This is a genomic window from Nitrosomonas sp. Nm132 (assembly GCF_900100485.1).
GTDB lineage: Bacteria > Pseudomonadota > Gammaproteobacteria > Burkholderiales > Nitrosomonadaceae > Nitrosomonas.
Window position 1 is genome coordinate 57,672 of sequence record NZ_FNDH01000003.1, and the last position, 57,671, is coordinate 115,342.

49 protein-coding genes (2 of these 49 cut by a window edge) are annotated in these 57,671 nt (G+C 44.8%); 12 read left to right on the forward strand and 37 right to left on the reverse strand.

The window, feature by feature from the left end; translation table 11 throughout:
* Window positions 1-2,274: the 5' portion of a PD-(D/E)XK nuclease family protein gene (locus tag BLP80_RS01970; protein WP_090539632.1), read on the reverse strand. It extends 456 nt beyond the left edge of the window; 2,274 of the gene's 2,730 nt are visible here — the first part of the coding sequence; the start codon lies at window positions 2,272-2,274; its stop codon lies beyond the left edge, outside the window.
* 132 nt (window positions 2,275-2,406) lie between these two features.
* Here BLP80_RS01970 and BLP80_RS01975 point away from each other — a divergent pair, with 132 nt between their 5' ends.
* Entirely contained in the window at window positions 2,407-2,928 is a 522-nt protein-coding gene (locus BLP80_RS01975) for a hypothetical protein (protein WP_176754233.1), read from the forward strand.
* An 86-nt stretch (window positions 2,929-3,014) separates the two neighbouring features.
* Here BLP80_RS01975 and lpdA read toward each other — a convergent pair whose 3' ends face one another.
* From lpdA to rpoE, 13 genes are all read right to left on the reverse strand, one after another.
* Window positions 3,015-4,475: a dihydrolipoyl dehydrogenase gene (gene lpdA, locus BLP80_RS01980; protein WP_090539634.1), complete on the reverse strand. Its 1,461-nt coding sequence runs from the start codon at window positions 4,473-4,475 to the stop codon at window positions 3,015-3,017.
* Window positions 4,476-4,732: 257 nt separating this feature from the next.
* Window positions 4,733-5,779, reverse strand: coding sequence for a beta-N-acetylhexosaminidase (nagZ, locus tag BLP80_RS01985; protein WP_090539636.1), 1,047 nt, complete (start codon window positions 5,777-5,779; stop codon window positions 4,733-4,735).
* Window positions 5,779-6,159 carry a holo-ACP synthase gene (gene acpS, locus BLP80_RS01990; RefSeq protein WP_090539639.1) on the reverse strand — a complete coding sequence of 127 codons (381 nt, stop codon included), beginning with the start codon at window positions 6,157-6,159 and terminating at the stop codon, window positions 5,779-5,781. The genes nagZ and acpS overlap by 1 nt, the downstream gene beginning before the upstream one ends.
* Window positions 6,156-6,881 (reverse strand): pyridoxine 5'-phosphate synthase, encoded by a 726-nt coding sequence (gene pdxJ, locus BLP80_RS01995; protein WP_090539641.1) that lies wholly within the window; start codon window positions 6,879-6,881, stop codon window positions 6,156-6,158. The genes acpS and pdxJ overlap by 4 nt, the downstream gene beginning before the upstream one ends.
* A 269-nt stretch (window positions 6,882-7,150) precedes the next feature.
* Window positions 7,151-8,041 carry a GTPase Era gene (gene era, locus BLP80_RS02000; RefSeq protein ID WP_090539643.1) on the reverse strand — a complete coding sequence of 297 codons (891 nt, stop codon included), beginning with the start codon at window positions 8,039-8,041 and terminating at the stop codon, window positions 7,151-7,153.
* 196 nt (window positions 8,042-8,237) lie between these two features.
* Window positions 8,238-8,957, reverse strand: a complete 720-nt coding sequence (gene rnc, locus BLP80_RS02005; RefSeq protein ID WP_090539645.1) for a ribonuclease III — start codon at window positions 8,955-8,957, stop codon at window positions 8,238-8,240.
* Window positions 8,954-9,313, reverse strand: a complete 360-nt coding sequence (locus tag BLP80_RS02010; protein WP_256324914.1) for a DUF4845 domain-containing protein — start codon at window positions 9,311-9,313, stop codon at window positions 8,954-8,956. Before BLP80_RS02010 ends, rnc begins: the two co-directional genes overlap by 4 nt.
* A 46-nt stretch (window positions 9,314-9,359) precedes the next feature.
* Window positions 9,360-10,163 (reverse strand): signal peptidase I, encoded by an 804-nt coding sequence (lepB, locus tag BLP80_RS02015; RefSeq protein ID WP_090539649.1) that lies wholly within the window; start codon window positions 10,161-10,163, stop codon window positions 9,360-9,362.
* 95 nt (window positions 10,164-10,258) lie between these two features.
* On the reverse strand, window positions 10,259-12,049 hold the full coding sequence (gene lepA / locus BLP80_RS02020; RefSeq protein WP_090539651.1) for a translation elongation factor 4: 1,791 nt from the start codon (window positions 12,047-12,049) through the stop codon (window positions 10,259-10,261).
* Window positions 12,050-12,152: 103 nt separating this feature from the next.
* Window positions 12,153-12,404 (reverse strand): glutaredoxin family protein, encoded by a 252-nt coding sequence (locus BLP80_RS02025; RefSeq protein WP_256324915.1) that lies wholly within the window; start codon window positions 12,402-12,404, stop codon window positions 12,153-12,155.
* Between the two features lie 23 nt (window positions 12,405-12,427).
* Entirely contained in the window at window positions 12,428-13,822 is a 1,395-nt protein-coding gene (locus BLP80_RS02030) for a DegQ family serine endoprotease (RefSeq protein WP_090539653.1), read from the reverse strand.
* 185 nt (window positions 13,823-14,007) lie between these two features.
* Window positions 14,008-14,553 carry a sigma-E factor negative regulatory protein gene (locus BLP80_RS02035; protein WP_090539655.1) on the reverse strand — a complete coding sequence of 182 codons (546 nt, stop codon included), beginning with the start codon at window positions 14,551-14,553 and terminating at the stop codon, window positions 14,008-14,010.
* Between the two features lie 15 nt (window positions 14,554-14,568).
* Window positions 14,569-15,171 (reverse strand): RNA polymerase sigma factor RpoE, encoded by a 603-nt coding sequence (rpoE, locus tag BLP80_RS02040; RefSeq protein WP_090539657.1) that lies wholly within the window; start codon window positions 15,169-15,171, stop codon window positions 14,569-14,571.
* 263 nt (window positions 15,172-15,434) lie between these two features.
* On the opposite strand from rpoE, the gene nadB reads away from it, so the two are divergent.
* From nadB to BLP80_RS02060, 4 genes are all read left to right on the forward strand, one after another.
* Window positions 15,435-17,045, forward strand: coding sequence for an L-aspartate oxidase (nadB, locus tag BLP80_RS02045; RefSeq protein ID WP_090539659.1), 1,611 nt, complete (start codon window positions 15,435-15,437; stop codon window positions 17,043-17,045).
* A gap of 174 nt (window positions 17,046-17,219) precedes the next feature.
* Window positions 17,220-18,731, forward strand: a complete 1,512-nt coding sequence (locus BLP80_RS02050; RefSeq protein ID WP_090539661.1) for a HAMP domain-containing sensor histidine kinase — start codon at window positions 17,220-17,222, stop codon at window positions 18,729-18,731.
* Window positions 18,728-19,297: a hypothetical protein gene (locus BLP80_RS02055; protein WP_090539663.1), complete on the forward strand. Its 570-nt coding sequence runs from the start codon at window positions 18,728-18,730 to the stop codon at window positions 19,295-19,297. Before BLP80_RS02050 ends, BLP80_RS02055 begins: the two co-directional genes overlap by 4 nt.
* A gap of 10 nt (window positions 19,298-19,307) precedes the next feature.
* Window positions 19,308-20,687: a sigma 54-interacting transcriptional regulator gene (locus BLP80_RS02060; RefSeq protein WP_090539665.1), complete on the forward strand. Its 1,380-nt coding sequence runs from the start codon at window positions 19,308-19,310 to the stop codon at window positions 20,685-20,687.
* A gap of 379 nt (window positions 20,688-21,066) precedes the next feature.
* Here the strand turns inward: BLP80_RS02060 and BLP80_RS02065 are convergent, their stop codons facing one another.
* A complete protein-coding gene (locus BLP80_RS02065; protein WP_090539667.1) occupies window positions 21,067-22,317 on the reverse strand; it encodes a ChaN family lipoprotein in 1,251 nt (416 codons plus the stop codon).
* A gap of 95 nt (window positions 22,318-22,412) precedes the next feature.
* A complete protein-coding gene (purL, locus tag BLP80_RS02070) occupies window positions 22,413-26,408 on the reverse strand; it encodes a phosphoribosylformylglycinamidine synthase (protein ID WP_090539669.1) in 3,996 nt (1,331 codons plus the stop codon).
* Window positions 26,409-26,467: 59 nt separating this feature from the next.
* Here purL and BLP80_RS02075 point away from each other — a divergent pair, with 59 nt between their 5' ends.
* On the forward strand, window positions 26,468-28,015 hold the full coding sequence (locus tag BLP80_RS02075; RefSeq protein ID WP_090539670.1) for an NAD(P)H-hydrate dehydratase: 1,548 nt from the start codon (window positions 26,468-26,470) through the stop codon (window positions 28,013-28,015).
* 59 nt (window positions 28,016-28,074) lie between these two features.
* Here the strand turns inward: BLP80_RS02075 and cysS are convergent, their stop codons facing one another.
* The gene (gene cysS, locus BLP80_RS02080) at window positions 28,075-29,454 is read right to left on the reverse strand and encodes a cysteine--tRNA ligase (protein WP_090539784.1); all 1,380 of its coding nucleotides are present in this window, start codon (window positions 29,452-29,454) and stop codon (window positions 28,075-28,077) included.
* Between the two features lie 180 nt (window positions 29,455-29,634).
* On the opposite strand from cysS, the gene BLP80_RS02085 reads away from it, so the two are divergent.
* Both BLP80_RS02085 and BLP80_RS02090 read left to right on the forward strand, forming a co-directional pair.
* On the forward strand, window positions 29,635-30,210 hold the full coding sequence (locus BLP80_RS02085; RefSeq protein ID WP_090539672.1) for a peptidylprolyl isomerase: 576 nt from the start codon (window positions 29,635-29,637) through the stop codon (window positions 30,208-30,210).
* 13 nt (window positions 30,211-30,223) lie between these two features.
* Window positions 30,224-30,715 carry a peptidylprolyl isomerase gene (locus tag BLP80_RS02090; RefSeq protein WP_090539674.1) on the forward strand — a complete coding sequence of 164 codons (492 nt, stop codon included), beginning with the start codon at window positions 30,224-30,226 and terminating at the stop codon, window positions 30,713-30,715.
* A gap of 10 nt (window positions 30,716-30,725) precedes the next feature.
* Here BLP80_RS02090 and BLP80_RS02095 read toward each other — a convergent pair whose 3' ends face one another.
* The 16 genes from BLP80_RS02095 to leuC form a co-directional block, all read right to left on the reverse strand.
* Window positions 30,726-31,904, reverse strand: a complete 1,179-nt coding sequence (locus BLP80_RS02095; RefSeq protein WP_090539676.1) for an O-succinylhomoserine sulfhydrylase — start codon at window positions 31,902-31,904, stop codon at window positions 30,726-30,728.
* 81 nt (window positions 31,905-31,985) lie between these two features.
* The gene (gene purF, locus BLP80_RS02100) at window positions 31,986-33,512 is read right to left on the reverse strand and encodes an amidophosphoribosyltransferase (RefSeq protein ID WP_090539678.1); all 1,527 of its coding nucleotides are present in this window, start codon (window positions 33,510-33,512) and stop codon (window positions 31,986-31,988) included.
* Window positions 33,513-33,651: 139 nt separating this feature from the next.
* The gene (locus BLP80_RS02105; RefSeq protein ID WP_090539679.1) at window positions 33,652-34,146 is read right to left on the reverse strand and encodes a CvpA family protein; all 495 of its coding nucleotides are present in this window, start codon (window positions 34,144-34,146) and stop codon (window positions 33,652-33,654) included.
* Window positions 34,147-34,187: 41 nt separating this feature from the next.
* A complete protein-coding gene (locus BLP80_RS02110) occupies window positions 34,188-34,847 on the reverse strand; it encodes an SPOR domain-containing protein (RefSeq protein WP_090539681.1) in 660 nt (219 codons plus the stop codon).
* 36 nt (window positions 34,848-34,883) lie between these two features.
* Complete coding sequence (gene folC, locus BLP80_RS02115) at window positions 34,884-36,167, reverse strand: bifunctional tetrahydrofolate synthase/dihydrofolate synthase (protein WP_090539682.1); 1,284 nt, start codon at window positions 36,165-36,167, stop codon at window positions 34,884-34,886.
* A gap of 100 nt (window positions 36,168-36,267) precedes the next feature.
* On the reverse strand, window positions 36,268-37,164 hold the full coding sequence (gene accD / locus BLP80_RS02120) for an acetyl-CoA carboxylase, carboxyltransferase subunit beta (protein ID WP_090539684.1): 897 nt from the start codon (window positions 37,162-37,164) through the stop codon (window positions 36,268-36,270).
* Window positions 37,165-37,170: 6 nt separating this feature from the next.
* Window positions 37,171-38,001, reverse strand: coding sequence for a tryptophan synthase subunit alpha (gene trpA, locus BLP80_RS02125; RefSeq protein WP_090539685.1), 831 nt, complete (start codon window positions 37,999-38,001; stop codon window positions 37,171-37,173).
* Between the two features lie 96 nt (window positions 38,002-38,097).
* A complete protein-coding gene (gene trpB / locus BLP80_RS02130; RefSeq protein WP_090539687.1) occupies window positions 38,098-39,297 on the reverse strand; it encodes a tryptophan synthase subunit beta in 1,200 nt (399 codons plus the stop codon).
* On the reverse strand, window positions 39,284-39,925 hold the full coding sequence (locus BLP80_RS02135) for a phosphoribosylanthranilate isomerase (RefSeq protein WP_090539689.1): 642 nt from the start codon (window positions 39,923-39,925) through the stop codon (window positions 39,284-39,286). Before BLP80_RS02135 ends, trpB begins: the two co-directional genes overlap by 14 nt.
* 23 nt (window positions 39,926-39,948) lie before the next feature.
* A complete protein-coding gene (gene truA / locus BLP80_RS02140; protein ID WP_090539691.1) occupies window positions 39,949-40,788 on the reverse strand; it encodes a tRNA pseudouridine(38-40) synthase TruA in 840 nt (279 codons plus the stop codon).
* Window positions 40,789-40,862: 74 nt separating this feature from the next.
* Window positions 40,863-42,689: a motility hub landmark protein FimV gene (locus BLP80_RS02145; RefSeq protein WP_176754234.1), complete on the reverse strand. Its 1,827-nt coding sequence runs from the start codon at window positions 42,687-42,689 to the stop codon at window positions 40,863-40,865.
* 704 nt (window positions 42,690-43,393) lie between these two features.
* A complete protein-coding gene (gene asd / locus BLP80_RS02150) occupies window positions 43,394-44,506 on the reverse strand; it encodes an aspartate-semialdehyde dehydrogenase (protein ID WP_090539695.1) in 1,113 nt (370 codons plus the stop codon).
* A 177-nt stretch (window positions 44,507-44,683) separates the two neighbouring features.
* Complete coding sequence (leuB, locus tag BLP80_RS02155) at window positions 44,684-45,745, reverse strand: 3-isopropylmalate dehydrogenase (protein WP_090539697.1); 1,062 nt, start codon at window positions 45,743-45,745, stop codon at window positions 44,684-44,686.
* A gap of 30 nt (window positions 45,746-45,775) precedes the next feature.
* Window positions 45,776-46,414, reverse strand: coding sequence for a 3-isopropylmalate dehydratase small subunit (gene leuD, locus BLP80_RS02160; protein WP_090539699.1), 639 nt, complete (start codon window positions 46,412-46,414; stop codon window positions 45,776-45,778).
* Between the two features lie 7 nt (window positions 46,415-46,421).
* Window positions 46,422-46,550, reverse strand: a complete 129-nt coding sequence (locus BLP80_RS02165) for an entericidin A/B family lipoprotein (protein ID WP_143002206.1) — start codon at window positions 46,548-46,550, stop codon at window positions 46,422-46,424.
* 34 nt (window positions 46,551-46,584) lie between these two features.
* A complete protein-coding gene (gene leuC, locus BLP80_RS02170; RefSeq protein ID WP_090539788.1) occupies window positions 46,585-47,997 on the reverse strand; it encodes a 3-isopropylmalate dehydratase large subunit in 1,413 nt (470 codons plus the stop codon).
* 180 nt (window positions 47,998-48,177) lie between these two features.
* Between leuC and acs the strand changes: the two genes are divergently transcribed.
* The 4 genes from acs to BLP80_RS02190 all read left to right on the forward strand — a co-directional run bounded on the left by acs (window position 48,178) and on the right by BLP80_RS02190 (window position 52,991).
* Window positions 48,178-50,148 carry an acetate--CoA ligase gene (acs, locus tag BLP80_RS02175; RefSeq protein ID WP_090539790.1) on the forward strand — a complete coding sequence of 657 codons (1,971 nt, stop codon included), beginning with the start codon at window positions 48,178-48,180 and terminating at the stop codon, window positions 50,146-50,148.
* A gap of 57 nt (window positions 50,149-50,205) precedes the next feature.
* Window positions 50,206-51,171: an MBL fold metallo-hydrolase gene (locus BLP80_RS02180; protein ID WP_090539701.1), complete on the forward strand. Its 966-nt coding sequence runs from the start codon at window positions 50,206-50,208 to the stop codon at window positions 51,169-51,171.
* 199 nt (window positions 51,172-51,370) lie between these two features.
* Window positions 51,371-52,435, forward strand: a complete 1,065-nt coding sequence (locus BLP80_RS02185; RefSeq protein ID WP_090539703.1) for a hypothetical protein — start codon at window positions 51,371-51,373, stop codon at window positions 52,433-52,435.
* Between the two features lie 193 nt (window positions 52,436-52,628).
* On the forward strand, window positions 52,629-52,991 hold the full coding sequence (locus BLP80_RS02190; RefSeq protein ID WP_090539704.1) for a septal ring lytic transglycosylase RlpA family protein: 363 nt from the start codon (window positions 52,629-52,631) through the stop codon (window positions 52,989-52,991).
* A gap of 206 nt (window positions 52,992-53,197) precedes the next feature.
* On the opposite strand, the gene BLP80_RS16560 is transcribed toward BLP80_RS02190, so the two are convergent.
* The 4 genes from BLP80_RS16560 to BLP80_RS02210 form a co-directional block, all read right to left on the reverse strand.
* Window positions 53,198-53,398: a helix-turn-helix domain-containing protein gene (locus BLP80_RS16560; RefSeq protein ID WP_143002211.1), complete on the reverse strand. Its 201-nt coding sequence runs from the start codon at window positions 53,396-53,398 to the stop codon at window positions 53,198-53,200.
* A 12-nt stretch (window positions 53,399-53,410) separates the two neighbouring features.
* Window positions 53,411-53,611: a helix-turn-helix domain-containing protein gene (locus BLP80_RS02200; protein ID WP_090539707.1), complete on the reverse strand. Its 201-nt coding sequence runs from the start codon at window positions 53,609-53,611 to the stop codon at window positions 53,411-53,413.
* Between the two features lie 316 nt (window positions 53,612-53,927).
* The gene (locus BLP80_RS02205) at window positions 53,928-54,653 is read right to left on the reverse strand and encodes a M48 family metallopeptidase (protein ID WP_256324917.1); all 726 of its coding nucleotides are present in this window, start codon (window positions 54,651-54,653) and stop codon (window positions 53,928-53,930) included.
* Window positions 54,643-57,671 carry the 3' portion of a type I restriction endonuclease subunit R gene (locus BLP80_RS02210; protein ID WP_090539709.1) on the reverse strand. It continues 64 nt past the right edge of the window, so 3,029 of the gene's 3,093 nt are visible here — the last part of the coding sequence; its start codon lies beyond the right edge, outside the window — the gene reads right to left on this strand; the stop codon is at window positions 54,643-54,645. Before BLP80_RS02210 ends, BLP80_RS02205 begins: the two co-directional genes overlap by 11 nt.

Consider the following 57,671-nt stretch of genomic DNA (forward strand, 5'->3'; position numbering starts at 1 on the left):
ATCGATGCGATCGACTTTGAGCTGAATGTTGAGCGTGCCCACAACCCATTCATATTTTTTTTCTTTCTCAATGACCCGGAAAGGCGAACGATTTTTTTCCAGATCCAGCCATGACAGTACTTGACGATGCAACCTATCAGCCTCCATGGCCCTAAAGCGTCGGGTAAATGTTTGCGGATAATGCGGCGCTATTTCAGTGATAGCCGCATTGATTTGATCCAGCACCAGTGTGCTGAGTTGGGTATCTGGCAATGCGACCAATTGTTCGTGCGAGTCTAGCCTATCCCAGACTTTTTCCATGATGCGATGCAGAAGATTACCTCGCGCCATGGCATTCAAGCCGATCTGGATTCCCCCCAGCGGCCCGGCACCCAGACGTAACTCCGCAAATGCCCGGAAGGGACATGCCGCCTGCAACTTGAAAATGCGACTGCCGCCGCTGGTTGTCGTCTGCGCCAGAGATGGCGCGGGATCATGAAGCCACTCACTCAACTGGGCGCTACGATGCACAGTATCACGCCATGAAACGATCTTACTCACTAACAGCGACTCCACTGCCAGAGAGGGGAAATCCTTGATCATAGGGCTAGGACGCAATGCTTCCTCGCCATTCCGCTGCGGATAACTGACAATCACCTCATCGGCGCTCGTTATGATGCGCTGGGTAAGCCTGCGCGTCACAGACAATTCACGTTGTTCGCTTGAATGCGGCAACTCATTTTTGCGCTGTAATGGCAAGGGAATGAAGGGATTAGGCTGGGGCGATGGCGGCCATACCCCATCATGCAGCCCCATGATCCATAGATGATCGAACTGCATACCATGCGCTTCGAGCGGGCCGAGCACCTGAACCGGTGCAACGCCTGTTTGCGGTTGAAAAATGCGCTCTCCAGTCATTTGCCCAAGCTGACTCAATGCAGCAGACCATGATATCTCTCCCGTTACCCAATCCAGCGTAGCCAATTCCGCCAATAAGGCATGCCACGCTTCAACTGTCTGATATTCATCACTCGATAAGCGGTATCCTTCCAGCCAGCCGACCGTCTTGAGTAGCTGGGCGAAATGCTGCACCCATTGCCCTGGATGATCCTTGCGTGGACAGGTTTGCAGCCACGTTCTCAGCATATCGAGTTTCTTTTCCAGTACGGCGCAGGCATAGCTGCGATTTGTTTTTGACGCATGATAATGCAAGGTATCAAGGGATACACTGGGCTCACCCGTTTCGCGCAACCGCACATCCAGCAAGGCGCGTGCGCTCGACTCCTGCTCCCAGCCCGCAATAAAGGGCGAGTGAAGCAACAGGCTCACGTCCTGGAGGCTGATCGTAGGCTTGAACAGTTCAAGCAGCTTCAATGTCACCGTGATCAGCGGAAAGGCGCCCAATGACTTACCGAGAGACACATTGTAGGGGCGCTCCTGATTCGAATGCCCGGGATGAAAAATTTGCGGAATCAGGATTTCATCCAATGCATGCGTAACGACTTCACGGTGAGAAGACAGCTCTGGCACTACAATCCCTATTTGCGCCTCAGGATGATGCTCCAGCTTCTGCCGCACCCAGCGCGCCATCAAGATCGCCTCCTGACGATTGTCGGCGCTCGCAATCCGGGCTATTTGACTGTTTTTTGGCTTTAATTGCAGCCACTGCACTTTGCAACCCAATCGATCCAGCGTTTCCAGCAAAACAGATTGCTGAGGCGTGAGCTCATCAAAGCCGGTTAACACCAACTCATTGGGTGCCTGCAATGCTTCCCGCGCAAAGCAATGCCTGAGCTGATCCGGTAGGCAGGCGATCGATAACCAGCCTTTTTGCTGGCAAATACGCTGAAAGAATGACTGCCATTTCCAGAATAATCGGCTGTCATCGTTGTACTGAAAAATTGACTCATTTTGCGGTAAGCACCATTCCTGCAGCAACTGCCAGGCTTTCTGCACCTGGAACGCAGTCCTGCTCATCGGCTGAAATGACAGATCCGAAGCGATCATCTCCTGCCAAATAGCACGCTCCTGATAAGGCGTAAGCAGTCGTCCAAATTCAGAAAATGCGCCTGATATCAGGGCTTCCTCCCATAACCGTTGCAGCCAGCTATTCCACGGCAAAATATCCGGTGTCAGCCAGGGTTCTGCATCCCCAGCAACTGCCGCCTGGTCAAAATGTTGATGAAGCACGTGAGCCAGGCGCTGATTTCCGGTAATTACCGTGATGCCTTGGTTTAATTTAGCGAGAATATCCACGCTATCAGCCAGCAGTGGATCAAGCCGGTAAGCTTTCATGAATTCCAGATTGCCCTCACAAGCAAAAATTTACCATTATGCATTGACTGTTCATATCATGTTGAAATAGGTAGAATTGCGAACCAGAAGTACCTTTATTTAGTTTAAAAGAGAAGAATATCAGGAGAACGAATGAATAAAAAATTGATCGGCAGTATGTTTCTTGCAGTTACATTGTTATGGTCCGCTCAGGCGCTATCTGAGGAAGCAGGATCAGAAGCAGGATCAGTAGAGCCTTCACAAGAGGCTCCCGCTTCAGAAGTTTCCTCTCCAGAAGCAAAAGAGCCCTCTCAAGAAGCCTCCTCTCCGGAAGCAGCCGAACCATTACCAAGCGGCCAGGGTTGGCGGCTTGTTCGTACTGTGGAAATAGCGAAGACCGGTAAATTTGTGCAGATGGTACTGGTAGATTTCAAAAGAGAAATGGATCAAACGGTCTATAGCGCTGCAATTCAACGACTCTGTGGTAAAGAAACGGAGTTCTGCCGCATAAGATTCTGGACTCAAGAACGTTTCATCCCCGAGAAAGTGACCCTCACACACGAGCAGCTCAAAGCTCAGAAAGCTGAATTCATATTAAATAAGTCAGCTAGTATCCGCAAAACAACCTGGTCTTGCGATGCTAATCCCGATAAAACTCATTGTGTGAAGTACTAATCACCAGATACTCCCCACATTCTTGTTCTACACAAATGTGGGGTAAATATCACTCCATCAGGATAAGCAGTCGAATTAAACGACCATCAGATATGCAACGCTCGCTTATCCACAGCTAAAGCCGCTTCATGTAATACCTCCGATAACGAAGGATGCGCATGGATGATCCGCGCAAGATCCTCGCTGCTGGCAGCAAATTCCATTGCAACAACAGCTTCCGCAATCATTTCGGAAACATAGGGGCCAATCATATGCACGCCCAGGATACGATCCGTATCAGCGTCGGCGAGCACTTTCACAAAGCCGCTGGTTTCTCCCAAGGCACGTGCGCGCCCATTGGCCATGAAGGGGAATTGTCCTGCGCGATAAGCAATACCGGCTGCTTTAAGTTCCTGCTCGGTTTTTCCTACCCAGGCTATTTCCGGCGAGGTATAAATCACCCAAGGGATGATATTCAGATTAACTTTGACAGACTCATTGGCATGACCTTGCTTTTCGGATGCAATCATTTCTGCGACAGCCACCCCTTCTTCAGAAGCTTTATGTGCCAGCATCGGGCCTCGTACCACATCGCCGACGGCATATACTTTAGGCAGGTTGGTACGACAGTATTCATCGACTTCAATATAACCACGTTCATTCTTGCTTAAACCCATCTCGTCTGTACCCAGACCTGCTGTATTGGGTATTCTGCCCACGGCAACGATCAGTTTATCGACCTCCAGTTTTTGGGATTCCGCTTCAGCATCAGCATAATCAACCACTACCTGCTCCTTTTCAACCTGGATTGACTTGATCTCGACACCGGTCTGGATCACTAATCCTGACTCACGTGTAAAGATTTTTTGCGCTTCCTTTGCAATCTGCTCATCAGCGGCCATCAGAAAATTTGACTGCGCCTCCAGTATGGTTACTTCTGAACCAAGCCGACGCCATACGCTACCCATCTCCAGACCAATGACTCCTGCGCCAATCACCCCCAGACGTTTAGGCACCTCCGTGATAGCTAATGCTCCGCTATTATCCAATATGCGATCATTGTCAACGCTGATGAACGGCAATTGACGGGGCGTTGATCCGGTCGCAATGATGACGTATTCAGCCTGAATTTCTTCGATCTCGTCACCATTCTTTACCTGAATTTTCCAGATACTATTTTCTTCTTCATGCTTAAACAGTGTTCCTCTGCCATGCAAAGAAGTGACCTTGTTTTTCTTGAATAGCATGGCAATCCCGCCCGTGAAAGCCTTCACAATTTTATTTTTGCGCGTAATCATCACGGGCACATCCATGGATAGACCTTCCAGCTTGATGCCATGATCGATAAATTTATGCGCAGCACGTGCATAATTCTCAGAAGATTCCAGTAACGCCTTAGATGGAATACAGCCCACATTGAGACAAGTGCCTCCCAGACTCGCTACGCCTTGATCATTCTTCCATTCATCAATACATACTGTATTAAGACCTAACTGAGCACAACGAATAGCTGCCACATAGCCGCCCGGACCTGCACCAATAACAGCCACATCGAAAGATTTAGTCATGAATCACCTTATAAAAATGAGTGGTTACAAACGAAGGAGAACGTGATGATCACGCAGGATTTTGATTAATAGGGAAGTTTTGTAAGGGAGTGGTGTAGTAATTCATACACCCGACTGAACAAAACCTTTCCTATTAATTAAAGGACAAGTGAGGACACGTGTCAATTTATAAAATATTCGGGCTAAAATAGATCCTTTCAGCAACAACGCCTTCCAAACAAGTAATCTATCAGGGATAGTATTTCAGGTTGATTCAATTAAAATGACAGTTCCTGATTGCCTACCCCGATTTCACTGATTTCCCTGACAGCCTGAACGAAATATGCAGCTTCGTGTAGCTTTATCATTGATTGCGCATGGCGCCGTCCACGCATATGCGCTAGCCGCGCAAGACTCACAGCGGGAATCTCCCATTGCAATGTTTCCAGCAATTGGTCGGCAGATTGGAAATCATTGCATACCAATACCATGTCACAACCTGCTTGTAATGCTGCCCGGGCACGCTCAGTGATGTTGCCATAGCCAGCGGTACCTTGCATGCTCAAATCATCACTAAAGATACAACCATCAAATCCCAATTCATTTCGTAAAATATTTTTCAGCCAGAAGCTGGAGAATCCGGCAGGATACCCATCCATTTTAGGATAAATCACATGTGCCGCCATAATCCCTGCCAAGCCAAAATTGATCATCTGACGAAATGGAATCAGATCATCCATCTCGATATCGGCATAAGTGCGATCATCCATGGCTATTTCAAAATGCGTATCTGCCTGAATATGCCCATGCCCGGGAAAATGCTTGCCTACTGCAGCCATTCCGCCTGATTTCAAGCCCAGCATTAAACTATGCGCTAGTTCTGCAATCGCCTGGGGGGTGCGATGGAAAGCACGGTCACCAATCACACTACTTTGCCCATAATCGATATCAAGCACGGGAGTAAAGCTCAAATCAACACCGCAAGTGGACAACTCCGCCGCCAATACATAACCGGTTTGCTTGGCCAGATGGCGTGCCTGGTGAGGATGCCTGTCCCATATCTTACCTAATTCGCGCATCGCCGGTAATGGCGTAAAATCTTTACGAAAACGTTGTACCCTGCCACCTTCATGATCCACGGCAACGAGTAAAGGTGGATTTCTGAGTGCGTGGATCTCAGCAGTCAATGCTGTCAACTGTTCACACGACTCATAATTGCGGGTAAACAAGATGATGCCTCCTGTAAGGGGATGGCGTAACCTTGCTTTATCTTCGACTGATAACTGGGTACTCACGATATCGAGCATCACCGGACCCAGCGACATCACGCCTTCTCCAGAATCACAAAAGCACTGGCTAGATTGAGTTCATCGCTAAGGGAAAGATGGTGGCTAATAATTCCCTCACGCCTGATCAACTCGGCTAAATCAGGATGAAACTGGAAATACGGTTTACCAAGAGAAGTATGAGCAACAGTGATATTGTTTAACGTTACAGGAGAGCGTAGGCCAGTACCCATTGCTTTGGAAAGAGCCTCTTTGGCCGCAAAGCGCTTAGCTAAAAATATAGCTGGTTTAGCATCCTTGATGTAATCAGACCATTCGTGCTCTGCTAACAATCTACGCGCGAAACGTTCGCCATATTTTTCAAGTGACTGCGCAATACGGGAAAGATCGACGATATCTGTGCCGATTCCATAAATCATTGACTCGCTTCCAGCATGAGTTGCTTCATCTCTCTAACCGCTTGCGCTAATCCAACGAATAATGCATGTGACACAATAGCATGTCCGATATTGAGTTCAGAAAGACCTTGTATCGCTGCAATGGGCCGGGTATTTTGGTAATGCAGTCCATGACCAGCGTTAACTTTTAATCCTTGACTGATACCACAGGTAACGGCTGTGCAAATTTTTTCCAGCTCGCATTGTTGCGCATTGTCATCTTTGGCATCTGCATAATGGCCTGTATGAATCTCAATGACTGGTGCGCCTGCTCTGGCTGCCGCATCTATTTGCCGGCGTTCGGCATCGATGAACAACGATACGCGGATACCGGCGTCTGCCAACTTGCTACAGGCCTGTTTTACTTGTTCGAAATGCCGCACCACGTCCAGTCCTCCTTCCGTAGTCAATTCCTCACGACGCTCTGGAACGAGACATACATCATGAGGTTTGATGCGACACGCAAAGGCAATCATCTCTTCAGTCACTGCGCTTTCCAGATTCATCCGGGTTTGAAGTCGCTCGCGCAAAATTTCCACATCCCGGTCCTGGATATGCCTGCGATCCTCACGCAAGTGGAGCGTGATGGCATCTGCGCCGGCAGACTCAGCAATTAGTGCTGCTTCAACTGGATCCGGATAAGTCGTTCCCCGTGCCTGGCGCAGTGTCGCGACATGATCAATATTGACACCCAAAGCAATCATGATGGTTATCTACCTTTAAGCAAAATCAAAGAAACTCTTCATCCACTTTAACCCGAATATTTCATAAATTCGCGTGATCATCACGCAGGATTTTGATTAATAGGGAAGTTTTGAGAAAGAGGGGTGTAGTGACTCATACACCCGACTGAGCAAAATCTTTCTTATTAATCAAAAGACAAGTGAGGGCACGTGCCAATTTATGAAATATTTGGGTTAAGCCGAACTCATGAGTGCATTGTTCTATTATTAGACATTTAGATTCTTCAATCTTATTCATATCCCAGGTTCTTTAAAGTACTGACATCATCTGCCCAGCCACTTTTCACCTTGACCCAGACTTCGAGATATACTTTGCTACCAAACAATTTTTCCATATCTTTACGCGCTTGGGTAGCAACTATTTTAATTTTTTCGCCATTCTTACCTATCACGATAGCTTTCTGGCTTGCCTTCTCGACTAGAATACAGGCAAAAATTCGCCGTAGATTTCCTTCTACTGTAAATTGGTCTATGAGTACACTGGTCGAGTAAGGAATTTCCTCGCCCATCAAACGAAATAATTTCTCACGAATCATCTCGGCAGCAAGAAAACGCTCACTTCGATCACTAATCTCATCTTTGTCAAACAAAGGCGGACTTTCTGGCAAATAAGGCCGGACCACATCGATTAATTCAGTCAGTTGCACGGCCTTCGCTGCGCTGACGGGAACGATGCCAGCAAAGCTAAATTTTTTAGCCATACTCTCCATGAATGGGAGTAGTTGGGTTTTATTCTCTAATTGATCTATTTTGTTAATTACAAGAATAACGGGTCTGTCAACAGGCACCAGCTCTAGTACCTTCTCATCACGTTCATCAAAACGTATCGCTTCGATCACGAACAGCACGATATCGACTTCCCGCATGCTTTGAATGACTGTCCGGTTCATCATATGATTAAGCTGATTACTATAGCGAGTTTGAAAACCTGGTGTATCAACGAAAATAAATTGAGATTGCTCATCCGTCAAAATACCATTGATACGATGCCGTGTTGTCTGCGCTTTTTTAGAGGTAATACTGATTTTTTGTTGGATCAAATGGTTAAGTAAAGTAGATTTACCGACATTAGGACGTCCAACAATGGCAACATAACCCGTTCTGAAATGAGGGGAATCCATAAAATGGGATATTTCTGCTCTTATTTAGTGTTATTTTGATATAGCTTGAAATCGTACATTATTTATCCCTTCAAAACATTAAGTTTATAAATACACAGGTAATTTAAAGGTATCAGTACGAATAAAATGAATCAAACTAGCGAAGGGTCAAAAAAGAAGTGATGGGTGTTCCCAGTAATCAAGGAATTTTGATGAATTAGCTATGCATGACTAATTCATATGCCTGCTTTGCAGCTTCCTGCTCAGCCCTGCGGCGACTGGTTCCCTCGCCTATCGTTCGAATATTGAGCTTTGGAATGACGCATTCTACTCTAAATTTCTGCCGATGCGCTTCCCCGCTCGTAGTGATGATAGTATATTCCGGCAGGGCAACCCTGCGACCCTGCAGATATTCCTGCAGCATCGTCTTAGGATCCTTACCTAAGGTTTCGAGATCCAAATTTTGTAATAATGGTTTATAAAGATTGTTAACAAAATTTTCAACTTCAAGGAATCCACCTTCCAGGTAAATAGCACCTATCACTGCTTCCAGTGCATTAGCAAGAATAGAGGGGCGGTGATGTCCTCCGCTTTTTCGCTCTCCTTCGCCTAGCCTGATTAAATCACCTAAACTCAGTGCCGATGCAAGCTCAAATAATGCGTGTTGATTAACAAGATTAGCACGGAGTCTTGATAAATTTCCTTCCGGTAGGTGCGGGAGCTGTTTGAACAGTAACGCAGACACAGCACAATTCAATGCACTGTCCCCAAGAAACTCAAGGCGCTCGTTATGCGGGGAACCAAAGCTCCGATGTGTCAACGCCTCCTGCAACAATTCCGGCTGCTTAAGAACATAGCCAATTTTGTGAAAGAAATCGTTAGGACCTGTAATTGGAAAGCTTTGTAAGTGACGTGTATCCAAGCCAGATGAGCTCATTGATTGCTTGCAGCAGTAAAATCAATATCTAAAGAAACATTAGCAAATAAAGGCTTTTTAACCGAATAGCTTACGCTTAGAACGGTTTGCTCGCCTACTTTACTAATTTCAATATCGCGACTATTCACAGTTGCAATATTATCGATAGTTACGCGCTTGTCGAAAGATTGGCGTATTTCCCCGGGATGAGCATTCTGCAAGCTTGGGTCACTGGCCATGGCAACTAATGCACGCTTGATTGCAGCATATTCTATATAGGATGGAATTAATTTCATTCCCAGAATAGCGGTCATCACGACAACTGCTGACCAAATTAACAACCCAGAAAGACCGATACCTTGCTGTTTTTTTCTCATCACATGACGCATATTTTCCCTACCCCCAATCCCATTCCTGAATTCACTATTCTATCGACAACCCGATTCGACCCAAATCACTAAAATTCCACCAAATCATAAAAGCTTTTCCAACAATATTTTCCTCTGGAACAAACCCCCAATAACGACTATCGCTACTGCCATCACGGTTATCACCCAACATAAAATAATTTCCATCAGGTACTTTACAAGTAAATCCTGTCCTGTCGAATACGCAATTCTCTCTGAAAGGAAAATAATGCACACTCGATAACAGTATATTAGGTATCTCTTGATTGATAAGAATGTTGTAACTTTTCTCTCCTACAAATTCCTTGAAGCGCTGGGTATAAATATAAGCAAGCCCTGATTCAATATATTTATAATCTCCATCTAATTTCATTTCTATTGGTACACCATTAATGCTCAGTTTCTTATTACGATAAGCAACGATATCTCCAGGCAAACCAATCACTCGTTTAATATAATCTATCGAAGGATCTTCCGGATAACGGAATACCATGACCTCCCCTCGTTTGGGTTGATTCATATCAATTATCTTATGATTGATAACTGGCAGCCGGATTCCATAGGTATATTTGTTTACCAGTATAAAATCTCCTACCAGTAATGTAGGTATCATCGATCCTGAAGGGATCTTGAATGGTTCTACCAAAAAAGAACGAAGACAGAAAACGATCAAGATGATAGGAAAAAAACTTTTGGGATACTCCACCCACCATGGTTCTGCAATATCCTTCTCGCGGTTATGTTTCAAAAAAAGAAAATCGAGCAGCCAGATACTACCGGTCACGACCAATAAGACGAGTAACACTAAAGGAAAATTCATTTCATTTTCCTTAATGATAAATCAAGCTTATAACATAATAGAAAGGGCAAATATTCATGGTTATCACTCAGTTAATTTGATCTTATAGCAACCTATTATTTGCCAACCTGCAGAATGGCCAGAAATGCTGCCTGGGGAATCTCTACATTACCAACACGTTTCATACGTTTTTTCCCCGCTTTCTGCTTCTCAAGCAATTTACGTTTGCGCGTTATATCCCCACCATAGCATTTGGCCAAAACATTCTTACGTAATGCTTTAACATTTTCTCTTGCCACGACATGCGCACCAATTGCTGCTTGCACTGCGATATCAAACATTTGACGCGGAATAAGCTCGCGCATCTTTTGCGCTAATTCGCGACCTCTTTGCTGGCTACTGGCACGATGCACAATTAACGACAACGCATCCACTTTTTCACTATTAATCAGTATATCGAGTCTAACCAGATCGGATGCGCGAAACTCTTTAAATTCATAATCCAGCGAAGCATACCCACGACTCACCGATTTTAGCTTATCAAAAAAATCCATGACCACTTCATTTAGCGGCATTTCATAAACCAGCATGACTTGCCTGCCCATATATTGCATATTTCTTTGCGTACCACGCTTTCCGGTACACAGGGACATAACCGTTCCCACATATTCTTCTGGAACTAATATCGTGGTGGTAATAATGGGTTCTCGAATTTCTTCAATTTTAGAGAGCTCGGGCATTTTTGATGGATTCTCAATTTCAGCAACCGTACCATCACGCAACGCAACCTGATAAACCACTGTTGGCGCGGTGGTGATAAGATCCATATCATATTCCCGCTCCAGCCTCTCCTGAACAATGTCCAAATGGAGCAAACCTAGAAAGCCGCAACGGAAACCAAACCCGAGCGCTTGCGATGTTTCTGGCTCAAACTGCAACGATGCATCATTAAGCTGCAATTTTTCTAAGGCAGCACGTAATGCATCATATTGATTGGATTCGACCGGATAAAGCCCGGCAAATACCTGCGACTTGATTTCTTTAAACCCGACCAAAGGTTCAGCCGCAGGATTATCAGCCAATGTGACAGTATCGCCTACTTTGGCTGACTTCAATTCCTTGATGCCAGAGATAACGAAGCCTACTTCGCCCGCGCTCAGTAAATCACGATTTTCTGCTTTAGGTAAAAATACACCGACTTGTTCACATAGATGCATGGCTCGACTGGCCATTAACATGATCTTATTTCCGGCTTTCAAGGCACCATCTACTACTCGCACCAATATCACTACACCGACATAATTATCAAACCACGAGTCAATGATGAGTGCTTTTAATGGTGCGTCAGCATCTCCTTTAGGCGCGGGGATACGCTTAACGACTGCCTCGAGCATATCCTGTATGCCTTCACCTGTTTTAGCGCTAACACGCAAGGCATCTTCTGCCTCTATTCCGATGATATCTTCTATTTCTGCAATCACTCGATCCGGGTCAGCAGCAGGCAAATCAATCTTATTCAATACCGGTATCACCTCGACACCCTGCTCGATAGCGGTATAGCAGTTAGCCACTGTCTGAGCTTCTACTCCCTGGGAAGCATCCACCACCAATAAAGCACCTTCACAGGCAGCTAAGGATCGCGACACTTCATAAGAGAAATCGACATGGCCAGGTGTATCAATCAAGTTCAGCAGAAAAGTCTGACCATTACGTGCCCGGTATCTCAATGCAACAGTCTGAGCTTTGATCGTGATGCCACGTTCACGCTCCAAGTCCATAGAGTCAAGCACTTGCTCTTCCATCTCTCGATCAGATAAGCCACCACAAAACTGTATGATACGATCAGCTAATGTGGATTTACCATGATCGATATGCGCGATAATAGAAAAATTGCGAATGTGTAGCATTCGGTTGGAGTTTTAAATATCAGGAATCTTTTTGTTAGTGTGTAATAACGGTCTGATTTACTTTCGAATAAAAAAATGTCGACCTTGGTTAGCCGACAGCATTCTATCGAACTTTAGCAAAATACGCATCTAACGCAACATCATCGAGATAATAATGGCAGATTTCGTCTTGTTTTCCCGTTGCCGATACCAACACGGGAATTCGTTCATTATACTGACTAACCAGCTCAGGATCACTGTCAATATCAATCACTTCAAATTCAAACTGGATTTGCTTCTGTAATTCCTGCAATGATGCAATCATTTCCTGGCACAGATGACAATCTCTTCGGCCATACATAATCAGCTTCTTCATAGAATCAGGCATCATATGTATTTTTAATTATCAAGCTTCATCGTGATGAAAGTAGTCATATCACCCCTTTTTATCAACAATGCAATATTCCGTCCTTTCTCAACCTTGTTAAGCAATTGATTAAACTGTTTAATCGTTTTGACATCCTGGTTATTGAATCCGAGAATAATATCACCTTCACGTATGCCAGTACGGCTCGCAACACCAGCTTGTGCTGCTTCAACCAACAAACCACTCTCTACACCGAGCTGTTTCTTCTGTCTGTCAGAGAGCTCGCTCAGGGCCAATCCAAGACGGTTAGAAGTATCAGGTGTTTTGCTTTGTTTTCGACCGTGCTCACTTTCATCTGATGGCATTTCCCCAACTGAAACAGTAAGATTCTTGGTGGCACCATTACGCCAGACCTGCACCGATACTTTGGATTTGGGTTTAGTATTCCCCACGATACGCGGCAAATCGCTGGAAATGGCGATATCCTTACCGTCAAATTTCAAAATGACATCTCTCACTTCGACTCCTGCCTTGTCTGCCGGGCCATCTTTTTCTACAGAAACAACCAGTGCGCCACGTGATTGAGATAAGCCAAAGGATTCAGCCAGTTCCTCGGTCATCTCCTGAATCATGACACCAAGTTTCCCGCGTGAAACCTTCCCATGTGCCTTAAGTTGATCAGCAATCTCCGTTGCCACATTGATTGGAATAGCGAAAGACAATCCCATAAAACCACCTGTCCGGCTATAAATCTGCGAATTGATGCCGACCACTTCTCCCTTCATGTTAAAAAGGGGGCCGCCGGAATTTCCAGGATTAATCGCCACATCTGTCTGGATGAAAGGAACATAGCTTTCCTGAGCAAGCGAACGACCTTTGGCACTTACTATCCCTGCTGTCACGCTATTTTCGAAACCAAAGGGAGAGCCAATTGCAATAACCCACTCTCCTACCTTAAGTTTATCCGGATCACCCTGGGTCACCACCGGCAGGTCTTTTGCATCGATCCTGATGAGGGCCACGTCAGTTTTACGATCCGTACCAATGACTTGTGCATTAAACTCTCTTTTATCATTCAGTTTTACTGTAATCTCATTGGCAGACTCAACCACATGCGCATTAGTCAGGATATAGCCATCCTTACTAATAATAAAACCAGAGCCTAGTGATCTGGATTCATACTTCTTAGGACCTGAAAATGGTTGCATATGCCTGCGAAAAAACTCAAAAAAAGGAGAATCTTCAGGAAGATTAGGAATTTCTGGAAAAATCTGACCTCCAGCAATCTGCTGCGTTTGTACTGTACTTATATTTACAACCGCTTCTCCATATTGTTCAACTAAGCCGGTAAAATCGGGCAGCTCCTTTGAATGAACGGAACTGATTGAAGAAATGATTAAGAGGCACAGTAAAACAAATTTTTGCATATTTTTTCTTGATAAAAGAATTAGTAAAATACTGGAAATATAATAATCAAATATGGCTAAATCTTACAAAGAATGATAGCAGTTATTTACTTGATCAAAAATTCTTGTTGATGCCGATCTAGCAAACCATGACACTTCAGCCCTAGAAGCTCATCAAGAACAATTCACTCGGAATTTATAAAATCCTACCTAGATTTTTCTTCCTTTTCTTCAACCTGATATACGCCCGTTACCGGCATATGCATCATCGTATTAGGTAGAAACCCTCTATGAGTCAATGAATAATCACCAACATGCTGAGGAACAAATGGAAGTGTAAGGGCTGAGGAAGGCTGAAAAACATTAGGATGATCAACTTGAACAATGGTGTTACTATTCACCTTTTTTTCAGCAATAAGTACTTCCTGCTGAATGCTCGTTGCTTGCATTATTAACCATCCACTTACCAGGGCAGCAAAGGAAGCAGCAGCTGAAAGAGCAATTAATTTCCGTTTATGCAATTGTGATACACGTGGCGTAAATAAGATCGGTTCGCTTACCAGTCGATCACTGACTCGTCTCGCTACATCAATTGAAAGTGATGTAGTAGATTGCCGTAGCGCCTCACTGATCATATGATATGTTTCCCAATCACTTAATAAATCATTTTTCTTCTTCAATTCTGTAATTATCTCATCGGCATTCACCGTATCAAGTTCACCATCCATCAGCTCTGATATTTTACTTTTCATATAACCACCCCTTCATTACCACCTTTTGTCTTTTCCTGTTCCCAATAAAGGCCGCAGTTTCTCCGCTATGGCCTCTCGTGCACGAAATATGCGAGAACGAACTGTACCTATGGGGCAATTCATAATGCTCGCAATCTCTTCATAACTTAAACCTTCAATTTCCCTTAGAACAATCGCAGTCCTCAATTCTTCAGGTAACGCGTCTAATGTTTGATTAACCGTTTGAGCAATTTGTTTACTCATCAGTTCACTTTCAGGAGTACTTACTTCCCGTAATCTGCCTGCCTCTTCAAAATTCTCTGCATCTTCATTATCAAAGTCATTAACGGTCGTGGGCACCTTTCTTCCTTGGGATACAAGAAAGTTTTTGGCTGTATTGATGCCGATACGATATAACCAAGTATAAAAGGCACTCTCACCACGAAATGACGGTAAAGCGCGATAAGCCTTAATAAAAGTTTCTTGAGAAATATCTTCAACCTCGGCAGCATCACGAATAAACTGTGATAATAGACGTGCCAATTTTCTCTGATATTTGATCACTAGCAAATCAAAAGCACGCTTATCACCATGCTGCACACGTTCAACCAATTGTTGATCGATTTCACGATCACCCATGCCATCAGTTCCCCGAAATTAAAAAATAGATAACTTTTGATGCAGCCACTCAAATTTTAAATTGAGCAGTCAGCAAAGTATACCTGTTTATGCCCGTTCGGAGATCCGTTGTGAGCGATTACAAATCGGATTAAAGACAATAAATCATCCAGATTAGTTCACTATTTTTACTCAATAAGAGTTTCAACGAAACTTTAGTTATTGAGTTATGATTGATAGACAATCTTGACAACTTTGGTTTACCAATAAATTAAAACTATTCGATGCAACAATATCATTTTGATACGCTGATTATCGGCAGTGGCCTAGCCGGACTTACGCTTGCACTCAATCTAGCACAAACTCAGAAAGTAGCTATTGTCACTAAACGAACATTACATGATAGCTCCAGTACCTGGGCTCAAGGGGGAATTGCCGCAGTGCTTTCAATGGAGGACTCTTCTGATTCTCATATCCGCGACACATTGGTTGCTGGCGCCGGGTTATGTGATGAAACAATTACAGGCTACGTAGTCGAAAATGGACCTCAGGCTGTCAGATGGCTGATTTCTCAGGGAGTCAACTTTACACGCGATAACAATAATGAAACAGGGTATCACCTTACACAAGAAGGTGGGCATAGCGTGCGTCGAGTTATCCACACCAATGACGCCACTGGTAAAGCTGTGCAACTTACGCTAAGTAAGCAAATTTGTACACATCCCAATATTGTCATCCTCGAGCATCATATCGCAGTTGATCTGATCACAAGCTCTAAATTATCTCATCATCCCGGCAAACAAAATGCTCGATGCTATGGCGCTTATGTATTGGATATCAAGGCAGATAAAATTCACACCATTGCTGCCCACAACACGGTATTAGCGACAGGAGGGGCTGGTAAAGTCTATCTTTATACAACCAATCCCGATACTGCCACGGGTGACGGTATCGCCATGGGTTGGCGTGCAGGTTGCAGGATCGCCAACATGGAATTTATTCAATTTCACCCTACCTGCCTTTATCACCCGCATGCTAAATCTTTCCTGATTAGTGAAGCCGTTAGAGGTGAAGGGGGATTATTAAAACTTCCCAATGGCGAGCGCTTTATGCCTAGACATGATGTGCGCGCGGAACTTGCGCCACGAGATATTGTCGCACGTGCTATTGATTTTGAGATGAAAAAAAGAGGTCTTGACTGTGTTTATCTGGATATCTCTCATAAATCACCCGATTTCCTCAAGCAGCACTTCCCCACTATTTATGCTCGATGCCACGAATTAGGGATTGATATCACCCGCCAACCCATCCCAGTCGTTCCCGCTGCACATTACACATGTGGCGGCATTGTTACTGATCGAAATGGCAAAACTGATCTAGACAACTTATATGCCATTGGCGAGACCGCTCATACTGGGTTACATGGCGCCAACCGATTAGCCAGCAATTCTTTGCTAGAGTGTTTGGTATTCGGCCAAGCTGCAGCCAAGGATATCCTCAATCAATCACCAGTACCTCCTATATCACTACCAAAGTGGGATGAAAGTCGTGTAACAGACGCAGATGAGGAAATCGTGATTTCGCATAACTGGGATGAATTACGCCGCTTCATGTGGAGTTACGTAGGAATCGTACGAACCAATAAACGCTTGCAGCGTGCTCAAAACCGCATAAATCTGCTACATGAGGAAATCAACGAGTACTATACTAATTTCCGCGTAACAGGTGATTTGTTAGAGCTACGCAACCTGGTTACGACTGCTGATTTAATTGTGCAAAGTGCAAAGTTACGCCATGAAAGCCGTGGATTGCACTATAGCCTTGATTATCCAGACACTTCACCACAAGCCCAGAATACTATCTTGCAACGAAAAGAATTCGAATTGATTTCCTAGAATACGGCAGTAATATAGTCGCGACAAATCCAGCATTTGTCGCTTGCTTCACATACATCAGAAAACTCTCTCATCCTCAGTATAATAAGTTGTAATTTAAAAAACCGCTTAAGGTCTTTATTTTTATAAAAAAAAAACATAGCTGGGTGATAGAAAACAAAAAGGACAGATGTAATGAGAATTGCGATAGATTATGTCACATCAAATACAGATGATAAATCGGATACTATCCGCCAAGCAGAACTACGCCATAATCCCAGGTCATTTTTAAAATTAATTTTGCTTGGCTTCTCAATAATAGGCTTACCATTGATCGCCGCGCTAATCTATAGTGCGACACGTATTGATCAGCTTGCCGAACAAAGCCGCAAAACTGTTTATCAAGCAACACAAATTACACATGGCAGCAGTATACTCATTGATGAAATCATTGACATGGAGCGAAGTGTACAGCACGCACATATCTTGGAAGATTTATCCTTACTCAAAGGTTATTTTCAGGCACATGTCAATTTTGAGAAAACAGCGATAAAGCTGCTCGAAGTTTCTCCCCATCTCAAACAACAGCTTTTATTGGAAAAATTACGATTATTTGAGACAACGATTTTTCGCGAAATGCTGGCTTCATATGACACACCTCAGAATTTGCGAAATTTACTCGATCAATTTACCTCTCTGCTTATCCTTGCTCAGGATTTTTCTACAGAAAATTATCAGTTAATTGGGCAGAACGTAAACGAAATGAGTGAAATGGCCGCACATGCCCGTACTTTGGTAGAATGGGAATTAGTCATTCTGATTCCATTTGTTATCTTGCTGGCACTTACTTTCTCGGTGTTCATGGCTCGTCCACTTCGTCAGCTTGATGAAGCAATTTACAATATGGGACAAGGTAAGTTATCCAGCGCGGTACGAATCAATGGGCCGGAAAATTTAAAATACTTAGGCTCTCGCCTGGACTGGATGCGCCGCCGCTTGCTTAAATTAGAAGAACAGAAAATTCTGTTCTTGCGGCATGTCTCTCATGAACTTAAAACACCCCTCACCGCCATTCGTGAAGGTGCTAATCTCCTTGCAGAAGGAATAACCGGTAATCTTAATAAGAAACAGCAACAAATAGCGGATATTCTCCATACTAGCAGCATTCAATTGCAGAAACGCATTGAAGATTTATTGAGCTTCAGTGCTCTTCAAGCAGACAAAACTGCACTCATTAAACAGCGTACAAATCTAGCTCACATCATCACCAATATATTGAAAGATCAGAATCTTTCCATTATGAGCAGAAAAATAAAGATTGAGTTGACCTCCCCAGATCTGCTACTTGAATGCGACAAACAGAAAATTGGCATTATTATTGATAACCTTTTATCAAATGCCATAAAATTCTCCCCACAGGGAGGCAGCATCAAAATCTCTACGATACAAATTGGTCAAATCATCCAACTCGACATCATTGACAATGGTATCGGCATTGATATCAGCGACGAGGATAAAATATTTGAACCCTTTTATCAGGGGCGCAGTATACCTAATAGCCATATCAGAGGAACTGGGCTTGGATTATCCATTGCCCGAGAATATGCGCTCGCACACGGTGGAGATATTGAACTCATTAAACATATTGGACCAGGAGCCCATCTCCGTCTGATTTTACCTATCCATGACCCTGAAGCACAACCATGAGCGTCACTTCCAAGTCCATATTACTTCTCATATTTTCTGCTACATTAATCGGATGCACAGTAACGCCTGCTCAACAATCAGCAGTCATTTTTACTGAACAAACTCTTCAGCAAGATAAATCTGGCCAATACAGCAGTCTCGATAAATTGATGTTGTATCATGATCTGCTACAGGAAAAGAATGCTTTCCAATTAGCTTGGGAATACAATTATGCTAAAAATCACTTCAAAAATAATACCGATCCCGAAAGCCGTCTTAAATATATCCTACTGATTAGCTTACCCAATACGGTTTTCACAGATACCCACACTGCTCTTGATTTATTGAATAGCTGGCCACAGGATATAACGCTACCGCCTAATTTGGCTAGTTTCAAGAAATTATTAATTTTACTGCTTACAGAACAACAAATTGCAAAAACTCATGCAAAAAATTTATCGCAAAGATTAAAAGCATCGGAAGAACATGCTCAAACTCTGCAAAATAGAATAGACGCAATAAAAAGTATGGAAAAAAACCCAATTAAAAATATGGAAAAGAACCCAATCCGAAGAATAACACCTTGAATAAAAATATATGGTACAGCCTAAAAAAATCTTACTTGTCGATGACGACTCAGATCTTCTTGAATTACTCTCAATACGTTTAACCGCTGCGGGATTTGAAACTATCGTAGCAACTAGTGCTGAAACAGCGCTGAACTGCTTGGACATCATACGCCCCCATCTTGTCATCAGTGACATGCAAATGAGTGGGATGGACGGTATGACATTATTTGAACATATTCATCACGCTATTCCAACGCTACCGGTCATCATCCTGACAGCATATGGCACTATCCCGGATGCTGTCGCCGCGGTTCAGCGTGGTATTTTTGGTTACCTCACTAAACCTTATGATCCCAAAACCTTACTCGATCAAATTGATCGGGCATTCAGACTGACGTGCAACAACGGAAATAGCGAATCCAGTGAAGTATCACAAGTCGCATGGCGCAAAAACATCATTACCCAAAATGCTGAAATGGAAGATATTCTCACTAAAGTAGAACGGGTTGCAGAAGGAAACGCCAGTGTCCTACTTTCAGGGGAAAGTGGCGTTGGCAAAGAATTATTTGCACGCGCTATTCATCAAGCATCCAAACGTTGTTGCCAGCCCTTTGTAACCATCAATTGCGCAGCCATTCCTGAACAATTACTGGAATCCGAGCTATTTGGGCATGTCAAAGGCGCTTTTACAGGCGCTATCCGGGACCATAAAGGTTTGTTTCAATTAGCTGAAGGTGGCACGTTGTTTCTTGATGAGATTGGTGACATGCCTTTGCTACTGCAAGTAAAGTTACTGCATGCACTACAAGAAAGGGTAATCAGACCCGTCGGATCTACACAAGCAGTCCCAATTGATGTCCGGATCATTTCAGCTACCCACTGTAATCTCAAAGAGGAGATCATTGCAGGAAATTTTCGGGAGGATCTGTATTATCGGCTCTATGTAGTTGGTTTAACTATTCCCTCACTCGCTCAACGCCGTGAAGATATTCCCTTACTGGCAAATCATTTTCTTCGCGCATTTGCTGATAAATACGAAAAAGAAATCAATGGGTTCTCTCCGGAGACAATCAATCTTCTGCTAAGTGCCTCTTGGCCAGGTAATATCCGGCAATTGATGAATGTAATAGAACAAAGCGTCGTCCTGAGCGCGAATCCTCTCATTTCATATCAACTGGTTTATGATGCGATGCATAAGGAAGAAACACAGCTCGTATCGTTCGAAGAAGCACGCAAACAGTTTGAAAGAGATTACCTGGTACGTCTGCTGAAAATGACTTCAGGTAATGTCACGCAAGCTGCCAGGTTAGCCAAGCGCAATCGGACAGAATTCTATAAACTTCTTCAAAGACATCAACTTGATTTTACCCTTTATAAACAACAAGAAAAAAACAAAGAATTGTGTTAAGAACCTTCTGCTAGCAGGATGTTTTTTTATTGCCTGATTTCTAACCATCACCTCGCGTAATATGGGCGGCGCTTCCTTCTCGGTTAACTACCAGAACACGCAAATGATAAATAGGTGTTGACTGTTCCAGAGTCAAATTAAACAGATCTCCAGAATCTGATACGCTCTGCTTTACCTCGGCTATTCGTATGGCCGGTGCGCCTGATCGGGTAAGTCATTGCGTAAAAAATAATGGGATCAATCGTGACGGTAATATCATTATCTACCCCAAGGTGATCCTCTGCCATCACTCCGCACGAGCTGACAGTCAGCGCAATGCCGCAAAATTATCTCACTCAAACACTTTGTGTAGTATGCGAGCTGGATTGTGATAGCGTCTTCATTTCACCAGCGCAGGAAATTTGGCAACGATCTCGATTTCGTCATTCCCTCGCTTAACTCTGAGCGGTAACCAGGTACCCGGTGCCTGATGCTTGATCACAGCGATGATATCACCCAGTTCCTTTACCGACAGTCCAGCAATTTCCGTAATAATATCGCCTTCACGCATATTGGCTGCTTCAGCTATGCTGCCTTCTTCAACCTGCAAAATACGTGCCCCCCCATCTTCCAAGGCAATCTCGTAGCGGATGCCCAATCGCTGGCGCAAAGGTGTTGTTTCTGCAGCAAAGGGGGCAATGCCAAAAACCGCACTTGCATAACCTGCAACCAGCTGATCACACGATTTGCTCTCATCCCATGGTAACAGTGAGGTAATTCTCGTGACACCCAGATCTTTCAATTGATGAGGCACGCCAAAACCACGCAAAATATGCCCTGATCCCATGATACCAACAACTAGTGGGCTTTTTCCTCGACTATGCATGCCGAGCGCTGCAAGAATCTCTTGAGCCATTGCCCGATCCCATAATTGCTGGCCAACGACAAATCGTAAGAAATCTGGATCATAACGACTATCTCCTTCCTTTTTCTTGCCCTTGCGGTCATGTGACTCGTATATCGGCAACAGAAAATCGAGATATTCAGGGCTAGGAGGCGCCGGACGCGTCACCCCCTCGCGTTCATTCTCCGGAACGCCATCAAAACCTTTCTCGGATACCTGTTTCCTTAGGCGTGTATCGATATTAAGCGCTCGCATCGGGATACGATTCATGCGTGCAAAATGAAATAAGGGTAGATAAAGACTCGCATCAGTTCTCCATACCGTATCCCACTCTGAAGCTTTTAGAAAGGCAGACTCAGACAGTTCGCCTGCGACCCACTGGTCGAGTACTTTCTGGATGCGGCGTGGAAACATTTCAAAACCAATCACCATATCGGGACGAGCAGCATAAAGCGCCGCCAGCATTTGCAACTGCCAGCGGTGATGCTCCTGATTAACGTGTGTTTCACCCAGTAAAATGACTGATTGATCTGCTGCATGCGTCATGATCTCGGGCAAGGTAGTTGCGCCCTTGCCAGGGATAATCCAATTCGCTGCCGACACACATTCCCGCGCAGAGTTACCGATCCGGACTTCAGGTTTATGGGCCGGGATAACTTGTGCTAGCAAATTGTCGGAATATACCCCCCATGCTAATAACATTATGCTTACTAATCCGCTTCGGACACTCACTTTCAAATTAGTCATTTTTATTGATTATTCTTGAGAATATTAATGGTTTAGATTGCCACGCAGAAATACCTTCGGAAAGACAAATCCGGTTCCTAATTGATTCCAGACACCTACCCTACCCATTTACGCGCATTTCTAAACATCCTCATCCATGGAGAATCTTCTAGCCAGGTATCCACATGCCAGGAATGCTGTACAGTACGAAAAACCCGTTCCGGATGGGGCATCAGAATGGTAAACCGGCCATCCGTCGAGGTCAGCCCGGTTATCCCTTGTGGCGACCCATTAGGGTTGAATGGATACCGTTCAGTTGGCGCACCTCGGTGATCAATAAAGCGTAATGCGACATAAGATAACGCCGACTCCAGTTGCTGATCACTACTGAATGCTGCATATCCTTCTCCATGGGCCACCGTAATAGGCAAGCGGCTTCCCGCCATACCATCGAAAAAGAGTGAGGGACTGCATGGTATCTCAACCATAACAAAGCGTGCTTCGAATTGCTCGGAGAGATTACGCTCGAAATGCGGCCAGTGACCAGTACCGGGAATGATTTCATGCAAATTGCTCATCATCTGGCAACCATTGCATACACCCAACGCGAACGTATCCCTACGCTCAAAAAAAGACTGAAACTCATGATGAGCACGTGCGTTAAACAGGATAGATTTGGCCCACCCTTCACCGGCCCCCAGCACATCCCCGTAAGAAAAGCCACCACATGCAGCAAACCCCTTATAGTCACCTAAGGAAACGCGTCCAGCCATAATATCGCTCATATGCACATCAATGGCATCAAACCCGGCGCGATCAAAGGCAGCCGCCATTTCAACATGGCCATTTACACCTTGCTCGCGCAGAATAGCCATCTTGGGTCGGATGCCAGTGTGAATAAAGGGCGCAGCAATATCTTCATCGATAGCAAAAGTCAGCGCAGCACTCAGACCAGGGTCTGAGGTATCGAGAATACGATCGAATTCTTGTTGCGCACATGCTGGATTATCACGCAATTTTTGCATCTGGTATGTGGTTTCCGACCAAGCGCGCTGCAAATTAACCCGTTTCTCCTGAAAAACGATTTTATTGTTACGTAAGAAACGGATCTCATCTTGCTCATTAAGGTTTCCCAGAACAAAACTATCTTGACCTAATCCGGCTTGGGACAATGTACGTAGCACTGCCTCATGATGTTGTACTTCGGTCTGAATCACTATCCCCAATTCTTCACTGAACAAAACCGCCATCAGGCGTTCGAGAAATCTCCCATGCAGTACTTCCGGCTTGATTTCATAACCATCGACATCATTGGCCAGCAGATCAAAACACAACTGATCCAGATTGACCGTCACGCCTACATGTCCCGCGAAAGCCATCTCACATAAGGTCACAAATAATCCACCATCTGAACGATCATGGTAAGCGACAATCTGATCCGCATCATTCAATTCCTGTATGGCTGAAAACAAACGCTTAAGCTTATCTATTTCAGCCGCACTCGATAGATCGGGTGCAATATTCCCTAACTGCCCATAAACTTGTGCCAATGCTGAGCCACCCAGGCGATTTCTCCCCCCTCCCAGATCAATCAGAATAAGTTCGGTTTCTCCACAATCAGTACGCAATTGCGGGGTGAGTGTCTTGCGTACATCGCTCACTCTTGCAAAGGCAGAAATAATCAACGATAGCGGCGCAATCACTTCTTTCTGTTCCTTGCCTTTATCTCCATTTGCCTCCTGCCATGCAGTTTTCATGGACATGGAATCTTTGCCAACCGGGATGCTGATCCCGAGTTGAGGGCACAATTCCATCGCGACGGCGTGAACGGCGTCATAGAGTGCCGCATCCTCACCGGCATGTCCAGCTGCGGCCATCCAGTTGGCAGAGAGCTTGATCTCGCTAAGATGACCTATCGCAGCAGCAGCGATATTGGTAATGGCTTCCCCCACTGCCATGCGCGCTGACGCTGCCGGATCGATCAGTGCCAGGGGCGCGCGTTCACCGAGCGCAAATGCCTCGCCGAGATAGGTTTGATAACCCATGGTTGTCACTGCGACATCTGCCACCGGTATCTGCCAGGGCCCCACCATTTGATCACGCGCAGTCATTCCACCCACACTCCGATCTCCGATGGCGATCAGAAAAGTTTTATCTGCAACAGCAGGCAATCTTAGAACCCGATAGGCCGTTTCCTGCAAAGACAATCCTATCAGATCAAGAGGAGCAAGCGTCTTGGAGATATGCGCTACCTTCCGCGTCATTTTGGGCGGCTTACCCAGTAATACCGAAAGCGGCATATCTATCGGTTTAGCGCTCGGTTTTTCATCAGAAACGATAAGCTGCTGCTGAACAATCGTTTCACCCACTACAGCATAGGGGCATCGCTCCCGCTCACAAATCCCCTGAAACAACGCCAGGGATTCACGCCGGATAGCGAGTACATACCGCTCCTGGGCTTCGTTACACCAGATCTGCATCGGTGACATCCCCGATTCTTCCGAAGGAATCGCACGCAAATCAAACCGCCCCCCGCACCCTGCGCCATAAACAAGCTCCGGCAGTGCGTTAGACAGCCCTCCTGCACCGACATCGTGGATTGAAAGAATGGGATTAGGTTGCCCGCTCCGCTCCAGCTGCCAGCAACGATCGATCACTTCCTGCGCACGGCGCTGCATTTCTGCATTACCGCGTTGTACCGAATCAAAATCCAGCTCTTCCGTGTTAGTCCCAGTATCCATGCTGGAAGCTGCCCCACCACCCAACCCGATCAGCATGCCCGGTCCGCCCAGTTGAATCAGCAAGGAATCTGTCGAGAAACTCTGCTTCGCAGTATGCCGGTCGGAAATCTGACCGACCCCTCCTGCCAGCATGATAGGCTTGTGATAGCCGCGTATTTCCCCCGCAACGTGCGCTTCAAATGTTCGGAAATAACCTGCAAGATTAGGTCGGCCAAATTCATTATTAAACGCAGCCCCACCGATCGGTCCCACCAGCATGATTTCCAGAGCTGAAGCAATACGGGCCGGCTTGCCATAGCACTCTTGCTCATAGCCATGCCATGCCTCCCAAGGCTGAATAAAATCTGGAATACGCAGATTGGAAACAGAAAATCCGGCTAATCCTGCCTTGGGCTTGGCGCCCCGACCGGTCGCCCCTTCATCACGAATTTCTCCTCCTACTCCTGTTGCGGCGCCAGGGAAAGGAGAAATGGCCGTGGGATGATTATGAGTTTCCACTTTTATGAGCAAATGGGTAGGCTCCATTGCATAGCCATAAGCATGATGCTTCCCGGGATAAAATCGATTGATCGTTGCTCCTTCGATAATAGCGGCATTATCCGCATACGCCACAATCGTACCCTGTGGACACTGTTGATGGGTATGACGTATCATCGAAAATAGCGATTGATTCTTTGGCTCGCTATCGATAATCCAGTCCGCGTTAAAAATCTTATGTCGACAATGCTCTGAATTCGCTTGAGCAAACATCATCAACTCGACATCAGTAGGATTACGCTTAATTTCAAGAAAATAATTTATGAGATAGTCAATTTCATCAGGAGACAAGGCTAATCCCATCTCTTGATTAGCTTTGTTTAAAGCTTCAATCCCACCTTTCAGGATATCCACTTCTTTGAGAGCTGCTGGCTCAAAGTGGCGAAACAAAATCGTTGCTTCAGACAATGAATGAAAAACCGCTTCAGTCATGCGATCATGGATAACCGCTTCGATTGCACGCTTATTCTCATGAGAAAGGGCCGTTTCATGCTGAATATAAAATGCAATACCCCGCTCTACTCTTTCAGTTATATCAAGTCCGCAATGATGAGCAATGTCCGTTGCTTTGGATGACCAAGGTGAAATGGTGCCGGGGCGCGGTAACACCAGTAAAAGCTCACCCTTTGGCACATGTGATTGACGAGCTGGCTCAATGTTGAGTAACTTCTGCAGAATGTTTAATTCATCCTGATCCAAATCGCGGCTGGTTTCACAAAAATACCAGTATTCGGCGTCAATAGCCGAAAATTGCGGTACGATGGCTTTGATCAGATCAGATAATTTTTGTAACCGAAATTGGGATAGTGCCTTATGGCCTCGAAATTGGAGCATCAAAAAAATAGTCCGTTGAATTGAGAATAATAATTTTACACGAGAAGGCGCACAATCAGATGAATAACCCGACCCCTGTCTATTCCACTCCTGAAATTCGTGAAATCGAGCAGCTCGCTGCCGCCCTGCCTAATTCTCCTAGTTTAATGGAAAAAGCCGGCTTAGCTGCTGCGTATATCGTCAAGGATAGATTACTGATTAACGATAAAAACAAAGTGCTGGTGCTAGCCGGGCCAGGTAATAACGGGGGAGATGCCTTTGTCGCAGCACGCCATCTGCATGCATGGGGTTTTCAGGTTACTACGGTTTTCACTGGAGCATCCTCCCATTTATCTCAGGACGCTGGCCGGGCGTTAGAAAACTGGCTGCGTGCAGGAGGCAAATTGCATAGTGAAATCCCGTCTTCGGGGCTATGGCATGTCGTCATCGATGGCCTATTTGGCATTGGCCTAAACCCTGCAAAACATCCATTGGGTGAAAAATACCAGCATCTGATCAAAGCCGTCAATAACATGAATTTACCGGTGCTTGCGCTCGATATTCCAAGTGGTCTTAGCGCAGATAGCGGAGTTGCCCCTAATGCTGCCGTCAAAGCAACGATCACGGTTACTTTTATCGGTCTGAAGCCAGGTCTTCTGACACATGAGGGCTGCGAATATTCTGGGGAAATCATTCTGTGCAATCTGGATCTTGATGCAATTTCCATGCCCCCCCCCCGATCATGGTTGCTCGACGAAACCATGATAAAAAGATTATTGCCTGCCCCTCGCCCAATTAACAGCCACAAAGGAGTTTTTGGCAGTGTTGGCATTATTGGTGGATCATCGGGCATGGTAGGAGCAGCGCTATTAGCAGGGTCAGCTGCACTTAAATTAGGAGCCGGACGCGTCTACCTTGGCCTGATTGTCGATCAACCGATCAGTATCGATCCCACTCAACCAGAACTCATGCTGCGATCGGTTGATGATCTCTTCGAACTGAATCACTTAAATTGCCTGATCGTGGGTCCAGGATTGGGAAAGGAAATCGCTGCCTGTCTTTACCTGGAGAAGGCCTTACATACCTCCTTACCGCTGGTATTGGATGCAGATGCACTCAATCTCATTGCCTGCTATCCTGAACTTGCCAGCACGTTACGCATGCGCAAAGCTCCGTCTATCCTCACGCCTCATGCTGCTGAAACGGCGCGGCTGCTCAATACTGATATTGCTACTGTTCAGAGCCATCGTATGCAAGCAGCAGAGAATTTAGTCAAGGATTTTAACTGCTCACTTGTACTAAAAGGAGCAGGCAGCATTTGCATGCTGCCAAACGGTCATTGTTACTTCAATACCAGCGGCAATCCAGGTTTGAGCAGTGCAGGAACGGGCGATGTGCTGTCCGGTATGATAGGGGCCTTACTCGCACAGGGAGTATCTTCAGAGAATGCACTGTTACTGGCAGTTTATCTGCATGGTGCAGCAGCAGATAATTTACTTGAAACGCTGCATGGCCCGATAGGAATGACAGCATCAGAAATTATTCATTCAGCCCGTCATTTGCTCAACCAGTGGATCTATGGTCATGACGCCCAGCTCAGATATTCCCACACTCATAGCATTTATTGATTATTCCTTCCCAGCGTCAACTGAGAAACTGGAATCTCATTGCTTTCAGTTAGAAAGCATTACTGACGGCGCCAGGTTGTACCCTGCGCGCCATCTTCCAGAATAATGCCTGCGTCCAAAAGCTGTTTACGAATATTGTCAGCCTGAACAAAATTTCGCTTTCTTCGCGCTTCCAAACGCTGCTGAATCATTCGTTCGATATCTTCTTGCGAAAACAGGCTTTTTTCCGTTGAGAAATCATATTGTAGATATTTTTGTGGATTTTGCTGCAACAACCCCAATATCCCGCCCAATGTTTTAAGCAGTGTTGCATGCTGGAAACTACTTGTTCTATTAATCTCCCCTGCGAGATCAAACAGGACAGCGATGACTTCAGGAGTATTGAAATCGTCATTCATCGCAGCCATAAAACGTTTAGCATAAGGATCATCCCAGCTTATTTCAGTAGTGACTGGCACGTCATACTCTTTTAACGCGATATAAAGCCGATCAAGTGCATTCTTGGCATCGTTCAGATGTTCATCTGAGTAATTCAACGGACTACGATAATGTGCACGCAAAATAAAAAAACGCACGACTTCTGGTTGATAGCGTGTCAGAACTTCCCGTACTGTGAAAAAATTTCCCAATGATTTCGACATCTTCTCGTTATCAACACGCACAAAGCCATTATGCATCCAATAATTAACATAAGGATGATCATGTGCGCCCTCGCTTTGTGCTATTTCATTCTCGTGATGAGGAAATTGCAGATCCTGGCCACCACCATGAATGTCAAAATGCTCACCCAGATAATGCTCACTCATTGCTGAACATTCAATATGCCAACCCGGGCGCCCCTTTCCCCATGGGGAATCCCAGCAGGGCTCATCTGGTTTAGTCGCTTTCCATAGAACAAAATCCAATGGATCTTTTTTATTGAGATCGATCTCCACCCGCTCGCCCGCACGCAGATCTTCCAGTGATTTCCCAGAAAGCTTTCCATAATCAGGGAATTGGTGGACAGCATAAAATACATCCCCATTATCTGCGGCGTATGCAAATCCCTTTTGAATAAGGATACGAATCATGGTGATCATACTTTCAACACATTGTGTTGCACGCGGTTCGTGCGTAGGTTGCGCAACACCCAGCATTGCCGCATCTACATGCATGGCCTCGATAAAACGTTTGGTCAGGGTATCGATTGATTCACCATTTTCATGAGCACGCTTAATGATTTTGTCATCAATATCCGTGATATTACGCACATAAGTCACTTTAAAGCCAATCACTTTTAGCCAGCGCACAACCGTATCAAAGACTACCATAACACGCGCATGGCCCAGATGACAGAAATCATACACGGTCATACCGCACACATACATTTTGACTTCACCAGGTATTAAAGGAATAAAATTCTGTTTTTTTCGAGTCAGGGTGTTATAAATTTTAAGCATCACAGCGAATGAATAATTGTGAGAGAAACGATCTTCTTGGTAAAATTCGCGAATCACAGAATTTTATATTTAATAAAAAGATAAAACTCCATCTTACCTCATAGCAAAACCGTGGGATTGTAACATAAGGAAGAGATTACTTTCTGACGCGGCGCATGCACTTACTGAACAGGAATTACCATGACCCGATTTCTCTCCGTCTTCTTACTGATGATCAGCACTACTCTTTTTGCTGCTCAGCCAGAAATCAGAATCAATACCAGTCTTGGCTCGATCACTTTGGAACTCTATGCTGATAAAGCACCTAAAACAGTAGAGAATTTCTTAAGTTACGTAAATGAAGGTTTTTATAATGGAACCATATTTCATCGTGTTATCGCAAACTTCATGATCCAAGGAGGAGGATTCGATCAGTCGCTCATCCAGAAACCAACTAAACAGCCTATCGAGAATGAGGCTGCTAATGGCCTAAGAAATGAGATTGGTACAATCGCCATGGCAAGAACCGGTGATCCACACTCTGCAACAGCACAATTCTTTATCAACGTTGCGAATAATTCATTTCTCAATCACACTGCCCAGACTATACAGGGCTATGGCTATACGGTGTTTGGCAAAGTAACCAAAGGCATGGATGTCGTCAATAAAATAGCAGCAACACCCACTGGACCGAAGGGAATTTTTGCTAGCGACGTTCCCAAAAATATGATAGTAATTGAATCAATCGAGCTTCTCGCAACCCCATCTGATCATTAACTTAGGAATAAATATGATAAAGCTGCATACAAATTATGGCATCATCGCGATAGAGCTGGATAATGACAAAGCGCCTGTTACTGCACAAAATTTTCTAAATTATGTTAATAACGGACATTATAACAACACTTTGTTTCATCGCGTCATAGACGGATTTATGATCCAAGGTGGTGGCTATGAGCTGGGCATGAGGCAAAAAAAGACACTGGCTCCTATCAAGAATGAAGCTGCCAATGGTCTCAAGAATGATGCCTATACCATTGCCATGGCAAGAACATCCGATGTTGATTCAGCGACTTCACAGTTCTTTATTAATGTTAGCGATAATAATTTTCTCAACTATACAGCGCCTACCTCTCAAGGGTTTGGCTACTGCGTTTTTGGTAAGGTAGTAGAAGGAAAAGATGTAGTTGATAAGATCAAGAAGGTAAAAACTGGGGATCATGCTGGGCACCAGAATGTTCCGTTAGAAGATGTGGTGATCACAAAAACTGAGATCTGCTAAAGCAATCAAATTACGACGATAATCCCCGTGCCAGATCTGCTTTAATGTCTTGCGGGGATTCTAGACCTACTGCGATACGCAATAAACCATCACTAATCCCCGCAGCATCACGCGCTTCTTGACTGATTCGACCATGAGTCGTAGTAGCTGGATGAGTAATCGTGCTCTTTGCATCCCCAAGATTTGCTGTGATTGAAATTAATCTTGTACCATCTATCACACGCCAAGCCACTTCTTTTCCACCTTTTACTTCAAAAGTGACGATACCTCCACCGGTTCTTTGTTGGCGCTTAGCAAGCTCATACTGCGGATGCGATGTTAAACCCGGATAAAAAACACGCGAAACACCCGGCTGCACTTCCAGCCAACGTGCGATCTCCATGGCATGCGCAGAGTGGGCATCCATCCTGATTTTAAGGGTCTCCAGTCCTTTCAGGATAACCCAGGCATTGAATGCACTCAATGTAGGGCCTGCTGTCCGCAAAAAACCGAAAATACCTCCGTCCATCAGTAAATCACGTTTACCCAATACTGCCCCACCGAGCACTCGCCCTTGTCCATCTAAATACTTGGTTGCAGAGTGGATCACTAGATCAGCGCCCAATTCTAAAGGTTTCTGCAATATAGGCGTGCAAAAGCAATTATCTACCACCAACCATGCATTTGCTCCCTTTGCAATTGCTGCTAGAGCCGGAATATCAGAAATCTCAGTCAGTGGATTAGAAGGCGTTTCTAAAAATAGAAGTTTTGTATTATTCCTGACTGCAGAATGCCATTCATTAATATCCGTAGCAGATACAAAAGTCGTTTCAATATTGAACCGATTGAGAATATTCGTAAAGAGACTAACCGTTGTACCGAATAAACTACGCGAGGCAATAATATGATCTCCCGCTGAGAGTAATCCCAGCACACAGGCAAGTATAGCTGACATCCCCGAAGAAGTTGCCACACACGCTTCCGCGCCCTCCAGCACGGCAAGTCGCTCTTGCATGGCCGTGACCGTGGGATTTGTAAAACGAGAGTAAATATTTCCAGGGTCCTTACCTGAAAACCGTGCAGCTGCCTGGGCGGCACTCTCAAAGACAAAGCTTGAGGTAAGATACATTGCCTCAGAATGTTCATTGAATTGACTGCGATGAATACCCGTATGAAGCGCTAACGTTTCTGGCTCTAAATCATCCGACATATTGACTTTCCTCTAAATTAAGTCTGCTTACCTGTTACCGAAAACTGACAGTATTCCTCTTGATCAAACTGGTCTTGTCTTCTATTGATCTGCCAATACCAGACCCAAATCAAGTTGAGTGCTATGTCTACTAGATCGCGATATTTTTATACCCGAATTACGCTGCGTTTCAATTCTGGCCAGATATTCCTGAGTGACATCCTTGGTTATATAATTCCCATCAAAGCAGGAAGTTTCAAAATTCTTTACTTGTAAGTCAACCGATGATATTGCATTCTTGAGAGATTCGAGATCCTGGTAAACAAGACCATCTGCTCCGATCTCATGACAAATCTCGTCATCACCCCGATCAGTTGCAATCAACTCCTGGCGAGTTGGCATATCAATCCCATAAACATTAGGAAAGCGAACGGGGGGTGCTGCAGATGCAAAATATATCTTATGTGCGCCTGCTTCTTGCGCCATTTGCACGATTTCTCGGCTGGTCGTTCCTCTAACGATCGAATCATCTACCAGTAATACATTCTTACCACGAAATTCTACACTGATTGCATTGAGCTTCTGTCGTACCGATCTGCGCCGATGCTGCTGACCTGGCATAATAAAAGTTCTACCAATGTAACGATTCTTAACAAATCCTTCACGAAAATTAATACCGAGATGATTAGCCAATTGTAAAGCACTTGGGCGACTTGACTCTGGAATAGGAATCACAACGTCAATATCAAGATGCTGCATCGTTTTATTTATTTTATCAGCTAGACTACTCCCCATATTGAGCCGAGTTTCATATACGGAGATACCATCCATAATTGAATCTGGACGTGCCAGATAAACATACTCAAAAATACATGGATTGAGACTAGGGCTGATTGAACACTGCTTGCTATAAAAATTGCCTTTATCATCGATAAAAATTGCTTCACCTGGCGCAACATCACGAATCAATTTGAATCCCAGTGTATCAAGTGCCACACTTTCCGATGCCACCATATACTCAGTTCCATGATCTGTTTCTACTGCTCCAAAAACTAAAGGACGAATTCCATAAGGATCCCGAAAAGCTAGTAAACCATAACCTGCAATCATTGCTATCACTGAATAGGCGCCCTGACAACGGCGATGTACTCCAGAAACTGCAGTAAAAATTGTTGCAGGATCCAACTGATAACTCGTTGTGCACTCCTGCAATTCATGCGCCAACACATTCAATAATACTTCTGAATCAGAATGAGTATTGACATGACGCCGATCAGACTGAAATAACTCTTTGTTAAGCTCATCAGCATTAGTCAAATTGCCGTTATGCCCCAATACAATCCCAAATGGAGAATTGACATAGAATGGCTGGGCTTCGGCTGGCGATTCTGCGGAACCAGCCGTAGGATAGCGCACATGACCTATCCCCATATTACCCAGCAGAGCGCGCATATTACGGGTGCGGAAAACATCCCTTACCATGCCCAACCCTTTATGCATATGGAAAGTATTTTCCTGAGCGGTAACAATGCCAGCCGCATCCTGTCCACGATGCTGCAACATTAATAATCCATCATAAAGCAACTGGCTGGCTGGCGATTGAGCAACTACACCGAGAATCCCACACATAATTACCCCCGGAATAAGCTTAGGTTACAGAGAAAATAAGTAAACTCTTGCATAATAAGTCTGGAAGGCTCAAATAGATACTATTTTATTTCTATATGACTAGTGGATTTAGCTAATCAATCTCAGGAATACGTCTTGATCATCGACTAAAACTAATATGCTCTTTGAGATCCTGTGGCAACCAGGGAATAGCTTGTGTCGCCATCATTTCTAGTGGTTCCCTCAATAAGGCCTGCTGCCAGAAAGATTGTTGCGGCAAACTGGTAAAACCAGCAGTCAATATCATAAATAGAACAATTAACAATCCACGTGAAAAACCAAATACAGCACCTAGAGCCCTATCAATAAGACCGAGGCCAACGCTTCTGACCAATTTAGACAACAGCATTGACCCCACCATAACTACTACTAAAGCCACAAAAAAAGTCATCACAAACACAATCAACATACGTAATGACTCATCCTCAATGGTTTGCGGTAATAACGGCTCAAAATTTACCGCATAGTGACTTGCCACAAAGAAAGCAATGATCCAACCAAGCAGCGATACTACTTCACGTACGACACCACGGGTGATACTAAGAAGGACAGAAACAAAAACTATACCTAGAACAATATAATCAAAAATAGTCATTACCGTCACTTAGAAATAAGATGAGTATGAATAGGCTCAAATTATCTACTTGTCACAACACCACTCAATCCTATTTTCTTTAGTTGCTCATACCCTTCTTCCGCTGCCTTCCGTGTTGGAAAAGGACCAACACGCACGCGGACCATTTCATTATTGCCTACTTTTATGGTCTCAATGTAAGCATTAACGCCGCTAGCTGCAAGATTTTGTTGTTGTTGCTTTGCTTTAGTCGCATCAGCAAATGCGCCCAACTGGATTACAAACGCTCCTTCAGCTTTTGGAGAACCCATTTTTGCAGAATCGCCTTTCGGAGAATCAGTTCTAGTAACTTGAGTTGTAGGTTTGGTATATTGGGGTTTGGAAGAAGGTATGGGGATACGTGAAGTACTATACAATTCAGCCGATTCCTCATCTGTCTGTGAAAACTCTGGCGTACTGAATGGCAATGGCTCTTCTGATCTCGTATTTGCATTGATATCATGATCAAGTGATTCGCCAGGCATCATCCAAGGAGAGGATTCACTTGCCAAATCCTCAGACGGAATAAGAATATCAACTTCTTGCTGCTCCTGTTTAGGTTCACTGTCAAGAATCATTGGTAAAAATACAACCGATAAGATGACTAATGTAACAGCCCCCACTACACGTCTTCGCGCACGTTTCCTCAGCAGTGCTTCTTCTTCACTAATATTTCTGACCATTTGAGTTACCTTTTGATCATTTATAACTTAGTTCCTCTATAATACCGCTAATACAGCACTTACTGTATAAAACGAACCAAAAACGCATATTCTATCATTTTCAGTAGCATGCTCACGAGCAAATACATAAGCTGTCATGGCATTTGGAAAAGCATGAATCTTATCCTCATTTGTTATTCCGATTTTTTTTAATGCCTGAATAATTTCATCAGATGAAGCACCACGAGCTATATCAGTACTTGCTACCAACCATGTGTCCACATACTTTTTCAAAGCCTGCACAACAGAAGCAATATCCTTGTCCTTCAACATTCCAATAACCCCATAAGTATACTGATGAAAGCCTAAAGCGCCAAGATTATCAGCCAGTACCCGTGCAGCCGCAGGATTATGCGCTACATCTAGAATCGTTGCTGGTTTTCCTGGTAAAACCTGAAATCTACCTGGCAAGGATATTTCCAGCAGACCTCGCCGCACATCACTTGCAGTAACTGGCAGTTTGTCTCTGAGCACACCCAATGCAGTTAAACAGATACTGGCATTTTTTAATTGATAAATTCCACGTAAGGCAGGATGGGGTAAGGAAGAATAGCCACCTACTGGTCCCTTATAATCCCACTGAATATTGTCAACTTTATAATTAAAATCATCACCAATACAAAAAAATTTTGCATCTATTGCATTGATCTGTTTACGTACGACTTCCGGAAGATTTGGCTCACCACAGATAGCAATCTTATTTTTCCTAAAAATACCTACCTTTTCAATTCCGATTTCTTCCCGTGTACTACCGAGATAATCCATATGATCTAAATCAATATTAGTCAGGATGGCACAGTCTGCATCAAACACATTGACAGCATCTAAACGCCCGCCTAATCCTACCTCTAAAATCGCGACATCCACTTTGGATTGAGTGAACAAATGCATTGCCGCCAAGGTCCCAAATTCAAAATAGGTCAAAGAGGTATCACAACGAAGCCTTGCTGATTCTATGACATCAAAAGCGTAACAAAGCTCCTCGTCTGAGACTGCTTTTTGTTCAATACGAACGCGCTCGTTATATTTCAGCAGATGAGGAGAGGTATAACATCCCACGCGATACCCAGCACAACTGAGAATTGATTCAAGCATGGCACAGGCTGAACCTTTTCCATTGGTACCTCCGACCGCAATAAGTGGAAATGTGGGAATAAGACCCACAGTGTCTTTCACCTGCCTTACCCGAACCAACCCCATATCAATGACTTTGGGATGAAGATGTTCAAGGTACAACAACCAATCAGTTAACGAAGTGGGTTTTGCGGTTTTTTCCGCCATCGAGATATCTCAACGAGGCTAAAGATTGTTGAATAGCTATAGGGTTATGCTATCCACCAATCAGATCTAACATTAATATAATTACGTATCAAATTTCTCTCTAATCAAGAGAGGGCATTACCGTTTGCTGAGATACGGAAACCGGTGTACGCATTAACAATGTACATAAATTAACTAACTTCTCACGCATCCCTCTACGATCGACAATTAAATCCACTGCACCATGCTCTAACAAAAATTCAGCTCTCTGAAAACCATTGGGAAGTGTCTGACGCACCGTTTGCTCAATTACACGCGGTCCTGCAAAACCAATTAACGCCCCCGGCTCGGCAATAACGATATCTCCAATAAAAGCAAAACTCGCTGATACACCACCCATGGTCGGATCAGTCAATATCGAAATAAAAGGTAATTTCTCTTTACTCAGTCGGGTAAGCGCCGCCGATGTTTTTGCCATCTGCATCAGGGAGAACAGTCCTTCCTGCATGCGCGCACCTCCACTCGCTGCAAAGCACACAAAAGGCAAATGCTGCTCGATACATACTTGTACAGCACGGACAAAGCGTTCACCTACGACAGATCCCATGGACCCCCCCATGAAACCAAACTCGAAAGCTGCCACAACCACTGGTATCGCCTTGATATTACCCTGCATGACTACCAGGGCATCATCTTCATTCGTACTCTGATTGGCTTGTGTCAATCGATCGGTATAACGCTTACTGTCTTTAAATTTGAGTGGATCTTGAGGCGCTACTTCCGCTCCGATTTCTTTACGCCCTTCCGGATCCAGTAATATATCAATTCGTTTTCTGGCAGAAATACGATTATGATAAGCGCACTTAGGACAAACATCTAAGTTTTTAACCAGATCGGTGCAATACAATACTGCCTCACAAGAAGCGCATTTACTCCATAATCCTCCTGGCACCGCCTTCTTTTCACCATTTTCTTTACGCTTGATTTTAGGGGGAATAATGCGTTGGAACCAGCTCATAGCTTTCTAACACTCATCATTTGAGATACTCGTATTATTAATTTCATCAAGCGCAGCACGCAGAGATCTCACTAAGTTACTAACATTATCCAACAAAGCAGAGCGAGTGGAATTTTCGATTTCTTCAATAATACGACTTCCCACAACCACTGCATCAGCCAGCTCCGCCACTGTCTTTGCTGCGGCTCTATCCCGGATCCCGAAACCCACTCCAATAGGAATAGAGATGCATGCACGCACCTCTGCCAGTTTATCGCGTACCTCACCTAAATCAAGATGTGAGGCTCCTGTGACACCTTTCAATGACACATAGTAAACAAAACCTTTTGCCAATTTCGCTACTTTCTCTACTCGAGCTTTAGGTGTGGTCGGCGACAATAAAAAAATAGGATCAATCTCTTGATCTTTGAGTTGCTGCACCCATTCCTCACATTCCTCCGGCGGATAATCAACAATTAAAATACCATCCACCCCGGCTTCCTTTGCCGCCACTGCAAAATTGCCACGTCCCATCGCCTCGACTGGATTAGCATAACCCATTAATACCACAGGAGTTGCCGTATTTGTTTTTCTAAATTCAGCTACCATCGCCAACACATCTTTTAAACCAACATGATGCTGCAACGCCCTTTCGGATGAACGCTGAATAGTCGGACCATCTGCCATAGGATCAGAAAATGGTACTCCTAGCTCAATAATATCAGCCCCTGCTTGCACCAGATCATGCATCAGCATAACTGTCATTACCGGTTCTGGATCACCCGCAGTAATAAATGGAATCAGTGCTTTTTTATTTTGGGCTTTGAATGCAGAGAAAGTCGATGCAATACGATTCATCTTCAAATAAGTATTATCTAGTGGACGCAAAGTTAGGATTGCTTTTGGATTCAGGAATAATTGTCATTGATGAATCTTTCTTAAAGAAAATTCAATTTAGAATACTATCCCGGACTGTTGTGCTACGGTAACCATATCCTTATCCCCCCGTCCCGACAGATTAACCAGCAGCAATTTGTCTTTGCCGAGAGAAGGAGCAAATTTAGCCGCATAAGCTAGAGCGTGGCTGGATTCAAGCGCCGGAATGATTCCTTCAAAACGACACAAGGCATGAAAGGCTGACAGAGCTTCATCATCCGTTATTGCCACATATTCGGCCCGACCACAATCTTTGAGCCATGAATGCTCAGGCCCCACACCAGGATAGTCCAGTCCGGCAGAAATAGAGTGCGTTTCGATAATCTGACCATTATCATCCTGAATCAGGTAAGTACGGTTACCATGCAAGACTCCCGGCCTGCCTGTCACCAAGGTGGCAGCATGTTGATGGGTATTGATTCCCTTACCCGCAGCTTCCACACCAATCATACGAACATTGTTATCCGCTATGTAAGGATAAAATAAACCAATAGCATTTGACCCACCTCCTACACAGGCAATCAATGCATCGGGCTGGCGTCCATACTCCTCTTCCATTTGTACTCTGGCTTCCCGTCCAATAACGGCTTGAAAATCCCGTACCATCATTGGATAGGGATGCGGACCGGCAACCGTTCCAATAATGTAATAGGTATTTTCAACGTTAGTCACCCAATCTCGCATCGCTTCATTTAGTGCATCCTTAAGTGTACGAGAACCAGATTCAACTGGTATCACCGTAGCACCAAGCAACTTCATTCGATAAACATTAGTTGCCTGACGCTTCACATCTTCCGAACCCATATAAACGACGCATTCCATGCCATAGCGCGCAGCAACGGTCGCACTTGCAACACCGTGCTGGCCCGCACCCGTTTCAGCAATCACTCGCGTTTTGCCCATGCGTTTTGCCAGTAATGCTTGCCCCACGGTATTGTTTATCTTATGAGCCCCTGTGTGATTCAGATCTTCTCGCTTAAGCAAGATCTGAGCACCACCAAGATGCGCTGACCAGCGCTTGGCATGATAAATTGGACTAGGTCGCCCGACGTAATGTTTGAGTTCATGATTAAATTCTGCCTGGAAATCGGCATCATCCCGAAAGTGCCGATACTGAGCAAGTAATTCATCAAGTGCTGCAATCAGTGTTTCTGCTACAAATGTTCCACCATATGGGCCAAAATGCCCTTGCTTGTCAGGAAGATCATAAATCTTCACAATTCTTGACTCCTTGCATAAAAGCAGAAATTTTGTTCACATCCTTAATACCCTTCGCGACTTCTACGCCACTGGATACATCCACGGCCCATGGCCGAACTTGTCTAATCGCATTTACCACATTATCAGGATTAAGCCCCCCTGAAAGCACAAGTGGCAGAGGAAAATCTGATGGAATCAAATTCCAGTCAAATACCTGACCGGTACCACCTGGCATCCCTGCCGCATAGGTATCTAATAGTAATCCTTTGGCATTTTGGTAAAGCTTTCCGTATTGTAACAAATCCATCCCCTCCCTGACACGCAAAGCTTTAATATATGGCAACATAAATTGGTCACAAAATTCGGGTGATTCCTCTCCATGAAACTGCAGCAGATTCACGCCAGCTATGGTGGAAGTTTCTTCTACCCATTCTGGAGAAGGATCAACATGAACGCCCACCGCACTCACAAAAGGTGGCAACCGCAATACTATCTCGCGTGCCTGAATGGGCGAAATAAAACGCGCACTCTGCGGCCAGAATACAAATCCAATTGCGTCCGCTCCATGCTGTACTGCTACCAATGCATCTTCAACTCGGGTTATACCACAAACCTTGACACGAACCGATACAAAATTCTTCTCCATCTTTTTTATATAATTACGTAAATTTACCCGCTGAGTTTCCTGCTCTCCTCTATCTCCCCACCTGACCGATTGGCGCCCAGCATAATAGTCGCAAATGGAGATGGATTAAAAGTGGGCAAATTCCATTTAGTATCATAAGTAATCCCTGCTAGATACAACCCGTGAGGAGAGAATGTCGGCGCAGCAAGTGTTCGATCATGACTTTGCAGTAACATCTGTATCCATACAGGAGAATATTTACCTTGACCAATATAAACTAAGCTACCAACAATATTACGTACCATGTGATGCAAGAAGCCATTAGCACGAAATTCAAAAATGAAAAGGTGGTCATATTGCGCAATCTCTAGCATGGTTAAATTTCGTACCGGATTCCTCGCTTGACACTCGGCTGTGCGGAAGGCACTAAAATCATGCTCACCCAACAACATGCCTGCTGCCTGTTGCATTTTTTCAAGATCCAATGGCTTATGAAACCACCCGACTTTTCTTTGATAGATCCCAGGACGGATGGGATGATTCAGCAAGCAATAAAGATAACGCCGCTCAATAGCACAAAAACGTGCATGAAACCCTTCACCAACTTCTGATGCCCACAATACGGCAATATCATCAGATAATAGCGCATTAGTCCCTCGCACCCATGCGCTCAAAGGCCGTCGCACGGTCGTTTCAAAATGAATCACTTGGTACAATGCATGAACGCCCGCATCTGTCCGACCTGCTGCAACGACTCCAACTCTATGACAAGCAATTTTGGATAATGCAGCCTCCAGCTCACTTTGAATCGAGATGCAGGCAGGTTGACTTTGCCAGCCATGATACCGCTCTCCGTTATATTCTAGAATTAAGGCTATTCTCACAAGAATATAACAACCAAAATGCTCATCTGTTTCCAGATATCGTAATCAGAGTGCTTTGAAATTTCAATAAATTACTATTTTAGATTTTCCAACATTGATCTTGCGACAACTTGTTGCTCTTCATCTCCCTCATGGATAACTTCCTCCAGGATCTCTTTGGCGCCTTCCCTATCATCCATCTCAAGATAAGCCTTCGCCAGATTAATTTTTACAGCAATCTCATTCCAGGGCGTACCTTCATCTTTGGCATGGACGACATCTTTATTTATCTTTTCAGGTTCGTCATCCAAGTCCAGTTTAATATCGGCAAAATTAAATTTAGTTAATTTTGCATCATCGCGTGGTGATAAAGATTCTACCTCATCCATCGCTGTCACTGATCCGGAAGACGCTTTTAAAGCGCCTGGAAAATCTATACTGAATGGTATATTTCTCTCCTCTAAAGAAACCTCCTTATCCGTTTGATCAGCTTCAAGATTCAAAGCAAATTCATGACTGGATATAGGCTCCCCTTTTGTTACCAGTATTTCGGACTCATTCGTATCTTGAGCGCGGTTTGCCGGGACAATCGATAAATCATTGTCAATATTTGCCATATCAAATTTGATTTCATGATTTGGCCCAGTAGAAATATCTTCCACCTGGTCAAATTCAATTTTGGCATGATCATGATCCGAATCGGCATTTCGATCATTGACAAAATATCTTTCATTTATGTTTTTGCCAAAAAAGAACCTAGAAGAAGATTCGGATAGATTACTTTTTGACTCTTCAGCACTCGATCTAGAATTTTCAAAAAATTTAGATACTGAATCTTTTTTCCCATCCTGCACATTATCCAAACCCTTCGCTGGCGCCGGTGTTAATTCTGCCATGCATGAGGCAGCCATATTGTCTTTCGTAACTGCTCCAGCATACTCAAAAGCATCATCCATATCGTCACTTCTCTCTCTTCTTCGGCGAAGAATGGATATACCCAGCCAACTCATGAGCAGAACCACAAGCAACCCTCCCACTAATTCCAAATTATCTGTAATAAAACCCATAATTTGATCAGGCAAAGCAATCTCTATCGCTTCGGAAGAAGTAGGTGGTTGAACTTGGTCCGCCGTCCGCTCTGGAATAACAGGCGGCGTCGGCATGATCTTCTCAGAGCGCTCAACATGATCTATTTCATGTATTGGCGCTGAATCTATTAAATCTCCGGAAGCTGCTTCAGCTGGCGGAAGCGGCGCTGACATTATCGCTGACTCCGCTTGCGCGACAGATTGCTCTGCCTGGATTTGAGCTTCCGTCATGCCTGTGCCCTTAATCTCGATCAGGCGCTGTAATCTTTCAATATTTTGTTCCAATAAAGTAACCCGTTCATTGGCCTCTTTCAGAGCACGATCTTTAGCGATGGTATCCTCCTCCATCATTTGTAGATAGTCTTGTGCAGCGTCGGCTTTTTCCCCATTAAGATTCCCAATAGCTTGAGCGCTTTCAAGCTGCTCACCTTTTGAAACGATCAATACTTCTTCAGGTGATTTATTTTTTACTGCAGGGCCTTCTTCCGCAAGAGCCGTGGATATCTTTCCTGCTGCAGATCGCCTCAATTCTGCCTTTGATGAGGAACCCATTGCCGCATCAGCCATTCTTTGTCGGTAAGCATGCCAGTCAGCAGCTTGCATCTTAATCTCACGATTTGCTTCTATTCGACCAATAGCAGAAATTTCATTTTGATCGGGAACACGCAGAACTACCCCGGCCTTCAGCAAATTCATATTTTTTTCGAAAAAAGCATCTCGATTTGCTTGATAAAGCGCAACCAGCATTTGATTAAGATCAACTCCCCGGGGCGTAATTTGCTTAGCGATTTTAATCAACGTATCGCCTCGCGCAACAGGACCATAAGCACTCATTCCCTGCTTATATGAAGTCACCCCACTACCCACTGATCTCTGATCGGTACTACTTTGTGGTTGGATAGCTTCACTCGATGCTAGGGTCGTCTGGGGCAGATCAGGCGTTCGCTGGATTATCGGTTTAGCTGACGCGACTGTTTGTGTATCGGCTGGATCAAGCAGAACGGTATACTCGCGCAATAAACGCCCCGATGACCAGCTTAGCTCTATCAGTAAATTTACGAATGGCTCATCGACTGTTTGCGGTGAAGTAACTCTAATATAAGGTTGACCATTAACGCGCTTCTCCACCGAAACATTCAACGAGGCATGATAAGGCGCATAAGTCACGCCCGCCTGACGAAAAGCTTCAGGTGAGGCCACACGCGCCGTCAAAGACGGTATCTCATCTTCGACTACAGAAACGAGCTCTATCTCTGCTTTAAGCGGTTGTCCTAGAGACGAACCTAAAGTTAATTTCCCTAGCCCAGCTGCATAAGCCAGCCAAGGCAACATGAGCAAAATTATTAACCAACACGCTCTAAAATAAATCTTATTCACAGAGATATCCTCACATTTCTTGGAATAGGATGCATGCTACCACCGACTTTACTTACAAAAATAAGAATTATCCTGTATCACAGGCCAATCCAAGTAATTCCAATGATCAGGGAAGATAAAAAACAACATCTCTTCCCTTCATTTCTTGAGAAAGAATTATTTTAATTCTCGATCAGTATCCGTAGCATTCTACGTAACGGCTCTGCTGCTCCCCACAGTAGCTGATCGCCCACTGTAAATGCGGAAAGATACTCACCACCCATATTAAGCTTACGCAATCGGCCAACATGAACATCCAGCTTGCCGTTAACAGCAACTGGCGTCAGTTCTTTTGTTGTCCTTTCCCGCTCATTAGGAATGACTCGCACCCAATCATTTGACTGAGCGATGATATCCTCGATTTCATCCAACGGAATATCATGCTTAAGTTTGATCGTCAATGCTTGACTATGACAACGCATTGCACCAACCCGGACACAGATACCATCAACTGGCACAGGTTCATTGATATGCCCCAGGATTTTATTTGTCTCTGCCTGACCTTTCCACTCTTCACGACTCTGCCCATGAGCAACCTCCTTGTCAATCCAAGGAATCAAGCTTCCCGCCAGAGGTACGCCAAAATTCTCAATAGGAAATTTTTTGTCACGCAGTTTTTCTGCAACTTCACGGTCGATATCCAGAATATTTGAAGCTGGATCACTCAACAGATTCTCTGCCACACGGTGGGTTTCGCCCATTTGCTGAAGCAACTCCCGCATATTCTGGGCGCCTGCACCCGAGGCTGCTTGATAGGTCATCGCGCTCATCCATTCGACCATGTTTTTTTCGAATAAACCACCCACTGCCATCAGCATCAAGCTCACGGTACAGTTACCACCTATGTAATTCTTCACGCCATCATGCAAGGCTTGCTTGATAACAGGCATGTTGACGGGATCAAGAATGATGACAGCATCATCTTTCATTCTAAGTGTCGATGCAGCATCAATCCAATGACCTTTCCATCCAGACTCGCGTAACCTACCAAAAATCTCATTGGTATAATCACCTCCCTGGCAGGATATGATGATATTCATCTTCTTGAGTTCTGCTATATCATATGCATCCTTAAGGGAGGGTGTTTCTTTACCGATATCTGGCCCCCTCCCACCTTTCTGGGAAGTTGTGAAAAAAACTGGTTCTACCAATGAGAAATCATCTTCTTCACGCATGCGCTGCATAAGAACGGATCCCACCATACCACGCCAACCTACAAAACCTACTTGTTTCATTTAGTTTTCTATAACCCTTACGCTGAATGATCTTGTCTATTTAATCTTGGGTAGTTCTTGACTATTAATGCTGATCAACGAGATGAATTACAAGTTGTAAAAGCCTAAATCCAAATTAAAAATGGGCAGATAAATCTGTAATCGCTTCCGTGACTTATTTGCCTACCTGTAGCATATCTATAAATTTGCCAGTACAGCATCACCCATTTCTATCGTACCAACTTTTTTCATGCCAGGCTCGTAAATATCATTGGTACGAAAACCCTGCGCCAACACTTTTCTAACTGCGTTCTCAATCCGTAAAGCAACGTCTTCCTGAGCAAAAGAGTAACGTAACATCATCGCTACTGATAGTATCGTTGCTAACGGATTGGCTATGTCTTTCCCTGCAATATCCGGCGCAGATCCATGAATCGGCTCATACAATCCCTTATTTCGATCATCTAACGATGCAGATGGCAGCATACCGATTGAGCCAGTCAGCATGGAAGCTTCATCGGATAAAATATCGCCAAACATGTTACCCGTCACGATTACATCAAACTGCCTGGGATCACGCACCAACTGCATTGCGGCATTATCGACCAGCATATGGGAAAGGTTTACATCCGGGTACACCGCAGCCGTTTCAGTAACCACATCACGCCATAATTGGGTACACTCCAGCACATTCATTTTATCCACAGAGCATAGCCGACCTTTTCGTTTGCGTGCTGCTTGAAAAGCGACATGCGCAATTCGGCGTATCTCAGCCTCGCTATAAATCATGGTGTTAAAACCTACACGCTGACCATCTCGTTGCTCAATCCCTCTGGGTTGACCAAAATAAATATCACCTGTCAATTCACGGACAATCAGGATATCCAGCCCAGAGACAATTTCAGGTTTCAACGTCGAAGCACTGGCTAATTCAGGATATAAGATAGCTGGCCGTAGATTAGCAAATAGGTTAAGCTCCTTACGAATAGCAAGCAGCCCTTGTTCGGGACGTTTCTCACGAGGCAAGCTATCATATTTTGGGCCACCCACAGCGCCCAGCAGCACAGCATCTGCTTCGGTAGCAAGCCTACGGGTTACTTCCGGAAACGGCTCACCAGCGGCATCCACTGCGCACCCACCCAGTAAACCAGACTCGAGCTCAAGCTTTAGTCCATCACTTCTAAGCGCCATCAATACTCGCTCAGCTTGGGTAGTAATTTCCGGACCAATCCCGTCACCAGCCAAAACAGCAATTTTCATATTATTCTTCTCCGAAACGGAAATTTCATCTCAGGCAAACAACCATGGCTGTTCTTTCCGTCGCTTTTCTTCAAACTGTTTAATTTCATCGGCATGCTGCAAGGTCAAACCGATCTCGTCCAATCCGTTGATTAGACAATATTTTCGGAATGGATCGATATCAAAATTGTAGGTTTCATTACCCGGCGTCGTCACCGTCTGGGTCGCCAAATCTACAAAGAGGCAATAGCTATTCGTAGCTACGACTTCATCAATCAGCTTATTCACGATGTTTGAATCAAGCACGATGGGTAATAAACCTATCTTAAAACAGTTATTGAAAAAGATATCCGCAAAACTCGGCGCAATGATCACCTGGAAGCCATAATCCTGAAGTGCCCAGGGTGCATGCTCCCGACTTGATCCACAACCGAAATTATCGCGTGTAATCAGAATTTGCGCACCCTGATAGCGAAGCTGATTAAGTATAAAATCAGGGTTGATTTTACGCTGCGATACGTCCATTCCCGGTTCGCCCCGATCAAGATAGCGCCATTCATCAAATAAATTCTGACCAAAACCAGAACGCTTGATCGACTTCAGGAATTGTTTGGGAATAATGGCATCCGTATCTACATTAGCACGGTCAAGTGGGACCGCCAGTCCTCTGCAATGTTCAAATTTCTTCATCTTTTGTTTACTGAGCAGACCTCTCGATTACCTCGCCACCCCGCTGAATATCCTTACCAACCCCCTGCAGTGTATGACAACCAGACAACTGCAGAACAGTCATCAGCAATGCAATCGATACAGACAACACCCTCATTCATGTCTCCTTAAATAAAAAATAGAGCCTTTAACTATTCATTCATTGTGCGAACATCGACGAAATGACCAGCCACTGCTGCTGCCGCTGCCATTGCGGGGCTGACCAAATGCGTTCTTCCCCCTGGTCCCTGTCTTCCCTCAAAATTACGATTCGATGTAGAAGCACAGCGCTCGCCAGGCATAAGTCTGTCATCGTTCATGGCCAAGCACATGGAACAGCCCGGTTCGCGCCATTCAAACCCTGCCTCCCGGAAAATTCTATCGATCCCCTCCTGCTCAGCTTGAGATTTTACCAAACCAGAACCCGGAACCACGAGCGCCAGCTTGATATTAGGAGCAATGTGCTTACCTTTCAATATCATTGCAGCTTCCCGCAGATCTTCTATTCGTGAATTGGTACATGAGCCAATAAAAATCTTGTCAAGAAGAATTTCACGAACCGGCGTATTGGGTAAAAGCCCCATGTATTTCAAAGCATTCTCAGTATCGTGGCGCTTGATTGGATCAACTATCAAAGCAGGATCAGGCACGCGCCCTTCAATTGAAGTCACCATTTCAGGAGAGGTTCCCCACGTCACCTGAGGTTTAATTTGCTCTGCCTCCAGTTTTACTACACGATCGAATATCGCTCCTTCATCACTTTTCAAGGTGCGCCAATAGGAAGCTGCTTGTTCCAACATTGCACCCTTCGGTGCAAAAGGACGTCCTTTAATGTATTCAATCGTAGTTTCATCCACCGCGATCATACCTGCACGCGCACCAGCCTCAATGGCCATATTGCAAAGCGTCATTCTCCCTTCCATACTCAGCGCCCGTATAGCGCTACCTGCAAATTCAATCGCGTAACCTGTACCCCCTGCCGTACCGATCTCGCCAATAATCGCCAGCGCAATATCTTTAGCCGTTACGCCATATCCCAACTTGCCTTCGACCAATATCTGCATCGACTTGGATTTTTTAGTCAACAGACACTGAGTAGCCAGCACGTGCTCTACTTCGGAAGTCCCGATGCCAAAGGCAAGGCAACCAAAGGCACCATGGGTACTGGTATGTGAATCTCCACATACTACCGTCATTCCTGGTAACGTCGCACCCTGCTCCGGACCAATGACATGCACGATACCTTGCCGTTGATCGCTCATTCTGAACTCGGTAATACCTAATTCCTCGCAATTCTGATCCAGCGTTTCCACTTGCAGGCGCGATGTAGGATCTTTAATACCTCTGCTTCTGTCGGTCGTGGGCACATTGTGATCGGCTACAGCCAGAATCGAATTCACTCGCCAGGGTTTGCGCCTGGCCAATTTCAATCCCTCGAACGCCTGAGGGCTGGTTACTTCGTGCACCAGATGGCGATCAATATAAAGAATAACCATGCTGTCCGGTTTGTCTGATTCCGCATGCACCACATGGCTTTCCCAAAGTTTGTCATATAAAGTCTTCATCTTACGATATTCCAAAAGAACAAGTTCATTATCCCATAAAGCAGAATTAAGCAGTAGATTGTCATTCAAGCGTAATAAATATAGCCATATAGTTAAGAGCAACTTCCTTCAAGCTCCATGAATGGTACAATTTTCTTGTTCATCATTCGTCCCAAAAATAATGAAATAAAGGATTGCCTTATGTCTACCATCGAATCCGTACTACATGAAACACGCATCTTTCCTCCTTCCTCGGAATTTGTTGAACAGACCAATCTGGCTGGTATGGCAGCTTATCAAGCACTGTGTACTGAGGCTGAGAAAGATTACCCAGGTTTCTGGAGCAAACTGGCACAAAAGCATATCCTATGGCATAAATCTTTTACACAAACTCTGAATGATTCAGACCCTCCTTTCTTTAAATGGTTTGAGGACGGTCAACTTAATATTTCGTATAACTGCCTTGATCGGCACCTTGCTAGTCAACCGGACAAAGTAGCTATTATTTTTGAGGCTGATGATGGCAGTGTGAGTCATTGCACCTACCGTGAGCTGTATCAGCGTGTTTGTCAGTTTGCTAACGGTTTGAAAGCGCTTAATGTTAAAAAAGGCGATCGTATTATCATTTACATGCCCATGCGTATTGAAGCCGTTGTCGCCATGCAAGCATGCGCACGCATCGGCGCTATTCACTCAGTCGTATTTGGTGGTTTTTCTGCTAAAAGCTTACACGAACGTATCGTTGACGCCAGTGCGGTAGCCGTTATTACCGCTGATGAGCAAACGCGTGGTGGCAAAAATCACCCCCTCAAAGCGATTGTCGATGAGGCTATCAATATGGGTGGTACAGATTCAGTCAAATCAGTCATCGTTTATAAACATGCGGGTGTTGACACGTCATGGCAGACCGGTCGCGATATCTGGTGGCATGACCTCATCCAGGATAAACAGACCGACTGCACGCCAGAATGGGTCGGCGCCGAGCATCCTCTGTTTACACTCTACACTTCCGGTTCCACGGGCAAGCCAAAAGGCGTACAACATTCGTCAGCCGGTTATCTCCTAGGTGTGATGATCAGCATGCAATGGGTTTTCGACTATAAACCAACGGATATTTTTTGGTGTACTGCCGATGTCGGCTGGATTACCGGTCATAGTTATGTAGCGTATGGTCCTCTGGCCATGGGAGCAACCCAAGTCATCTTTGAAGGCGTGCCTACTTATCCCGATGCTGGACGCTTTTGGAAAATCATACAAAATCACAAAGTCACCACCTTCTATACTGCCCCCACTGCAATTCGCTCATTGATAAAGCTAGGAGCAGATCTACCCAGTCAATATGATTTATCTTCGCTGCGTCTGCTTGGATCCGTGGGTGAACCAATTAATCCTGAAGCCTGGATGTGGTATTACACTGTAGTCGGTCAATCCCGCTGTCCGATCGTAGATACCTGGTGGCAAACCGAAACCGGCTGCCATATGATCGCACCGCTCCCTGGTGCAATATCCCTCAAGCCTGGTTCATGCACATTCCCTTTACCTGGAATTAGCGCTGCAGTAGTCGATGAAGCAGGTCATGACGTTGAACAGGGAAAAGGAGGATTCTTGGTCATCAAACGACCGTTTCCTTCACAGATCCGCACACTATGGGGAGACCCGGAGCGTTTCAAGAAAACTTACTTTCCCCAAGATATTGGCGGTGGTCAATATTATCTGGCAGGTGACTCAGCCCATCGTGATAAAGATGGCTATTTCTGGATCATGGGACGCATTGACGATGTCCTGAATGTATCCGGCCATCGTCTGGGAACCATGGAAATTGAATCAGCCCTTGTAGCTAATCCGCTGGTTGCTGAAGCGGCCGTCGTAGGAAAGCCGCATGAAATCAAGGGAGAAATCGTAGTTGCATTTGTCGTACTGAGAGGTAAATGCCCCCATGGCGATCAGGCTTCTGAAATAGCCAACTCTCTTAGGGAGTGGGTAGCACACGAAATTGGACCCATTGCCAAGCCTGAAGAAATCCGCTTTGGTGATAATCTACCTAAAACACGTTCAGGTAAAATCATGCGGCGACTGCTCCGCTCTCTTGCCAAAGGAGGAGAAATTACTCAAGATATATCCACTCTCGAGAATCCTGCCATTCTTGACCAACTCAAACAATCCATCAGTTGAGCTGAAAGAGCTCTTTTTTTAGTTTAATACAGCTCCAAGCATTCCATCGAAATAAACATGAATCTACCCAATATAATCGACTACGATTTCGGAATCAGCGCTATCGATGCGGAGTACCATCGCTCTGGCCGCGCAGCGATTCACCTGATTACTGAGAACGGTATTGCCGCTTTAGTTGATACGGGCACTCAATTTTCCGTGCCAGGTGTCATGCAAGTGCTACAAAATAAACAGCTTGCTCCCGAGAAAGTGGCTTATGTATTCCTCACACACATCCATCTGGATCATGCCGGTGGTGCAAGCGAGTTCATGCGACTGCTGCCCAATGCCAAACTGGTCGTGCATCCGCGCGGCGCAAAATATATGATTAGCCCTGCCAAACTGATTGCCGGTGTAATGGCTGTTTATGGGGAAGCTGAATTCAGGCGTCTCTATGGTGAAATTTCCCCCATTGACGAAAACCGCGTTATTGAAGCGCCTGATGAAACTCGTATCGACCTGAATGGTCGATCATTATTGTTGCTCGATACCCCTGGCCATGCCCGTCATCACTATTGCATTTTCGATGAGCGGAGTCAGTCTTTTTTTACTGGAGACACCTTTGGCGTTTCTTATCGAGAGCTTGATGTAGATGGTCTTGAATTCGTTTTTCCAACTACGACACCGGTACAATTTGACCCTAATGCTGCTCATGCTTCTTTGAATCGGATCATGAGCTATCAGCCGCAATACGCTTTTTTGACACACTATAGCCGTATTGGTCATTTACCTCACCATGCAACGCAAATGCACGAACTGATCGATGCATTTGTCAACATAGCCAATCAAGCAATTAACAAAACCTCAGATCGGCGCGAGTTTATTGTACAGGCCTTGAAAACATTATTATGTCAGCGACTTGCAATACACGGCTGCACTTGGTCACCCACAGCGATTTATGAATTATTGCGCCTCGATATTGAACTCAACGCCATGGGATTAGAAACATGGCTGGATCAATCTGAGAAATCAAATAAGCAGTAATGATCAAACACGGTTATAACTCTTCTACATATTTCATGACATCCCTATTCGATCTGATTATCGTCAGACTCAAAAATTGATAGCCTATATCATCAAAGTTATTTACAGTTATAGATTATCGGCGGATACCTTACAGATAAGAAAAATATCAAAAAGCATTTCTTGTTATTAATTTTTATGGTCTTACAGGGAGTAATCAATGGATAAGTTGAATGAGTCTATCGCTGGATGGATAAATGCTTTTTCCTTAAGCATGATCACAGACAGAAGCTGGTTTGAAATCGCATCAATTCTGACACCATCGGTTATTCTGATTCTTGTCCTGTTCGGCTTCAGTTTCACTCTACAAAATAGAAAGTGGAAAATCGTAACCTACACTGTTTGCCTGCTGCTCACCTTACTGTTCCTGCCTTATGAATTATTCCGCCAATCTGCCGCCCTATCCAAGGCACAGACAAACATTAGCGAAATGCAAACTCGCTTGAAAGGATTGCTGAATGCTTCAGAACTTAACCACATTGAGAATCTAGCCGATAAAGAAGTGGCTTCTAGCATGCTGGAAGAAACGATTGACAATCTCGAGCAGAAAGAGAAAAAAGAACTGATACTCATTTCATGGCTGATTGCTGAAAATGAAAAGCAATCATTGCGCCTTCATGAAGATAAGCAAAAATTGTTTTTTGATGAAATCAAATCGAGCCTTAATGAAGCAAAAGGAGAAATCATCAATACAAGAGAGCCTGTCGATAAGATTTCTGATGATATTGTAAAACGAATTGATGGCGATATCAGTCATCTCATTGGAAATAAAATGCAATCCCTCAATCAAGCATTTGATCATTCTTTAAAAACATTCCAGCAAGAAATCAACTTTTTTGTTCAGAATGAATTCAAAACATACGAAGAAAGATTAGCTACCCTTACTCAGAGGAGCATTGATGAGCTGAGAAATTACACTAGCAAAGCGGGGCAAGAACTTGATAATAAAATTAGAGATATAGACAGAGAATCATCACATAAACTCGATGAAACTCAAAAAAGTATCGATCACCTAGAAGGTGCTGTCGAGAACATCAATATGGACAAAATTGTTGCGCACATCAAACAACTCTCGGGTTCAATTGATTTGATTCAGAAGCAAAGCGACGTACAGTTCGAATATAACGAATGTATCAGAACGGTGGGATGGATCGATTTGATAGGCAGAGAAGAAGAGTGCAAAAAGCAATTGTATATGAACATGAATGATTTAATTAATCAGTAAATTCCATTGATCCTGCCAGATTATATTCAAAGTTTATTCGTATTGAGTTGATTGATGAACCAATGACTTATGAGAATACTGGCTACAATCCGACCAACACCTAACACAACCTGATCAATAAGTAATTTTAACTTACCTGCATCCTGAAGAATGTTTAAACGTTCTATCAATCACACATTGAAGGACATCAAATATGATGAAACACTTTGTTTTAATGCTATTTACAGGAGGAATCATTTATTTGACCCTTGGATCAAGCATTACACTAGCTAAAATAGGTTATGCTGTTCATTACAGTGACAAGTATCAAGGCAGGAAAACAGCTAATGGCGAAGTTTTCGATCAAAGTAATCTTACGGCAGCGCATAATGAATTCCCTTATGGAACGCTTGTGAAAGTTACTAATCTTGAAAACAATCGCAGTATAGTCGTTAAAATAAATGATCGTATGGCTCCTCACAACAACAATATCATCGATGTTACCAAACGTGCGGCAGCAGAACTGGGCTTTATAAAAAAAGGCCGAGTTCATGTTAACCTTGAAGCAGTTAAGTAAAACAAGGCCATATATTCATATAGTCATTCAATTCAAACTGATGCAGCGCTATGGAGGCATCTGTCAGTAGTCCTAGCACTCGACCGAGAATCACATTCTAATGTTGAATATATACTCATCTCACTTCAAAATTCGGCATCAATGCCTTCTCCCGCTGGGAGAAGGTAGTTAGCGATCCTGGCCGCGTTTGATCCATCCGTAACCGGCTACCGGATTATGATGGGGATGAGTGGCATCCATGAAATAAATAGGGTCTTCGGGGCTTTGCTTGCTTTGAGTGCTTCATAGCATTGCACAAAGACGCGTTGTTTCCCGGTATCAGCCTTATCCGGCACCAGTTTCGGCTTTTTATAAACATAGCCCATTCGGCATAATAATTGGGTTATGCCGCTTTCGCTGTACGAGATACCCCGGGTTTGTTAGACATAATGCGCGATTTCTTTGGCAGTCAAATACAGATTTTTATGTAAATGCTGATCCAATGCTTGCCTCTGCAGCTCATTCAGAAAAGACTCGCTACTGCCAACCTCAGACTTCTGGAGTGCCGACAACCCTCCCTTGCGATAACGCTTATAGTGATTACGCACGGTTTCCCGATCAATCATGAGCGCTTCAGCCACTTGAGTAACCGACTAGCCTTTTCCTAGCAGGTAGACTATTTTTAGCCGGTCAGCATAACGCTTGTCTGAGGTTTGACGGTGCGCCGCCTCTAAATTGGCAATTTCTTGTGATTTCTTGTGCAGTGAGCTGGTAACGTGATGACATATCTAAATTCTAATATATTCACGGCTATGCTGTACTAACTTAAACCAATTTGTGATTCACTAGAAGTATATCTAGACAAATTAAAGTATGGAGCAGAAATTATACCAATCCATCGTGAAGCTTAATTTGCACTAGCTTGGATCAGAGCTACCCGATGTATTGCGCAGGCGATTAATACCCCCATTCCTCATACCTGACCGGCAATCTGTTGAGTTCATCCCTGTAAAACCGCCATTTCGGCATGAATTGATCCATCAATCCGATAAAACGGCTATTGTGAGTGGGTTCCAGCAGATGGGTCATTTCGTGCACAACGATATATTCCAGGCAAGCCAGCGGTTTCTTGGCCAATTCAGTGTTAAGCCGGATACTGCCCGAATGATAGCTGCAACTGCCCCACTTGGTTTTCATGCTTTGCACATAGAATCTGTTAACGTGCACACTCATGCGTGATTGCCATTTTTCAATCAATGCGGGAATGGCCTGCTTGAGATTCTCGCGGTACCAGGCTTCCAGAATCGCCTGCTTTCTTTCTTGGCTTGTTTCCGATCGAATTGAAAGTACCAGCTTGTTGTGCTTGAGTTCTATTTTTGGCGGCGCTTCTGTTTCTTCAATTTTGAGCAGATAACGCTTTCCCCAGACATAATGGCTTTCACGGTCAATATATTCGCGGGGTGCTTCCCGTTCCTGAGAACGAAACTTTAATTGCTGTTTCTTGATCCACGCTAGTTTGGAGATGACAAACACCCGGAGAGTGTCGTGTGTCATATTGAACGGCGCAGAGACTTTTACTCTACCCTCTGGCGGGTAGACGCATAAATGGACATGCTTGATATTTTTCTGAACGATTTCGACATCCAGGTCATTCAATTTCATGTTCAGGATTTCAGTAGTCACTTTGTTGCTGCTTGACGATAGCGAAAATGCGCTCGACTTCTTCGACATCGCTTACGACTTTGAATACCGCGTATTTAATCTCGTTTTCTTTTGCCTGATTATCGCGCCACCCATCCTGCTTGCTGCCCATCACCGCGTCATTGATTTGCAACGCCAACGCTTCGTTTTTGCCTAAATTGCTATACAGCACCTGCTTCGGTTTGGTATTCAGGGACGTTGGCATATCGTCCGGTTGCTCTGTCGCAACCTTGTTGGCAAGATCAGCAATCTTTTTCAGGTATTCCTGATAATTGATCGCGTTTTGTTTGCGCTGTTTGATGATTTCATCGAGCAATTTTGACATCTTTTCAAAGTAAGCTGGATCAAGCAGTTGGTTTTTGATGATCCGGCTGCGCACATTGTTTTCGATGGTTTCAGCCACCGCTTCTTGATTGGCTCTGATTCCGTCGGGCATGGCGTTGATCGCCTCGGCGATACCACTTTTCTCGATAATGTCCAAAATGGGCATATCGGCAAACGGGGAGATCACTTCAGATTCTTCCGCCTGGATATAACGGTCGATCAAATAGCGCATGTCTGCTTCATAGGCTTTCAGATCAATCTTTTCACCAGCGGCATTTTTGATGATGTCACGCAGTTTAAGGTAATGATCCACGCGGCTCTCGATATGTTCAATATTGCTTGGGCTATAACCGGCAGCTTCCATGTCGTCGCCGATGTTGGCATAAGCACGAATCAGATTGGCGGTTGCTTTGTATAAAGCCGTTCGTTGCACTTCGCGTGACTTCAGGTCTTCCGGGATTTCGGTATTGCCGCAGAAGTAATGGATATGTTGCAAATCGCCTTTGGGCGGCTCCACCTTTTCACAAAGCAGTTCCAACTCTTCCAGACCATTGTCCAGCCATTCACGGCCTTTGGTTAACCGGTCTTGCATCAGGATATCGCAATCCTTGGCTTCAAACTGATCGTAATCCAGTTCTTCCGTATACACCTGAATCGCGCCGGTGCCTTTCTCATTCACCAGCTTTCTGAACAAATCCTTGTAATCCACGATGAATCCGAATTTTTTATCTTCGCTATCCAACCGGTTCACGCGGCAAATGGCCTGGAACAATCCATGATCCTGCATCGATTTATCGATGTACAAATAAGTGCAACTGGGCGCATCAAAACCGGTCAGCAATTTATCGACCACGATCAGCAACTTCATATTTGCCGGTTCATCGACAAAAAGCTTTTTGACCCGGTCTTCGTAGGTTTCCGTTTTGGTTTTTCCGGGATCGGCTTTGACATCTTTCAACAATGCATCATAGGTGGTATAGATATATTGTTTGCCCGTCTCGGTATTCGCGCCCGTTTCTTCGGTGGTGATGTCTCTGGACTGCGGATTGTACGAAGTCACCACCGCGCATTTGCCTTTCAGTTCGGTTGCCTGGAATAGCGCGTAATAGCGGCAGGCTTCAAAAATGCTGGAAGCCACCAGAATGGCATTGCCCATCTCGGTGCTCAAGCGTGGCTTGACGCTGAAATCTCCGACGATATCGGTGACCACCTTATCCATGCGCGATCTGGAGCTGAGCACGTTCTGCATCGTGCCCCATTTCCTTTTCAGTTCGGCTTTCTGGAAATCATTCAATCCTTTGGTCTTGGCGGCAAACCATTCGTCGATTTTTTGCTGCGAGCTCAGCCGCTGATCGATGTCACGGGCTTCATACACCAGATCGAGCACCACCCCATCTTGCACGGCTTCGTTGAATTTGTAGGTATGGATGTATTTGCCGAACACTTCCAGGCTGGTCGCTTTGTCTTTCTTCAACAATGGCGTACCAGTAAAGCCGATGAACACCGCGCTGGGCAGCAACGCTTTCATCGTTTTATGCAGCTTGCCGCTTTGCGTGCGGTGGCATTCATCGATGAAAATGAACAATTCCCCGACGGCATAACTGGGCTGGCTTTGCAGTTGTTCGATGAACGCGTCAAAATCATCGACATCGCGCCTGCCAAACTTGTGCACCAGCGAACACAGCAAGCGAGGTCTGGCCTGCCCCAGTTGCGCCATCAGGTCGCGGCCACTGTGCGTGCGGTAAATCGGCTCCCCGGCATCCCTGAAAACACGCTCGATTTGCTTGTCCAGTTCATCACGATCGGTCACGATGGCAATGCGCGCATGCGGATTATTCTCCAGTATCCACTTGGCCAATAACACCATGACGATACTTTTGCCGCTGCCCTGGGTGTGCCAGATAATCCCCCCTTCCCTACGGCGCACATGCGCTTGCGCAGCTTTGATGCCAAAGTACTGATGCACCCGCGGCAATTTCTTCACGCCACCATCGAACAACACAAAATCGTACATCAATTCGATCAGCCGTTGCTTGCTGCACATTTTGGAAAGGTATTTATCCAGCTTGTAGCCGTTGTTGTCCGTTTCGTTTTCCTTCCATTTGAGGAAAAACTTCTCCGGCGTGCCAATGGTGCCGTATTGCGAGCCTTCGGAATCGTTACCGGCAAACACGAACTGGATGGTGCTGAAAAAGGCACCGATAAATTCCGGTTTCTGATTCACCAGGTTTTGACGAATACCATCGCCAATCGAAACACGACTGTTTTTGAGTTCCAGTATGCCGATGGCGATACCGTTGACGTACAGCACGACATCGGGGCGTTTTTCCTTTTCACCGAATACGGTTACTTCTTCCGCGATGTAAAAGTCGTTTTGCTCGGGATGCCGCCAATCGATCACATGTACCGTATCCGTGGGCAGTCCGGCTTCCGTTCTAGTCTGCACACCATAACGCAGCAGTTGATAGACAGCCTTGTTGTTGTGATACAAATCCTGATCGTGGTTATTGGCCGCCGTCTGTAATCTATCCAGCGCTTTGTTGATTTGCTCACGGTTGTAGCCTCTGGCTGACAGATATTGCACCAATTGCGGCACTTCGATATTGCTGTTATCCGGCTTGTCTTCCAGATTGCCGAGATAAGTGTAGCCTAATTGCTCGCGGAACAGCTTCACGA

Bases quoted from the DNA above. Each gene is read 5' to 3' on its own strand.
- BLP80_RS01975 (WP_176754233.1), top strand. From the start codon at position 2,407: ATGAATAAAAAATTGATCGGCAGTATGTTTCTTGCAGTTACATTGTTA.
- asd (WP_090539695.1), bottom strand. From the start codon at position 44,506: ATGAAACAAGTAGGTTTTGTAGGTTGGCGTGGTATGGTGGGATCCGTT.
- BLP80_RS02180 (WP_090539701.1), top strand. From the start codon at position 50,206: ATGAATCTACCCAATATAATCGACTACGATTTCGGAATCAGCGCTATC.
- BLP80_RS02165 (WP_143002206.1), bottom strand. From the start codon at position 46,550: ATGAGGGTGTTGTCTGTATCGATTGCATTGCTGATGACTGTTCTGCAG.
- trpA (WP_090539685.1), bottom strand. From the start codon at position 38,001: ATGAATCGTATTGCATCGACTTTCTCTGCATTCAAAGCCCAAAATAAA.
- cysS (WP_090539784.1), bottom strand. From the start codon at position 29,454: ATGCTTAAAATTTATAACACCCTGACTCGAAAAAAACAGAATTTTATT.
- pdxJ (WP_090539641.1), bottom strand. From the start codon at position 6,881: ATGATTGCTTTGGGTGTCAATATTGATCATGTCGCGACACTGCGCCAG.
- BLP80_RS02110 (WP_090539681.1), bottom strand. From the start codon at position 34,847: ATGGTCAGAAATATTAGTGAAGAAGAAGCACTGCTGAGGAAACGTGCG.
- BLP80_RS02190 (WP_090539704.1), top strand. From the start codon at position 52,629: ATGATGAAACACTTTGTTTTAATGCTATTTACAGGAGGAATCATTTAT.
- BLP80_RS02050 (WP_090539661.1), top strand. From the start codon at position 17,220: ATGAGAATTGCGATAGATTATGTCACATCAAATACAGATGATAAATCG.
- era (WP_090539643.1), bottom strand. From the start codon at position 8,041: ATGGATTCCCCTCATTTCAGAACGGGTTATGTTGCCATTGTTGGACGT.
- lepA (WP_090539651.1), bottom strand. From the start codon at position 12,049: ATGCTACACATTCGCAATTTTTCTATTATCGCGCATATCGATCATGGT.
- BLP80_RS02085 (WP_090539672.1), top strand. From the start codon at position 29,635: ATGACCCGATTTCTCTCCGTCTTCTTACTGATGATCAGCACTACTCTT.
- rnc (WP_090539645.1), bottom strand. From the start codon at position 8,957: ATGAGCTCATCTGGCTTGGATACACGTCACTTACAAAGCTTTCCAATT.
- BLP80_RS02075 (WP_090539670.1), top strand. From the start codon at position 26,468: ATGAATAACCCGACCCCTGTCTATTCCACTCCTGAAATTCGTGAAATC.
- leuD (WP_090539699.1), bottom strand. From the start codon at position 46,414: ATGAAGAAATTTGAACATTGCAGAGGACTGGCGGTCCCACTTGACCGT.
- BLP80_RS02095 (WP_090539676.1), bottom strand. From the start codon at position 31,904: ATGTCGGATGATTTAGAGCCAGAAACGTTAGCGCTTCATACGGGTATT.
- BLP80_RS02105 (WP_090539679.1), bottom strand. From the start codon at position 34,146: ATGACTATTTTTGATTATATTGTTCTAGGTATAGTTTTTGTTTCTGTC.
- BLP80_RS02065 (WP_090539667.1), bottom strand. From the start codon at position 22,317: ATGACTAATTTGAAAGTGAGTGTCCGAAGCGGATTAGTAAGCATAATG.
- rpoE (WP_090539657.1), bottom strand. From the start codon at position 15,171: ATGGGTGATCGTGAAATCGATCAACAATTGGTTGAACGTGTGCAGCAT.
- BLP80_RS02035 (WP_090539655.1), bottom strand. From the start codon at position 14,553: ATGAAAAGTAAAATATCAGAGCTGATGGATGGTGAACTTGATACGGTG.
- folC (WP_090539682.1), bottom strand. From the start codon at position 36,167: ATGGCGGAAAAAACCGCAAAACCCACTTCGTTAACTGATTGGTTGTTG.
- BLP80_RS02185 (WP_090539703.1), top strand. From the start codon at position 51,371: ATGGATAAGTTGAATGAGTCTATCGCTGGATGGATAAATGCTTTTTCC.
- BLP80_RS02145 (WP_176754234.1), bottom strand. From the start codon at position 42,689: ATGAGTGCTTATGGTCCTGTTGCGCGAGGCGATACGTTGATTAAAATC.
- leuB (WP_090539697.1), bottom strand. From the start codon at position 45,745: ATGAAAATTGCTGTTTTGGCTGGTGACGGGATTGGTCCGGAAATTACT.
- BLP80_RS02135 (WP_090539689.1), bottom strand. From the start codon at position 39,925: ATGGAGAAGAATTTTGTATCGGTTCGTGTCAAGGTTTGTGGTATAACC.
- BLP80_RS02030 (WP_090539653.1), bottom strand. From the start codon at position 13,822: ATGCAAAAATTTGTTTTACTGTGCCTCTTAATCATTTCTTCAATCAGT.
- BLP80_RS02060 (WP_090539665.1), top strand. From the start codon at position 19,308: ATGGTACAGCCTAAAAAAATCTTACTTGTCGATGACGACTCAGATCTT.
- purL (WP_090539669.1), bottom strand. From the start codon at position 26,408: ATGCTCCAATTTCGAGGCCATAAGGCACTATCCCAATTTCGGTTACAA.
- BLP80_RS02010 (WP_256324914.1), bottom strand. From the start codon at position 9,313: ATGAGAAAAAAACAGCAAGGTATCGGTCTTTCTGGGTTGTTAATTTGG.
- accD (WP_090539684.1), bottom strand. From the start codon at position 37,164: ATGAGCTGGTTCCAACGCATTATTCCCCCTAAAATCAAGCGTAAAGAA.
- purF (WP_090539678.1), bottom strand. From the start codon at position 33,512: ATGTGTGGGATTCTCGGTGTAGTTGCTCAATCGCCAGCCAGCCAGTTG.
- BLP80_RS02025 (WP_256324915.1), bottom strand. From the start codon at position 12,404: ATGAAGAAGCTGATTATGTATGGCCGAAGAGATTGTCATCTGTGCCAG.
- nagZ (WP_090539636.1), bottom strand. From the start codon at position 5,779: ATGTCGCTGGGTCCGGTGATGCTCGATATCGTGAGTACCCAGTTATCA.
- BLP80_RS02090 (WP_090539674.1), top strand. From the start codon at position 30,224: ATGATAAAGCTGCATACAAATTATGGCATCATCGCGATAGAGCTGGAT.
- lepB (WP_090539649.1), bottom strand. From the start codon at position 10,163: ATGAATTTTCCTTTAGTGTTACTCGTCTTATTGGTCGTGACCGGTAGT.
- acpS (WP_090539639.1), bottom strand. From the start codon at position 6,159: ATGATTTATGGAATCGGCACAGATATCGTCGATCTTTCCCGTATTGCG.
- lpdA (WP_090539634.1), bottom strand. From the start codon at position 4,475: ATGACTAAATCTTTCGATGTGGCTGTTATTGGTGCAGGTCCGGGCGGC.
- acs (WP_090539790.1), top strand. From the start codon at position 48,178: ATGTCTACCATCGAATCCGTACTACATGAAACACGCATCTTTCCTCCT.
- BLP80_RS02055 (WP_090539663.1), top strand. From the start codon at position 18,728: ATGAGCGTCACTTCCAAGTCCATATTACTTCTCATATTTTCTGCTACA.
- nadB (WP_090539659.1), top strand. From the start codon at position 15,435: ATGCAACAATATCATTTTGATACGCTGATTATCGGCAGTGGCCTAGCC.
- leuC (WP_090539788.1), bottom strand. From the start codon at position 47,997: ATGAAGACTTTATATGACAAACTTTGGGAAAGCCATGTGGTGCATGCG.